The organism is Hyphobacterium vulgare (assembly GCF_042643335.1).
GTDB classification, from domain to species: Bacteria; Pseudomonadota; Alphaproteobacteria; order Caulobacterales; family Maricaulaceae; genus Hyphobacterium; species Hyphobacterium vulgare.
The window spans coordinates 1-54499 of the sequence record NZ_JBHRSV010000026.1; the positions used below are offsets into that span (position 1 = coordinate 1).

Genomic DNA, 54499 nt, shown 5'->3' on the forward strand with positions numbered 1-54499 from the left:
TCCTCAACGCCATCGTCAGGGATCAAACACCATGGCAGCCTCAAAACGCTTGACCGCCAAGACAGTCGCTCTCCCCTCGGGGGAGAGGGCCGGGGTGAGGGGTGACTTTAAGAAAACCCCTCATCCGCCCTTCGGGCACCTTCTCCCCCGGGGGGAGAAGGAAAAACTGCATCCCCGCCTGCGCGCACAAACAAAAGGGGCGGCCCGTTGTCCCGTGAAGGAGTAGGGGCCGCCCCGAGATGGAGGGGTAGTTACGCGAGTCTGTCTATTCCGTTCCCGGTACGGGCGGCGTCGGCGCGGTGTGGCCGCGGCCCTCGAGAATGGAAATGGTGATCATGCCGTCGCCCCAGCCGTCGGTCTGCCAGCTGTCCCCGACTGCGAGATCGGGGTTCCACGGACCGCAGGAGGCCGTGGCCGGCGTGCCGTCTTCATTCATCGCGCCTTCGGGCGGATTGAGGCAAAGCTCGCTGCCCGACACGGTCCAGGACGCGCCAGAGCGCCCGAGGCTGTCGGAATAGGCGCCGTCGGCGTCGAAATAGGCGTCGAAGCCGTTGCCGGCGTCGTCGATGATCACGCGAACCGTATTGCCCACGGCATTGTCCATGCCGTCGGCGAGCGCCGGTCCGGCCATCAGGCCGGCCAGTGCGGTGGCAATGAGAAGTCGTTTCATGAGGATCAGAAACTCCGGTCCTGTTGCACCGCCCCCCGGCGCATGTGTCAAAGTTAACCACAGCTTAAGGGTTTCGGCAAACCGGAAACACGAATTCGCCCGGCGGCCCTCCCCTGACAGGAGAATGGCCATCCCGCCGCAAGCGTGGCGAAACAAAGTCCGCGTCCGTCAGGCGGCGTTCAGCGGCCGGCCCCTAGTTTCGCAAGTGTGCGCTCCTTGAGACGGCGGGCCGGGTCCCACTCATCCCTCGCAGGGATCCGGTCCGTCACTCTCCTCAAGCGGAAGAATCCTCGAGGGCGCACACTTATCCCTTCGAGTGACGACCCAACTCGCCCCGGCCCTTCGGCCGGGGCGTTTGTCGTTCAGCCGCCCGGAATCGACAGGCTGGCGCGAAGCCCGCCCATCGGGCTCTGCGACAGGGTGACGTCGCCGCCATGGCTGCGCGCGACGTCGCGGGCGATGGCGAGGCCGAGGCCGACGCCGGAGCGGTTCTGGTTGCGGGAGTCATCAAGGCGCGAAAACGGCTTGAACGCCTCCTCATAGCGCTCCGGCGGGATGCCGGGGCCGTCATCATCGACGAGGATCTCGATCCGGCTGCCGGCACGGCGCAGGCTGACCGCCACCCGGTCGCCGTGCGCGGCGGCATTGGCGACGAGGTTGGCGACCGCGCGCTTGACCATGCCGGGGCGTACCGCGGCCTCGACCGCGCCGGCGGCCTTCAGGTCGATCCGCGCGCCGGTGCGCCCGGCATCCGCCACCGCCTCGGCAACGAGGGCGGACAGGTCCGTCACCTGCGTCTCCTCGCCCGCCTCGCCGCGCGCGAAGGTCAGGTATTCCTCCAGCATCTGCTCCATCTCACTGACGTCGCGCCGGGCCTCTTCCCGATCCGGTCCTTCCGGCATCAGGGCGAGGTGGAGTTTCAGCCGGGTCAGCGGGGTGCGCAGGTCGTGGCTGACCCCGGCGAGCAGGCCGGTGCGCTGGTCGATATGGCGCTGGATGCGGCGGCGCATCTCGAGGAAGGCATGGGCCGCCTGACGCACTTCGCGCGCGCCGGCCGGCTTGAACCAGTCGGCGTCCTGGCCGCGGCCGAACTGCTCCGCCGCGTCGGCGAGCCGGCGGATCGGCTTGACCTGGTTGCGGATGAAGATGACGGAGATGAGGGTGAGTATCGCCGTGGCACCCAATAGCCACAGGATGAAGATGTGGCCGGTCGTGGCGAAAACGCGCTCGCGGTAGGCGATGTAGCGCAGCACGCCGGTCTCGGTCTGGACGCGGATGTCGACATAGTTGGGATAGCGGGTGGTATCGAACCAGACGGGCTTGTCGATCTGCGCCGTCAGCGCGCGGCGCAGCGTGCGGTCGAGGGTGCGGAAGAAGGAGGTCCGGCGGCTGGTCGGCAGCGTGTCGCCGGGCCGGAAATCGACGTCGAGCCGCATCGTCTCGCGCGCATTGCGGGCATAGGGCGCGAAGGCGGTCTCGTCCTCGCCGACCTGTTCGAACAGCAGCGTCATCATGGCGACATCACCGGCCACGCCTTCCGACAGACGGCTGGTGACGGTCTCCCAATGCTCCTCGAAGAAGGCCCAGGCGATCAGCGCCTGCATCATCATGACCGGCAGCACGAAGATCAGCATCGACCGGGCGAACAGGCCTTTCGGCAGGAATCGCTTGAGCGGTCCCACGCTCAGCCCCGGTCCTCGAAGACGGCGTCGGCGATCAGCTTGTAGCCCTCGCCGCGCACGGTCTGGATATGGAGGGGCTGGCGCGGGTCGCGCTCGATCTTGCGCCTCAGCCGGGTGACCTGAACATCGACGGCGCGTTCGCCGCCGCCGGTCTTGTCGGACAGGGCGATGCGGCTGACGGCCCTCGACGGCGTCGCGGCCAGCGCCGAGAGCAGCGCGGATTCGCCGCCGGTCAGGCGGGTCCGCGCACCGGCGCGCGACAGGGTTTCCTGCTGCAGGTCGTATTCCCAGGACCCGAAGCGGACCTTGACATGCGCCGGTCCGGCCGGCCGGGCACGCTTCAGGATCGACCGTATGCGCAGCACCAACTCCTCGGGTTCGAACGGCTTGGGCAGATAGTCGTCCGCACCCAGCGTCAGCCCCCGGATGCGGTCGTCGGCCTCGCCGCGCGCGGTCAGAAGGATGATCGGCACATCGCCCTTCTCGCGCACCGCGCCGGTCAGTTCGAACCCGTCCATGCCCGGCATCATGACATCGAGAATGAGAAGGTCGAATGCCATCCCCTTCATCAAGGACATCGCCCTGGCCCCATCCGGCGCTGTGGTGACGCGGAAGCCGCGCTCGGCGAGGAAACGCTTCAGCAGCGAGCGGATGCGGTCGTCATCATCGACGATGAGGAGGTGCGGCTCGGTATCCGCGGGGGCGTTCATGCGCGTTTCCGGGGCAGGAGGTAGCGGATCGCCGTGTAAAGGCTGAGCGCCGCGGAGAACCACAGGAAGGACATCCAGATCTCGATGAAGAACCAGTCGGTCAGGCCGACGCCGTTGACGGCCAGCACGCCGGCCAGGAAGGGCAGGGCCAAGGTGATGAATTCCGCCGTGGTCTTCATCTTGGCGTCGAAGCTGACGGGAATGGGGACCGATTCTTGCCCCAGGCGCTGAAGCCGGATCACGGTCAGCATGATGTCCCGCGCGATGATGGCGGCGGCGGGCACGACGAACATCAGATTGAAGGGCAGGATCCAGACCCAGACGAACAGCCAGAAGGCCACGAAGACCTTGTCGGCGATCGGGTCGAGCAAGGCCCCGGCCCGCGTTACGGCGTTCAGTGCGCGCGCCAGCCATCCGTCGAACATGTCGGTCAGGGCGCCAAGAACGAACAGGATCATCGCCGCCAGTGCCAGCGCGTCCGCCTCTTCCTGGAAGGCCGACAGGTCGATCCCCGCGAAGGGCCGGCCTTCGCTGCTGCCATAGCTGAGGATCATCAGCACGGCCCCGGCCGGTGCCGACGCCATGCGCAGGACGGTCAGGGCATTGGGCAGGGATCTAAGCATCGCGGAACCAGTCATAGATGCGTTTTGCCATGGCTTTGGAGACCCCTTCCACCCCTTCGAGGTCGGAAAGCGCCGCGCCGCGTACGGCCTTGGCCGATCCGAAATGCGCCAGCAAGGCCTTTTTGCGCGACGGGCCAACGCCGGGGATGCCGTCGAGCGGGTTGTCGCGGATGGCGCGTTCGCGCTTGGCGCGGTGCCCACCGATCGCGAAACGGTGCGCCTCGTCGCGCAGGCGCTGGAGATAGTAAAGCACCGGATCATTCATCGGCAGTTTGAACGGCGCCCGGCCATCCATGTAGAAGGCTTCGCGTCCGGCGTCGCGTTCCGGACCCTTGGCGATGGCGGCGAGCGGAATGTCCGACAGGCCCAGCTCCTCCAACACCGCGCGCGATGCCGAGAGCTGGCCCTTGCCGCCGTCGATCAGGACCAGATCGGGCACCGGCGCGCCCTGGTCCTGTTCCTTCAGCATGCGCGAGAATCGGCGCTTCAACATCGCATCCATCATCGCGAAGTCGTCATTGGTGCCGACATCCTCGGGCTTCATGTTGAAGCGGCGATACTGGTTGGTCATGAAACCCTCGGGACCCGCAACGATCATGGCCCCCAGCGCATTCGTGCCCTGGATGTGGGAGTTGTCATAGACCTCGATGCGCTGCGGCGGATCGGCAAGCCCGAAGACTTTCGCCACGCCTTTCAGAAGCTGGGTCTGGGTCGCGGTTTCCGACAGGCGGCGCGACAACGCCTCCTCGGCATTGCGCCGCGTCTGCTCGACCAGTTTCCGCTTCTCGCCGCGTGACGGCGCATGGAGTGTGACTTTCCTGCCGGTCTTCAGCGTCAGCGCCTCGGCGATCAGTTCGCCTTCCGGCAGGGCGTGCGAGGTCAGGATCAGACCCGGTGCGGGGCGGTCGTCGTAGAATTGTGCGATGAAGGCGGACAGCACGTCTTCCGGCGACGAATCCTGTTCGTGGCGCGGGAAGAAGGACTGGTTCCCCCAGTTCTGGCCGGCGCGGTAGAAGAAGACCTGGACGCAGCTCTTCCCGCCTTCCTGGGCCAGCGCGACGATGTCCGCCTCCTCCACGCCCTCGGCATTGATGCCCTGATCGGTGGTTACCGCGGCGATGGCGCGGATCCGGTCGCGCAGGCGGGCGGCGGTCTCGAAGTCGAGTTGCTCGGACGCGGCCTGCATCCTTGCGCTCAACTCCTCGCGCAACGTGTTGGACTTGCCGCGCAGGAAGGCCTCGGCCTCGCCGACGAGTTCGCGGTAGTCGTCGAGCGAGACGAGATCGACGCACGGACCGGAACAGCGCTTGATCTGGTAGAGCATGCAGGGCCGGGTCCGGCCCTCATAGACGCTGTCGGAACAGGTGCGCAGCAGGAAGGCCTTCTGCAGCGTGTTCAGCGTGCGGTTCACCGCACCGGCACTGGCGAAGGGGCCGAAATATTCGCCCTTGGCCTTGCGTGCGCCGCGATGCTTCAGGATTTGCGGCGCGCCGTGATCCTTCCTCACGAGAATGTAGGGGAAGGACTTGTCGTCGCGCAGGATGATGTTGAAGCGCGGCTTGAGGCGCTTGATCAGGTTGGCTTCCAGCAGCAACGCCTCGGTTTCCGTCGCGGTCACGACGAATTCCATCGACCTTGTCAGCGCGATCATCAGGGCGATGCGGTTGGTGTGCCCGCCGGACTTGGCGTAGTTCGACACCCGGTTCTTCAGATTCCGGGCCTTGCCGACATAGAGAACCTCGCCATCCGCCCCGTACATGCGGTACACCCCCGGCTTTCCGGGCAGGTTCTTCACATAGCCCGCAATGATGTCCGGGCCGGACAGCTTCGCCGCGCCCTCGGGCATTGGGGCGGGTCTGTCGGCCGCTTCGATCGGCGGGCGTTCGGGACGGGAGGCTTTCATGGCGGACAAAATCGCCCTCGTGACGGGTGCAGGCAAGCGCCTCGGTGCAGAGCGCGCCGGACCCATGCCCGGTTTTGCCGCGACCGTGCAACGCGCTAGACAGACTCTGCAACCCAGCGAGGCGTCGTAGCACAATGGAACTCTTCCAGAATCTGGCGAACGTCTTCGTTCCGCCCTGGGTGCGGACGCTGATCGTCCTCGCCCTGACAGCCTTGCTTGGCTTTTGCCTGTTTCTCACCGTCGGGGCCTTGCTGGACAGTGCCGAAAGACCTGACTGGATCGAGGCTTCATTCTACCTGATCGGCGTGCTTCTGCCGCTGTTGCTGATCGTGTTCGTCGTGTCATTCGCGCAGGGAGACGCGGCCCATCTCAGGCACCGGACCGATGCCTTTCTGACCCGGCTCTTGCCGCAGACACTCGCCTTTTTCGACAATCCTCAGCCCGACTTTTCCGATCCGGGCACGTCCCGCCGCAGCCGGCGCATCGCACCGAAGACGAAGGTCAGGGTGCGCAAGAACGCCGACAGCTGCATCGCGCTCTATGACATCGAGTTGCCGGGCGAGCGCGGGTTCCGCGTCTGGATGAAGGCGGAACTCAATGTGCGGAAGATCAATATCGTGCTCTACGTCTCGAAGGATCGCGGGGAGCGCGAGGCGATACTCGATGCGCTCCGGCACTCGATCGAAGGCGCTTCGGCGGAAGGCTACAAGGTCAATCCCGCCATCGGCGAGTCCGATGCACCCGGCTTTCCGTGCTGGTCCTTGGTGCTGATCCGGCAACTCGACGACGCCTTTCTGATTTCATCGCGCCAGCAGCTTTATTACGCTCAGGATCTGCTCTTCTTCCTGCGCGCGGTGGTGGGTGACGCGCCACAGCTGTTCGTGCCGCGGAAGGAGACAGCATGAAACCCGTTGCCCTGGTGACCGGAGGTGCCCGCCGTCTTGGGGAGGTGTTCGTGCGGGCGCTGGCCGAGCAAGGGTTTCACGTCGTCATCCATGCGAACGCGTCGGTCGATCGCGGCGAAGCGCTTGCCAATGCGCTCGCCGCGCAGGGGATGTCGGCAGAGTGCGCCGGCTTCGACCTGACGGACTGGCGCGGCGTACCGGATTTCATGAACGGGCTCGTATCGCGGCTGGGGCCCATGAGGCTCATGGTCAATTCCGCGTCGATTTTCGAATACGACCAGCCCGGCGAGATCGATCCGGATCAGTTCAGCCGAACGATCGACCTCAATCTGAAAGCGCCGGTCCTGCTGGCTCAGGCCTTTGCCCGGCCGCATCGCGGCAAGGGAAGGGACAGCGGCGTGATCGTCAACATGCTGGACCAGAAGCTGTGGAATCTGAACCCGGACTTTTTCTCCTACACCGTCGCGAAACAGGCCCTGCACGGTGCGACGCAATTGCTGGCGCGCAGCTTCGCGCCTGACGTCAGGGTGTGCGGACTGGCACCGGGCATCACCCTGCCTTCGGGGGATCAGACCGAAGAAGAGTTCGAGCGGGCGCATACACACAATCCGATGCAGGGCGGTTCCACACCGGAAGACCTGGTGCGCGCGCTGCAATTCATCCTCGACACGCCGTCCTTTACCGGGTCGACCCTGCTGGTCGACGGAGGGCAGCATTTCGACTCCCGCAATCGCGACGTGATGTTCGACCCCGCCGTGCGGAAGGATGCCAAACTGTGAATCTCGCCCAGATCATTGAAGACGCCCTGACCCAGTCCGGCGGCAATGACGTCTTCGTCTACCGGCTCGACGGCGTCGTCGTAGATGTCGAGATCGGCATTCATGACCATGAACGCGGCCGCCGTCAGCGCGTGCGGATCGATGTGGTGACGGTGGTGTCGGCGAAGGGCTGGGACGGGACCGACCGGATCCAGACCGTGGTCGATTACGACTATCTGTTCAATGCGATCCGCGCGTTGAACGACCGGAAATTCGATCTTCAGGAAACCCTGTGCGGGGCGATTCTGGATGCCGCGCTGACGCCCGACGACGTGCTGGCCGCCGCGGTCACGACGCGCAAGATGGATGTCTACAAGGAGGCCGAATCGGTCGGCCTGACGCGCTTCCGCAAGAAGTAGCGCCCTGTCAGAACGGGTTCAGCGTGTAGCCGTCCTGCTGCAGCAGGGCGTGCGCCGTCATCGCCGAGAGTGACATCCGGACACCCGGGAGCAAATCCTCGCCGGTGATGTCGTAATAGGCCGCGGTCTGGCCGCAGACGAAGAATTGCACGCCGCCAAGATCGATCAGCTGCGCGACGAGTTCGGCATTGGCGTTCTGCGCACCGTCCTGATGCGCGGCATACCAGTCCGTAGTCGTCACATCCCAGGCCGCGCGGCCGTGCAGCACGATGGCGACCTCAACATTCATCGGTTCGAGACCGGCGCGGGCGTGCATGTTGATGAAGCGCGCCGCGCTGTCGATCCGGCGGCTGACCTCGCCCGGCTCGGCGCCCTCGGCGATGTCGAAGGCGACCCGCAGCACCGTATCGGCCGGCAGGGCCTCGGCATCGGGAACTTCGGCGACGCGGCCGTAAGTCTCGAATACCGGGCCGTAGCTGAAATCGTCGGGACCGGCATGGGCGGCACCCGTCAATCCCAGAGCGGCGAGGACGGCGAACATGCGGATCATTCCGCGGCCTCTTCGAGTTCGATTTCGATCTGGCTGCCGACGGCGCCGAGGTCGACCGGATTCATCCAGGCCAGCGCGGCGACATAGGTGCAATAACCCGCGAAGAAGACGAGACCCGTCAGGCGGCCGACGGCGCGGCCGGCGAAGACCCAGAGCGCCAGCACCACGGCGGCGGCGAGCATGACCCAGACGTCGAACGCCATGATCTGTTCGGGCACGGCGAGCGTGCCGCCGGTCAGGCCGACCGCGAGCGACGCACCGCCGCCGACGGCGAAGATGTTGAAGATGTTCGAACCGAGCACATTGCCGATCGCCAGCTCCGCATTGCGGCGCATCACCGCGACCATCACGGCGGCGAGTTCCGGCAGCGAGGTGCCGATCGCCACGGCGGTCAGGCCAATCACCGCGTCGGGCACGCCGAGCAGTTCGGCCGCGCGCGTGCCGCCCGACACGATCATGTGGGCTCCGAGCGGCAGCGCCACGAGGCCGATGATGAGGAAAAGCGCGATCGAAGCGCCGGACTTTGGCAGGCCGGGGCCGTCATCGGCCTCGATCAGTTCGGCGATCAGGGGATCGTCCGGCTTCCTGCGCGCGAGAACGCCCATATAGCCGACAAAGAGAATGATGAGCGCGACGAGAACGCCGCCCTCCCAGAGCTGGATGCCGCCATCCCAGCCAACCCAGATCATCGCCGCCGTGGCGACGAGGGCGAAGACCGCGTTCCGCTTGACCCCGGGCGCCTGCGTGGCGATGGCGCCGAAGATCGCCGGCAGGCCGAGCACGAAGAGCACGTTGGCGATGTTCGAGCCGACGATATTGCCGATGGCGAGGCCGGGATAGCCCGACAGGGAGGCGTCGATCGAGACGACGAGTTCCGGCGCGGATGTGCCGAAAGCCACAATGGTCAGGCCGATCAGCAGCGACGGCACATTCCACTTCTTCGCGAGCGAGGTCGCCCCGCGAATCAGGAAGTCCCCGCCGAACAGCAAGGCGATGATGCCGGCGAGGATGAGCGCGAAAGCTGCGAGCAGCGTCATGACGGAAAGCCGGGCCGGGCTCTAGTCGAGACGCTTGTATTCGATCAGGTTGAGCAGCGCGAAAACGCCGAAGCAGACACCAAAGACAACAAGGGCGGCCATGCGGTTTTCCTCACACAGAACAGACAGACGTGGCAGGGTTCATAACCCGGACAGAGCGCCCGGGCTAGCAGTCCGCAGCAGGCATGTGAAGGAAAACCGGTGAATTTCAGGATAGGCGCCGAACCGGTCATCCGTCCCTTCATCCAGCGCTGGTGGCGGATGCGCCGCGGCATGACGCTCGGTGTGCGCGGGATTGTCGAAAATCCCGACGGCAACATCCTGCTGGTGCGGCACACCTATGTCGCCGGCTGGCATTTCCCGGGCGGCGGCGTGGAGCGCGGCGAGACGATCTATGACGCGCTGCGCAAGGAGTTGCGCGAGGAAGCCGGGATCGATCCGGCGGGCCATCCCGAACTGGTCGGGGTCTATTCCAATGAAGCGAAGTTCCGCGGCGACCACGTCGCCGTCTTCCGGGTGCGCGACTGGTCACACTGCGAAATGACCGCGCATCATGAGATCGCCGAGACCGGCTGGTTCCACCCCGGCGCCCTGCCCGACGGGATTGTCGGCGGCGCCAGGCGGCGGATCGCCGAGCTCTATGAGGGCGAAACGATCACCGGCGTGTGGTGAGGTCTACCGCCCGTTGTCGCCGCCGAGGCGGCGGGACTGGCGTTCGGCGGCGGCGACGGCATTGCGCATCAGGTCCGGCAGGCCGGTCATCAGCACGTCGAGCGCGGCCTGGGTCGTGCCGCCGGGCGAGGTCACGGCGCGGCGCAGCTCTGCCGGGCTTTGGGAGCTCTCGGCGAGCAGGGCCGCCGCGCCGATCACGGTTTCACGGGCCAGCCGTTCCGCCAGTTCGCGCGGCAGGCCTTCGGCGAAGCCGGCCCCGGCCATCGCCTCGACCATGAAGAAGACATAGGCGGGACCCGAGCCGGACAGGGCAGTGACCGCGCCCATATGGCGCTCATCGCTGATCCATTCGACCGGGCCGCCGACCTTGAGCAGTTTTTCCGCATGGCGCTTCACCGCGGCGGGCGCATCACTGGCGACAGCGACGGTAATGCCCTTGCCGATCGCGGCCGGGGTGTTGGGCATGGCGCGCACGATCGGGCGATCGCCCAGCGCGCTCTTCAGCCGGCGGATCGAGATGCCGGCAATGACCGAGATCACGGCGGCGTCTTGCGGAAGGATTTCACCCAGATGCGGACCGAGCTCGTCGAATTGCTGCGGCTTCACGGCGAGCACGACGGTCGAGACGTCCTTCGCCATGCGCGGGCCGAGTTCCGGCACGCGCTTCAGCCCGAATTTCGCGACGAGTTCCTTGCAGTGCTCGTTGCGGCCGGGATCGACGATCAGAAGGTTTTCCGGGTCGACCGCGCCGCGCTTCCTGAGCCAGCCGGAGGCGAGCGCCGCGCCCATGCGCCCTGCCCCGATGAGAACCGTCCGTCCGGGCTTTGCAGGATCGCTCATGCTTCTCCGGCGGTTTCGAACATCGCCGCCTGTGCCGCTTCCTCGACCGACTTGCCGCCCCAGACGAGGTATTGGAAGGCCGGGTAGAAGCGGTCACCGGCTTCGCGCGCGGCCTGGATCAGGGCTGCGGCCTGGCCCGGAGACAGGGATTCGCCGTGCGGCAGGGGAATGGCGTGGCGATACAGGATGCCGCCATCCTCGGCCCAGACATCGAAATGCCCGAACCACAGTTTCTCGTTCAGGCGCGACACCAGTTCGCACACTTCGCGGAAGCGGTTGGGCGGCGTCTTGAGGTCGAGGCTCGAGCAGATATGGATCGCCTCCAGCTCCGGCCGCCAGGCGAACCAGATCTGGTGGTCGCGCCACGCGCCGGGTGCGCTCATGTGGAGTTCGCCGGCGTCATCACGTTCATAGGGTAGCTGTTCGCCAATCACCGCCTGCTCGACGGAATCGAGCGGATCGATGATCGTGGTGGCGTATTCGGGAGCCAGTTCCATATCGGGTTCCCCTTCCTAGGCGCGCGCGGTCGAATCGCGCGCTACAGCAAGACGGTAGGGCCGTAACCGGCGTGCACGCAACTGCGCTGCCGGACGGGCCTGTGGATGAGTGCGGGATCAGTCTTTCTTCGGCTTCGCAGCCTTGCGCGCCGGCGGGTTGCGCGTCGCCGCGCGTGGACGTGTCCGAGCCGCCGGCTTTGCGGTCTTCGCAGCGGCTTTCGCGCCCGGCTTCCCCGCCGGCTTCTGGCCGCCTTCGAGCGCCTCGACGCGCCTGGCGAGCGCCTCGGCTTCGGCGCGGGCGCGGGCCGCCATTTCCTTGACGGCCTCGAACTCCTCGCGCTCGACGAGGTCCATCTCGGCCAGAGCACGGCGCATCTGCGCCTTGAATGCTGTCTTCGCTTCGTCGCCGGCGGCCTGCGCCGCCGCGAAGGCATCGCTCATCAGCTCGGCGAAATCGTTGAGAAGCGGATTACGGGTCTGCATACCGGTGCCATTGGCTAAGTGTTCCGCCTCCTATATGCGTTGCCTGACCCGCCGACGCAATGCGGCGAACCGCACACAGCTCCGGACGCGCCATGAACGAATGCCTGCCGCCCTTCACGCTGATCGATCCGGTGATTTTCCAGATCGGGCCGTTCGCGCTGCGCTGGTATGCCGTGGCCTACATCGCCGGCCTGCTGCTGGGCTGGCGCTACATGGTGGCTCTGTCGCGGCGGCCGAAACTCTATGTGCCGCAAGGCGTGCCCCCGCGCGGCACACCGTTCAATGTCGAGGATATCGACGACCTTCTCCTGTGGGTCACGATCGGTGTCGTGGGCGGCGGACGGCTGGGCTATGTCCTGTTCTACCAGTTCGACGCGATCTGGGAGCGGCCCCTGTGGATCGTCACCGGCATCGTCGAAGGCGGGATGTCCTTCCACGGCGGACTGATCGGTGTGGCGCTGGCGCTGTTCTTCACCTGCCGCAACCGCAAGCTGGATCTGTTCCGGGTGGGTGATGCCGCCGCCGTGGTGACGCCGATCGGCCTGTTCTTCGGCCGCCTTGCGAACTTCATCAATGGCGAGCTCTGGGGCCGGCCGACGGACGTGCCCTGGGCGATGCAGTTTGCCAACGATCCGCTGGGCGCCTGTCGGCATCCGAGCCAGCTTTATGAAGCGGCGCTGGAAGGCGTTCTGATCTTCGCGGTGATCAATATCGCGACGTGGAAATTCCGCTCGCTGGCACGGCCGGGCATGAATGCCGGCCTGTTCCTGCTGATCTACGGCCTGTCGCGGGCACTGCTCGAAACCGTGCGCGAGCCGGACCGGCACATGCCCGAAGCGCTGCAAGGCTATGTCACGATGGGCATGCTGCTTTCCATCCCGATGATCTTCATCGGCGCCTGGCTGATCTGGCGGGCCTGGAAGAAAGGCCCAGTCCCGGCCCCGGCGGTACGCGAAACCGGGAAAACCGAAAAAGCGTGAGTCCGGTCGGCCAGCGCATACGCGATCGGATCGCGAGCGACGGGCCGGTTTCCGTCGCGTCCTTCATGACCGAAGCGCTGTTCGATCCGCGCGACGGATTCTACGCGACCAAGAACCCGATCGGCGCGGGCGAGGACTTCATCACCGCGCCGGTGATCAGCCAGATGTTCGGCGAGCTGATCGGGCTGTGGTGCGTGCAGGCCTGGATGGATCTGGGGCAGCCGAAGCCCGTCCGCCTTGCCGAGCTGGGACCGGGGACGGGCGCGATGATGGCCGATGCGCTGCGCGCCGGACGGGCCGCACCGGGCTTCGGTGATGCGGTCGAGGTGACGCTGGTCGAGGCCAGCGCGGCACTGAAGATGGTGCAGGGCCGCACGCTGACCCCGTCCGGTGTTATGACCGGCTGGGCTGACCGGCTGGAGCAGATTCCCGGCGGTCCCGCCGTGATCCTCGGCAATGAATTCCTCGACTGCCTGCCCGTGCGTCAGGCGGTGAAGCAGGACGGCGTCTGGCGTGAACGCATGGTCGGCCTCGATCCGGACGACGAAGCGAAGCTGGCTTTCGCCACCGGGCCGCAGCTGACCCCGGCCGACATCGACCTGATCGCGCCGGAATTGCGCGAGTCGCCCGAGGACAGTCTGGTGGAGTTGCGCCCCGGCGATCGGCAAGTGGTCGACGCGCTGGCGGCACGTTTCGCGCGGCATCCCGGACGCGCGCTATTCGTCGACTACGGCCCGGCCGATCCGGAAGCAGGCGACACGCTGCAGGCGATCAAGGCGCACGAGAAGGTCGACCCGCTGGCCGATCCCGGCACGGCCGACCTGACCGCGCGGGTGGATTTCGTCAGCCTCGCCCGCGCCGCGCAGGACGCCGGTCTCGACGTGCACGGGCCGGTGACGCAGGCCGATTTCCTGATCCGGATGGGAATCGAGGTGCGGGCCACGGCCCTGCTGCGCGCCAATCCGGACCGGAAAGCCGAAATCGCCCGCCAGCTCTGGCGGCTGACGGACGCAGAGCAGATGGGCCATCTGTTCAAGGTGATCGCGATTTCGTCGCCCGGATTGCCACAGCCGCCGGGATTCGACGCGCACGGATGAATTGGCGGTTCAAATACGCGCCCGCCTCTGATACGTGACCGGCGGACCAAACGAAGCGAGGTTGCCATGGCGGGGCGCACTCCGATGAAGCTGATGTCCGGAACCTCGAATCCGGAACTGGCCCGGCAAATCGCCGACTATCTCGACTCCCCGCTGACCACGACCGAGATCCAGCGCTTTTCCGACGGCGAGATCTTCGTGCGCATCGACGAGAATGTGCGCGGCGAGGACATCTTCATCATCCAGTCGACCTCGCATCCGGCGAACGACCATCTGATGGAATTGCTGATCTGCATCGACGCGCTGAAACGCGCGAGCGCGAAGCGGATCACCGCGGTCATTCCCTATTTCGGATATGCGAGGCAGGACCGGAAGACGGGCGGGCGCACGCCGATCACCGCAAAGCTGGTCGCGAACCTGATCGCGGAAGCCGGGGCGGACCGCGTGCTGACGCTCGACCTGCATGCCGGCCAGATCCAGGGCTTCTTCGACATCCCGACCGACAATCTGTTCGTGACGCCGGTGTTCGAGGACGACATCAACCGGACCTACAAGTCGCAGGACCTGATGGTGGTGTCGCCGGACGTCGGCGGCGTGGTTCGGGCCCGCGCCCTGGCCACGCGCCTTGGTGCCGACATCGCCATCGTCGACAAGCGCCGCCCGAAGGCCGGGCAATCGGAAGTGATGAACATCATCGGCGACGTGTCCGGCCGACGCTGCATCATCTTCGACGATATCGTCGATAGCGGCGGCACGCTGTGCAATGCGGCCACCGAGCTGAAGGCGCGCGGCGCGACCGAGGTGGCCGCCTATGTCACGCACGGCGTGCTGTCCGGCAAGGCGCATGAGCGGATCCGGAATTCGGAACTGACCGAGCTGGTCTGCACCAACTCGATCGCTGCGGCGTCTGCCGGATCGGAAAGCGGCAAGGTCCGCGCGATCTCGATCGCGCCGCTGCTGGGCGAAGCGATCCGCCGGATCGCCAACGACGAATCGGTGTCGAAACTGTTCGACTGAGAAAATCCCCTCCGTCGCGGAACATCACCCCCCGGGGGTCCCGTTGCCTTGGCATACGGCACCGATACTGGTGCGCATACCAAGGAGCGAATTCCATGACCCGCATGACTCTGATGAGTGCAGTGGCGGCGCTGTCATTCACCCCGGCAGCGATCGCGCAGTACGAAGACCCCGACAATGCCTACATGAATGAAAGCCCGACGCGTCAGGACCGGGTCCAGCGCAGCGAGGACTTCTACGACGATGACGGCGTGGACACGTCCGGCACGATGGGCCCGCGCCTGACCAATGACGACTGGGTCGAGGAGGACTTCTCCGACGACCCGGAACCGCAGGGCGACTGGCAGCGCGATACGCGCACGACCGGTACCGAAGGCATCCGTGCCGATGTTCGCGTCGACAATGATCCGATGGTTCGGACCGCGTCAATGAGGATGGACCGCACGTCTCGGCTGGAACAGTTGTTCCACGCGATCGACATGGACGGAAACGGCATGGTCTCTCGCGAGGAGTGGGGCCATTGGCAGTCCGACAGCGGTCGCGCCTATCGTTTCGACGCGTTCAACTCGGACAATGATTCCGCGCTGAGCTGGAACGAATACATGGCGGCCGCCGACGAGATGTATGCCTCCATCGGATAGGCCTGACATCGACGGCGGGCCGCAGGTCCGCCACATACGGGAAAGCCGGTGCTGCGACGCACCGGCTTTTCGCGTATCGGGACGGTTGCACGCCCTGCCGGGATCGGCTATTAGCCGCCGCTCAAACGCGCCGGGGCAACCCGGTGCGTCCTCGGATGCTGCGGTTCCGGGCGATCGGAGACTGCGGCGTTCGCGTTTGATACGAAATTTTTCGAAGGACCGGATTGATGAGCGACATCGTTCTCCCCGTCGAGGTGCGTGAAGGCACCGGCAAAGGCGCCGCCCGCGCGGCTCGCCGTGCAGGCATGGTGCCTGGCGTTCTTTATGGTGGCGAGCGCGGTGCGGTCTCCATCGCGGTGAAGGCCAATGTCCTGCGCAAGGCGATCCATACGGGCAAATTCCTGTCCCACATGGTCACGCTGCAGCACGGCAAGGAAACCCAGCCGGTCATCCCGCGGGACGTCCAGTTCCATCCGGTGACCGACGAGCCGCTGCATATCGACCTGTTCCGCGTCGAGGAAGACACCGTCATCGACGTCGAAGTGACGGTTCACTTCATCAATGAAGAGAAGTCGCCCGGCCTGAAGCGCGGCGGCGTGCTGAACATCGTGCGCCACGCGGTGGAACTGTCCTGCCCGGCCGGCTCGATCCCGGAAGAGATCGTGGTCGACATGACCGGCAAGGAAATCGGCGACTCGATCCACATTTCGGACGTCACCCTGCCGGAAGGCGTGAAGCCGACCATTTCCGACCGTGACTTCACGATCGCGACGCTGCAAGGCGCCCGCGTGATGGTGGAATCGGAAGAGGGCGAAGGCGAAGTGTCCGCGGATGCGGATGAAGCCGACGTCGAAGCGGCCGAAGGCGACGAGGGCGAGTCGGAAGACTGATCCCGGCTTCCGCGACGCCGCGCCGGATCACACCGGACCTAGCGGAGCGGTTCCATGCTGCTGATTACCGGTCTCGGGAATCCCGGCGCGAAATACACGCGCAACCGGCACAATATCGGGTTCATGACCCTTGATGCGATCGCCGCGGACTGGAAATTCGGTCCGTGGCGTTCGCGTTTTCAGGGCCTGACCGCGGAAGGCAGTGTGGCGACGACCAACGGCCCGGTGAAGGTGCTGCTGCTGAAACCCCAGACCTATTACAACGAGGCCGGGCGGTCGGTGCTGGACGCCGCGCATTTCTACAAGATCCCACCCGAAGACATTGTCGTCTTCCATGACGAGCTGGATCTGGCGCCCGGCAAGTTCCGCCTGAAGACCGGCGGCGGCCATGCCGGAAACAACGGGCTACGCTCCATCGCCGCCCATGTCGGGCCGGATGTGCGCCGCGGACGGATCGGCATCGGCCATCCCGGCGACAAGGCGCAGGTCACGAACTGGGTTCTGTCCGACATCCCGAAGGCCGACGAGGCCTGGGCGGGCGATCTGCTCGACGCGATCTCGCGGTCCCTGCCCCTGCTCGCGGCGGGCGATTTCGACGCCTTCCAGACGAAGGTGACGCACCTTGCCCCCGCGCCGGGCGGCAATAGCGACGCTGACACCTGAATTGACCCCCGGGTGAGGCCGGTCTAACCCCTCGCCCGCTTCCAGATTGCCAGAAGGGTATTTCCATGGGTTTCAAATGCGGCATTGTCGGCCTGCCGAATGTGGGCAAGTCGACGCTTTTCAACGCCCTCACCCAGACCGCCGCGGCGCAGGCAGCGAATTACCCCTTCTGCACGATCGAGCCGAATGTCGGCGACGTGGCGATGCCGGAACCGCGCCTCGACGTGCTGGCGAAGATCGCCGGGTCGAAGGAGATCATTCCGACGCGGATGAATTTCGTCGACATCGCGGGTCTGGTGCGCGGCGCGTCGAAGGGCGAAGGCCTCGGCAACCAGTTCCTAGCGAACATCCGCGAGGTCGATGCGGTGGCCTATGTGCTGCGCTGTTTCGAGGACGGCGACGTGACCCATGTCGAGGGCCGGGTCGATCCGATCGCGGACCTCGAAACGGTCGAGACCGAGCTGATGCTGGCCGACATGGAAAGCCTCGAGAAGCGCACGCCCAATCTGGAAAAGAAGGCCAGGACCGGCGACAAGGACGCCAAGGAAGCGATCATCCTGATCGAGCTGGCGCTGGCGGAACTGCGCGAAGGCCGCCCGGCCCGCCGCGCCGATGTGCCCGCCGACAAGCGCCGCGAATGGCGCATGCTGCAGCTCTTGACCGCCAAGCCCGTGCTCTACATCGCCAATGTCGACGAGGAGAGCGCGGCGACGGGCAATGCCCACTCCGCCCGCGTCGAGGAATATGCCAAGGGCGAAGGCGCGCCCTGCGTCGTGATCTCGGCCAAGATCGAATCCGAAATCGCGGTGCTCGCCCCCGAAGAGCGCAAGGACTATCTCGATGCGCTGGGGCTCGAGGAAACCGGCCTGACCCGCATGATCCATGCCGGCTACACGCTGCTCGACCTGATCACCTATTTCACGGTCGGCCCGAAGGAGGCGCGCGCCTGGACGATCCGCAAGGGCTGGACCGCGCCGCGTGCCGCGGGCGTGATCCACGGCGATTTCGAGAAGGGCTTCATCCGCGCCGAAACCATCGCCTATGACGACTTCGTCGCGGCGAATGGCGAGGCCGGCGCCCGCGAGGCCGGCAAGCTGCGCCAGGAAGGCAAGGAATACGTGGTGCAGGACGGCGACGTCATGCACTTCCGGTTCAATGTGTAGGCGGCGTGACTGTGAATTCGATTACGTTGGATCTCGATCCAGGGAAGACCGATCGATTGGTTTGTAGACAAACATTTGTCTGTCCACTTTCCCAACTTTCATATTCGTCTTCGAATAAAAATGCTGAGTATATTCGGCCATTTGTCAACGAGCGATATTCAATACCGCTCACGGTCTCAGCTTGTCTGTAATCGCATGGAAATATCAACGCAAAAATATATCCATCATTTATAATATTACTATTCGAGGTCGAAGTGAATTCCAATATAAACATTCGACGCTCGGCATTAATAGAATCTCCTAAATATCTAGGATGCTCTGAATACGTTGATAAATAGGCGTTCTCTGCAATTAATCGCGGTCCGGAACAACTACTCACAATAATCGCCGCGCAGGCAATGATGAAATATCTAATGATATTAAAATTAGTTTCGAAAGCTCTCATAAATTGACCTGTGCGTTTCATCAGAGTTTCGATATCAGCGGAGCCCTCGTAACCCCGCCATTCATCACCGAACTGCGCGCGCTTCATCCCTGAATCCTAGATAAATCCGGGCCTGAATCAATCTGCCCACAGTACACTGATCGGAACGGCTGACATCCCGTCACCGAATGAGAGGACCTCCTTCCCAGCGTAGAGCACGATGCCGGTAAAGGGCCGCCCGTCCATCATGGCCTCTGCGAACCAGCGGAGGTGCCTGAAGTCCTCGCCCTTGACCGACAGCGCAGCCTTGACCTCCACCGCCAGGATAGCCCCGTCGCTCTCGCGCTCGACCAGAAAGTCGATCTCTCGTTTCAGCCGGTCGCGGTAATGGTAGAGGCGATACTCGTCCGACAACTCCGTCAGCGGCGCGATCTGATTGTAGACGAAGGTCTCGATCAGCTTGCCGATCCTGTCGGCATTCAATGCGGATTCCTCGGATCTCCAATTCAGGATGGACGCCATCAGGCCGCTGTCGGCCATGAAAAGCTTGTCCTTCCGTCCGACGCGTTCGTAGTCGCCTCTTGTCCATGCCGGCACCCGATCGACCAGGAACAGGGCCTCCAGCGCCCCGAGATAGGCTTCCACGGTCGGGCGCCTGATCGAGAGGCCGGCACCGATATCGGCAATATTCATCAATTTGGACGACCAGGCCGCAGTGATCTCGACGAGTTTTCGCATGGCGTCGAGGCGGTGGACGCGTGTGATGTCCTTCAGATCGCGCTCAAGCAGCGCCCCGATATAATCCTGGTGCCAGCGGCGCCGGGCGCTGGCATTCAATCCGATCGCCTCGGGGTAGCCGCCAGCAAGCGCGCGGCGCACAATTTCGTCGCGCGTGACGGCAATCGGGGTTCGAGCGAAATCTCCCTCAAAGGCGCGCTCCAGAAACCGGCGCCCGGCCTGTGCCTGCTCACCGGCGGACAAAGGGCGCAGACGGATCTTCGCAATCCGTCCGGCGAGGGATTCATTGGCCTGGGGGATCGTCGCGAGATTGGCCGATCCGGTCAGCAGGAATTGTCCCGGCCTCATGTCTTCGTCAACGGTCAGCTTGATCGCCGGCAAAAGATCGGGAACGCGCTGGATTTCATCAATGATCAGCGTACGCGCCCGCCTGCGCACGAAACCGAGCGGATCGGCCCGCGCGGACTCCCGTGCACCGGGATCGTCGAGCGTGATATATTCAGCTGCGTCGCTGCGCATCTGTCTGGCGAGCGTCGTCTTTCCACACTGACGCGCACCGGCAAGCAGCAGGACGCGGCGGTCGCGCAGGCGTTCTGAAATCTGGTCTGCTTGCCAACGCGGCAGAATGGTTTGCCCGGCTCCCATTGCATCTCCCATGCTCGATGATGCGGAATTATATATTTGTAATGTGCGAAATTACAAGTTTGCATGGTGCGAAATTATAGATTTCGGACCTGCGAAACTCCAGATTCTCCGAAACACACCGCTACCCATCCCGCCATTCACCGCTGAACCGCGCCGCCTTCACCCCTGAAGCCTTGATCGATCCGGGCAAGAGGCGCATCTAGCCGGTCCGGGCGCATCGCGTCGTCCGACTGTTTCGCCGGAGACGCGCCGATGTCCCCTTCCCCCGCCAACCAGCGGCCCATGCCGGTTTCCCTCTGGGAGCTGATCGGCCTGATCGTGTCGATGATGGCGCTGGTGGCGCTGACCATCGACATGATGCTGCCGGCGCTGGGGCTGATCGCGAGCGATCTGGGCGTGGAAAACGCCAATGACCGGCAATATGTGATCTCGTCCTTCCTGCTCGGCTTCGGCGTGGCGCAGCTGGTCTATGGTCCGCTCGCCGACGCCTTCGGGCGCAAGCCGGTCTTCCTGGCCGCGCTCGGCCTCTATGCCATCGCCACGCTGATCTGCATCGCCGCGCCGAGTTTCGAGACGCTTCTGGCGGCCCGCTTCGCGCAGGGCTGCGCGGCGGCGGCGGCGCGCGTGATCGCGGTCGCGATTGCCCGCGACCTGACCAGCGGCCGGCGCATGGCCGAAGTGATGAGCATGGTGATGACCGTCTTCATGGTCGTTCCCGTGATCGCGCCGGGCCTGGGGCAGCTGATCCTGTTCGTTGCGCCGTGGCGGTGGATTTTCGTCTTCCTCTTCATCTTCTCTCTGGCGCTCGGCGCGTGGCTGACCTTCCGCCTGCCGGAAACGCTGCACCCGGAATATCGGCTGCCGCTGCGCCTGAAGCCGACGCTGCGCGCCTTCCGGGAGACGACGCAGCACCGGCTGATGCTGGGCTATACGCTGGCCGGGGGCATGTTCTTCGGCGGGCTCTACGCCTTCCTGAATTCCGCCGAGCAGATCTTCGCGGTGCATTTCGCGCTGGGCGAGGCGTTCCCGCTCGCCTTCTCGGCCATCGCCGGAGCGATGGCGGTGACCAGCTTTCTCAATTCCCGCCTCGTCGGGCGGATGGGCCAGCGGCGGCTGTCGCACGGGGCGCTGATTGCCTTCACCGCGATCAGCGGCCTGCATGCGCTGATCCTCATGGCCGGATTCGAGGCATTCTATCTCTACACGGCGCTGCTGGCCGCGGCGATGATGCTGCTGGGGCTGATCGCAGCGAATTTCTCGGCGCTGGCGATGGAGCCGGTCGGGCATATCGCCGGCACGGCGAGCGCGGCCTATGGCTTCGTCACCGGCGTTGTGGGCGGGATCATCGGCGCGGTGATCGGCCAGTTCTACAATGGCACCGGCCTGCCGCTGATCGCCGGGCAGGCGGTGATGGGTGCGATCGCGCTCGCCATCGTGTTCTGGACCGAGCGCGGCCAGCTGTTCGGATCCGGCGAGGAGGACGAGGCGGCGGCCTAGAGTTCGGCGCCGTCTTCCTCGAAATCCTCCTCCGCCAGTGCGCCATCGACGCGCCAGCCGGCCCCGGCCTCCTGCTTCAGCAGGTCGCATAGCCAGGGCAGGACGGTGACGAGGTCCGCTTCCAGGGTGAAGGGCGGGTTGACCACGACGACGCCGGCCCCGGCGAGCTTGCCCTCGGCCTCGAGGTCGCGGACCCAGAGATCGACACGGAGGACGTTCTCCGGCGTAGCGTATTCCTCGTCGAACAGCCATTCGGCCAGCCCGGTGTCGAACCGCTCCGCCGCCCACAAATCCTTCAGCGGCCGCCAGAAGATGTAGGTGCCGGTCGGCCATTTCGGCAGCGCGTCCTTGATGGCTTCGGCCATGTGGGCCATCTCGTCGCGATGCTCGAAGGGCGGGTCGACGATGACCAGACCGCGCTTTTCCTTCGGCGGCACGAGGCCTTCCATCGCGGCATAGCCGTCGCGGCGCTCCACCCGGATGCGGCTGTCGAGCGCGTAGCGCTTGTCGAGCGTCTTGGCGTCCGCCTCATGCAGTTCGCACAGATGGATGCGGTCATCCTTGCGGGTCAGGCGGCGGGCAATCTCCGGCGAGCCGGGATAGGCGGTCAGCGCCTTGCCGTCATTCATCGCACGGACGATGTCGAGATACGGTTTCAGCACAAGATCGACCTCGGCCGGGCGGTCGGCCTCGAGGATGCGGGCGATCCCGTCCTTCCATTCCGGGCTGCGCGTCGCCTCGTTGCCGGCGAGGTCGTAGACGCCGATCCCGGCATGGGTGTCGATCACCCGGTAGGGTTTCGGCTTCTTGTTCAGATGCGCGAGGCAGAGCGACAGGACGACGTGCTTGAGCACGTCGGCGAAGTTTCCGGCATGGAAGGCGTGGCGGTAATTCATGGCCCCCCTCTAGCGCCAAATCGCGGTGTCTGACCAGAGGCCGCGCAGCCCACCCGTTCAGGGGATCGACGGCGGCGCGGTTGCAGGGCAGATTTCGACCCGGACAGGGAGGATTGCATGATCGTGATTGCGATGGCCGCCGCGCTTCTGGCGCAGGAACAGACTCCGGACCCTGCTGCCGCCGAACAGGTGATGCGCAGCATGGAGGGCCTGCTGGACGAGGTGGACGAGGTTTCCGAAGAGCTGGAGGCCGATTCCGGGGCGGAGGGCACGGCGCGCGCCATCGTCCGGATGACCGAGGCGGTCTTCGCCAACTCGCCCTACCCGATCTTCTCCCTCGTCGATCGCGAGACCGTCATCGAACAGGCGACGCCCGCGATGGATACGCTGATGAATTATTCCGGGGGCACGCCGTCGGACTATTCGCTCGACTACGCCGCCAACGCCTTCCGCCTCAGCGAGGACGGGAGCTCTGAATACGCCTTCTGCGAGCGGGGCGCGGAGACCACCATCGTCGACGAGATGCTGACCGACCCGGCGGGGCACGAACTGAACTTCCGCATCTGCTGGTATGGCCGTATGGGCGAGGCGGAAGGCGAGCTGATCGGCAGCTATATCTATCAGCTCAGCAACGGGATCTATCATGTGCAATATCGCGGCGGCATCGCCGGGCCCGACGAGGCCGGGATCGATGAGCGCCTGCCGATGATCGAGGCGCTGATCGAACCGCTTGTGCTCCATACGGTGATCGCGCCGGGTGAAAATCAACCGCAGGCCGATCTCGACGCCGACTGACGATCCGCTAGGCTGCAGCCGAATTCAGGAGGTTTCCCATGCTCGCATCCCTCGCCCTTCTCGCCCTCGCGCTTGACACCCAGGACGCGCAGGACGCGCAGGCACCGATCACTCCGCCCGCCCAGGAAGAGATCAGCGCCGAAGCCCGTGCCGCGGCCTATGCCTATGCCGAACAGATCGCCGACTTCATGCAGTCCGTGATCGCGCAAGAGGCCGGCGGCCGCTACGTGCTGACCGGGACGGACACGCTTGCCACCGAACTCGCCGAGCAATTCGCCGTGGTGATGACCTATGGCGACGCCCCCGCCGGGGAATACAACATGGAAATGCGCGCAACCTTCTTTTCGGTGCCCGACGGGGCGACGCCGGAAGGCATGTATTGCGCCGAAGGCGTGCCCTCGACCATGGTCGACCAGCCGGTAGAGGACAGCGCCGGCAACACGCTGCGCTTCCGCGGCTGCTGGGGCGGCGAACAGGATGCCGAGACGGGCCGGCTCACCGGCGGCGTGATCTATCAACTCGACAGCGGCGGACATTACGCCCTCTACCAGGGCCTGATCGACGGGCCGGAGGAAGAGGGGCTGCGCGAGCGGCTGTCACTGCTGGAGCCGGCGATCGGCGTCATGGTCGCGCACACGGTTTTCGTGCCGGGCAGCGAATAGCCTCACCCCCGTTCACGCATTTGTGCGGTCACGTAGGCGCCAGTCCGGCTTAACCTGACCGCATGACCGCGACACGCGCCAGCCTTTCCGACGATATCGCCCGGCTCTCGCTGAAGCCGGGAGACCTCGTCATGGTCCATGCCTCGCTGCGCGCCATCGGCCCGGTCGAGGGCGGAGCGGAGAGCGTGATCGGCGCCATCCTCGACACGATCGGCCCCGAAGGCACGATGGTGATGGTGGTGGGGGTCGATCATTCCGCACGGGACGCCGTGAAGCACCTGCCCGAAGCCGAACAGGTCGAGGCGCTCAAGGCGCAGGCACCGGTCGACATCCGCACCGCGCCCGCCGATCCGGAAATCGGAGCGCTGGCCGAGGCGTTCCGAACCACGCCGGGCGTGATCGTCGGGCTGCACCCGGACTCGCGTTTCGCGGCGATCGGACCGGCCGCGGAGCGCATCGTCAGAGACATTCCCCTGCACGACTATCTCGGCCCGGACTCGCCGCTCGACCGGCTGTGCGACAAGCAGGGCAAGATCCTGCGCCTTGGCGCGGACGAGAACACGGTCACGGCGCTTCATCTGGCGGAATACTATGCCGGCGTTGCAGACAAGCGCCGCGTCCGGCGCTGGTACCACATCACGGATGACGCGGGATCGCGCGTCGTCCCTATCGACAGTCTCGACGATTCAGAGGGTATCGCGGCGTGGGACGGTGATTATTTCGGGGAAATTCTCAACGAGTTCCTGGCCAGCGGAAAGGCGCATTTCGGACGGGTCGGCCGGGCGCGCGCCGAGCTGTTCTCGGCCAATGACATCGTCTGTTTCGGGTCGAAATGGATGACCGCGCACCTGAATCCCAAGAAGCGGGCCAGCTAGCCCTGCGGCGGCATCCCCGATAGGTTTCCAACCGACAGACTTGGGGAGGATTGCCATGAAATTCTGGATCGCCGCGGCCATGGGTGCCGCACTCGCCGCCTGTTCGGCCGGTGCGCAGGAAGAGACGGAGACCGCCAACACCGGCGGCGCGCGCGTCTTCACCAGCGACGGCCAGGTGACAGCCAATGGCGAACGCATCCGCTACCGCGTCGTGGCCGGGGAGATGATCCTCAATGGCGAGGACGGCGAACCGAACGCGGCGATCTTCTCCACCGCCTATATCCGCGAGGGCGTCGGCGATCCGACGCAGCGGCCGGTCGCCTTCATCTTCAATGGCGGGCCGGGATCGGCTAGCCTGTGGCTGCACATGGGCGTTTTCGGGCCGCGCCGGGTCGTGCTGCCGTCCGACGCCACCGATGACGGCGCCCCGCCCTACCCGATCGTGGCCAACGAACATTCCATTCTCGACGTCGCCGATCTCGTCTTCGTCGATCCGGTCGGCACCGGCTGGAGCCATCCGGTCGGCGACACGGACACGGGCGAATTCTGGGGCGTGCGTGAGGACGCTGCCTCTCTGGGTGCCTTCATCCGCCGCTGGCTGACCGAGAACCGGCGCTGGAACAGCCCGAAATACCTGCTCGGCGAGAGCTATGGCACGACGCGGATCGCGGCGCTGATGAACGAACTTCAAGGCGGCTGGACGGATGTGTCGATCAATGGCGTGGCGCTTATTTCCACCGTGCTCGACTTCCGCTTCGACGACACGTCTGAGGGCAATGACATCGGTTATACCGGCCTCGTCCCCGGCTTCGCGGCGACGGCCTGGTATCATGGCAAGGTCGATCGCGGCGCGTGGAACAACGACCTCGAAGCCTTCATCCAGGATGCGCGAGACTTCACCTACGATACCTACATGCCGGCGCTGATGCGCGGCGTGTCGCTGCCCGAAGACCAGCGCCGGGCGGTGGCCGAGGAATTGTCGCGCTTCATCGGACTCGACGCCGACTATCTGGTCCGCGCCAATCTGCGGGTCTCGCTGTCGCGCTTCATGCGCGAGCTGCGGCGCGATGAAGGCCTTTCGGTCGGCCGGCTCGACAGCCGCTATACCGGCATGGAGCCGGACGGCGTCGGCGAGGACCCGGACTATGACCCGTCTGCCTATGGCATCGACGGGGCCTATACCGCCGCCATGCTCGACTATTTCACGCGCGAGCTGGGCGTCGACATCACCGACGAATATTCGGTGATCGACATTCCGACCGCGGTCGGCTGGGACCGCTCCACCGGACAGGGCCCGGCCTATACCAATGTCGGCCCGTGGCTAGCCCGTGCGATGCGGCAGAATTCCGATCTCGATGTGCTGGTGGCGCAGGGCTATTACGACCTCGCCACGCCTTTCTTCGGGGCGGAGCTGATGTTCAATCAGCCGGGCTTCGACCCGGAGCGCGTCCACTTCCGCTACTACGAGTCCGGGCACATGATGTATATCCACGAACCCTCGCTGGAGGCGGTGGCAGAAGATGTACGCGAACTGATCCGCGGCGAACTGGAGGGGTAGGATCCGGTTTTCCCTTCTCCCCTTTCGAAGGGGGAAGGTGCCCGCTTGGCCCCGCGAAAGCGGGGCAAGGGCGGATGAGGGGTTCTGCTCCGAAAACCAATCCTAATCCGGGGTCCCCATGAAAATGCGGACCCGAAGTTGGCACCCGGTTTCGGATTCCCGCTTTCGCGGGAACCCCGGAGAAAGACAGATGTTTCACCCCACCCCAGCCCTCCCCTGAAAGGGGAGGGAGTCACGCTGAGCCATTCCCCCTCCCCTTGGGGGAGGGTTGGGGTGGGGGTGTTCACGGGGTCCCCATGACAATGGGGACCTGAAGTTTTCACCAAGCTTCGGGTTCCCGCGTTCGCGGAAAACCCATGTCCGAGATACGGGAAGACTCTACCGGGCCTCCCTGACCCGATCGCAGAGCAGCCAGGCGAGGAAGGCGAGCAGGGTGTAGACGCCTATCACATAGGGTCCGGCGACGGCCGGATTGGTGGGCGGCGTCGAGGCGTGGCTGATCCAGTAAGTGACCACCAGCAGCGCGAACAGGATGACCGGGCCGATCCGCCCGAACGTCCCCCTGGCACGCGTGGCGGACATGTAGACGAGCCAGCCGGCGGCCAGCACACCGAATTCGAGGATCAGTGTGACCGGCACCGAATTCCACAGGCCGAAACCGACCGAGGGACCGCCCGGCCAGAGTGGCAGGTCGGGCACGTGGACAAGGAGGTCGGCGAGCCAGTGCGAGAACACCGCCGCGGCGATCACCAGTCCGCCGGCCAGCTTCGACCGCTTCGCGATACCCGCCCAGACAAGGCCCAGAACTGCCGACCAGACCAGCGCCATGACGAGGCTGTGCGACCATGGCATGTGGTAGAGGTCGAACGGGCTCATCGCGGTGAAGCCGGGCTCGACGCGGACATGCTCGATGCCGAGCGCGATGAAGGCCCCCCAGAGATAGTCGAGGAATTGCACCGCGACGAAGAGCGCCCAGAGCGGCACCGGCGCGAAACGCGGTCCGGCGAGCGCGGGTCCGTAATGTCCGACGAACATGGGCAAGTCTCCCGGTTGGTTGGGTGGGAGCGTACGCCTGTTCGTCACCCTCGCGAAGACCGCGCTCAATGACCGCCCTTTCGACGCTCCCCGGTTTCGCGAAGCGAAGACCGGGGTCCAATCTGGATCCCGGACCGGCTTCGCCGTCCGGGAAACGTCAATCAAGATGGTGATGGGGTCCCCATGTAAATGGGGACCTGAAGCAGGCACCTAGCTTCGGATTCCCGCGTTCGCGGGAACCCCGGAGAGAGTGAAGGAACGCTCACCCCACCCCGCTCCCGTCTTGCTTACGCAAGCCGCTCGCGTCCCTCCCCTTCAAGGGGAGGGATGAGGTTATTCCCCCTCGAAGGCCACGAGGCTGGCGACGGGGACGCCCATTTCCTCGATGCGTTTCGCGCCGCCAAGGTCCGGCAGATCGATGACAAACGTGGCGCCGACCACGTCCGCGCCGGCCCGGCGCAGGAGGTTGATTGCAGCCTCGGCGGTACCGCCGGTGGCGATCAGATCGTCAACGATCAGCACGCGGTCGGTCTCGTCCACGCCGTCGACATGGATCTCGATCGCGTCGGAGCCGTATTCCAGTTCGTATTCCTCGATCAGCGTGCGGTGGGGCAGCTTACCCTTCTTGCGGATCGGCGTGAAGCCGACCGAGAGCTGGTGCGCGACCGCGCCGCCGAGGATGAAGCCGCGCGCCTCGATCCCCGCCACCTTGTCGATCTTGGCCCCGGCCCACGGCATGACCATCTGGTCGACGGCCGCGCGGAAGGCGCGCGCGTCCTTCAGCAGCGTCGTCACGTCGCGGAACTGGATGCCCTTTTTCGGGTAGTCCGGAATCGTGCGGATGGCGTCGCGGATGAAATCCATGTCTCGGGTTCCGTCAGTGGAAGGGCGCGTCGAAGGTCTCGGCCAGACCGGCCGTTTCCCAGGCGCGATAATCGGTGTCCGACAGGAGCAAGTCCACATAGGCCTGCGCCGCGTCCGGCAGATCGATCGCATAGGTTCGGAAGCGGGTGGCGACCGGGGTGTAGAAGGCGTCGGCGATCGACCACTGACCGAACAGGAAACCGTCCCCACCCCTCGGGCAGGCCGCCCACATCGCCAGAATGGTCTCGATGTCCTGCCAGGCCTGAACTGATACGTCCGTGCCGCCCACCGAGCGCTGCAGGTCCATCGACAGGTCGCGGCGCAGTCCGCCGAAGCCTGAGTGCATGCTGGCGGTCACGGCGCGGGCATGGGCGCGCAAGGACGGATCGGACGGCCAAAGCGACGGGGCCTGTTCGGCGGCCCATTCGCAGATGGCGAGGCTGTCCCAGAGGGTCAGCGCACCGGCCTGCAACACCGGCACGGTGCCGGCGGGCGACAACGCCTTCAGCGTTTCACGCGTGTCGGGCTGGTCGAGCGGAATGAGGTTCTCGGTGAACTCGATCCCGGCCTTCCTCAGCGCCAGCCAGGGGCGCAGCGACCAGGAGGAGAGCCGCTTGTTGCCGATATGGAGGACGGGTTTCGTCACGGGATCAGTAATCCGTCAACTCGGCCGCGCGGGCGCGGGTCAGCGTCACCAGGCAATCGAGCCGTTCGTCATCGCCGTGGTCGCCGAGCAGGAGCAGCGAGGCGCGGCGGGTGCATTCGGCATCGCGATAGGCGATCCACGCCGAATGGGCGGCTTCCAGGCTGGTCACGGCATCGGCCGCCCCGGGCATGTCGAGATCGATCTCGCGGGCTTCCTCGCGGGCGGCCGCGAGCGCCGCGTCGAGCCCGGCTTCGGCCGCATCCAGCAAACCGTCGAGGCAGCGGTTGCGGGCACCGGAATCGGTCAGGTGTTCGGCGCACTGGACGGAGGGGCGGTTGTCACGCTCCAGCGGCGGCGGCAGGTCGGCCTCCTGAACGGAGACGAGCGCGAGCATGAGTGTCAGCATCAGGGCGTCCTCGGAAGGTGCGTCGGGAAGCGTTTGGTAGACCGGGGCGGCGGCAGCGTCCACCCGGCGGCGCGGCGATCAGCGCAGCGGCTGGCTGGCCTCGATACCGCGCCGGATCATGGCGTCGAAACCGTCGCCGACCCCGCGGGCAATGGCCCGCTGTCCCGGACCGGCTCCGCCGGTCAGGCGGCCGACATTGATCGCGATCACTGCGATCTCGCCGTCGACACGGGCGATGATCGGCGCGCCGGACAGGCCGCGCCGCGAACCGCAGGTATGGGTGTAGATCAGCCGCCCGCCGTCATTGACCCGGTCGGAGCGCTCGAGATGGCAATCTGGATTGGCGAAGTCGCGCCCGACCATGGCGACCGGCACTTCGCCCCGGACGGTGTGGATCTCGCGGACCGGCAGACGCACGGCAGGTCCGTTGAAGGGTTGCGACGTGACAACGACCGCCCAATCCTCCCACGAAGAGGCCAGGGTCGGCGGGTTGAATGTGCGGATCACCCGGTAATGCGCTCCGTCCGGCCCGACCACAAAGCAGTTGTCGTGCGAGGCATCGCCATACTGGCCGACACCGTGTGCTGTGGTGATGACGACCTCGCCGCGGCGCTCGTCGGCCGGGTTGTCCGACCGGATCACCACACCGCTCGACACCCAGGCGCGATCGGTGTTCGGAATGCGGCAATACACCGAGACCATGGCGGCCGCGGCCTGGTTCACCTCGGGCGCGGCAAGCGGCGTCCAGGACTCGGCGCGCGCCGGCGCGGCGGTGAAACACAGGGCGAGAAACACGAACAGACGAACCAGCATGGAGGTCAGCGCGCCAGCGCCCTCCCCGCCACGGCGGCGAGCCGGGCCATGAGTTCCGCGTCGCGCGCATCGGGCGCGGTCAGGATCGCGCCGTCGAGCGCCGTTTCGGCACCGGACGGCGACGGCGTGCGCGGCAGCGCCGCCAGCGTTTTCGCCAATGCCACGACGAGGCGCCGGGCCTTGCCGGTATTGGCGTGCATCACTTTCAGGATGGATTGAACGTCCACCGCCGCCTCCCCCCGTCGCCAGCAGTCATAGTCGGTGACCATGCAGACCGAAGCGTAGGGCAGCTCCGCTTCGCGCGCCAGCCTCGCCTCGGGCATATTCGTCATGCCGATCACGTCGCAGCCCCACTGCCGGTAGAGATAGCTTTCGGCGCGGGTGGAGAATTGCGGCCCCTGCATCGCCAGATAGGTCCCCGTGCGATGGGTGCGGGCGCCGGCGGCATCGGCCGCGTCGGCGGCGAGGCCGGCGAGGCGCGGGCAGACCGGATCGGCGAGACCGACATGGGCGACGCAGCCGGGGCCGAAAAAGCTGCGCTCGCGCCCCGACGTGCGATCGACATACTGGTCGACGAGGACGAAATCGCCGGGCGCATAATCCTCGCGCAGCGAGCCGCAGGCCGACAGCGAGAGAAGGTCGGTGCAGCCGAGGCGTTTGAAGGCGTCGATATTGGCGCGGAAATTGATCGCGTCCGGCGGGATGCGGTGGCCCTTGCCATGACGGGGCAGGAAGCAGAGCGTCACCCCGGCGATCTCGCCAATGGTGAAGGTGCCTGAGGGTTCGCCCCACGGGGTCTCGACCCGCTCGGAGCGGACGTTCTCCAGCCCCTCGATCTCGTAGAGACCCGATCCGCCGATGATGCCGAGCGTCCAGCCGGTCATGCGCGTCCTCCCCCTCCTGTTCAGTCTAACGCCCTCTCGCCGAAGCGAAAATGAAAAGGGCCGCGGTGGATGCCACCGCGGCCCGGTTTCGTTGCTTGGGACAGAGCCTAGTGCTCGACCCGGCTCCAGACCTGCTTGTAGGCGAACCACAAGAGGACGGCGAAAACGAAGAGGTAGATGAGCACCATCAGACCCGTGCGGTTCCGGTCCACGCGGTGGGGATCGGACGCCCAGGCCAGGAAGGTCACGACATCCTCGGCCATCTGTTCGGTCGTCGCCTCGGTGCCGTCGGCATAGGTCACGATGCCTTCCAACAGCGGCGGCGCCATGGCGATCTGACCGCCCGGGAAATACTCGTTGTAGTAAAGACCGGGGCGCACATCGAGGCCTTCCGGTGCCTCGTGATAGCCGAGCAGGAGCGAGCGCACATAGTCCGCGCCGCCCGAACGCGCCTTGACGATCAGCGACAGGTCCGGCGGATAGGCACCGCCATTGGAGGCACGCGCCTGCTGCTCGTTGGCGAAGGGCGAGGGCCAGCGGTCGGCCGGCACGCCCGGACGCTCGAACATGTCACCGGCGTCGTCGGGACCGTCCGTGATCATGTAGGCCGAGGCGATCTGGCGGACGACCGGGTTGTCGTTGGGATTCTCGTAGCAGAGCGGTTCGGCGTGGTGGCCGTCTTCGGCGTGCGCGTCCGGATCCGGGAAGCAGGTAAACGGACCGGAACCTTCGCCCAGATTGCGGAAGCTGATGTGCTCCAGCGCGTGACAGGAGGCACAGACTTCCTGGTAGACCTGGAAGCCACGCTGCAGTTGGGTGCGCTCGAACGTGCCGAACGGCCCCTCGAACGTCCAGGCGTGATCCTCGGGCGCATGCTCCCCGCCAGGGGCTGCCGCTGCCGGAGCCGCGGTCAGGAATGCCGCACCGATCAGGGCACCGGCGAGGACGGCAAGATTACGGAAAAGCGTGTTCATCTTGCCCTCTCCTATTCCGCAGGCTGCGCGGTGGCAGACTTGTTGCCGAGAACCGCGGCCTCGATGCTCGCCGGACGCTCCTTCGGCCGTTCCGTGAAGCCGAGAACCGGCAGGATCACGAGGAAGTAGGCGAAGTAGTAGAGCGTCAGGATCTGCGCGAAGGTCACGAATTTCAGCGGCGTGCCGAGAACCGGATCGTCCGGATTGTTCGCACCGCACCAGCCCAGGCACAGGCAGACGACCATGAAGATCAGGAAGAACCAGCGGGCCACCGGACGGTAGCGCATCGAGCGCACCGGCGAGGTGTCGAGCCAGGGCAGGACGAACAGGATGGCGATCGCGCCGAACATGGCCAGAACTCCGCCCAGCTGGGCCGAGATCGGGCCGATGTCGAAGGTGATGGCGCGCAGGATCGCGTAGAAGGGCAGGTAATACCATTCCGGCACGATGTGCGACGGCGTCACCAGCGGGTTCGCCTCGATATAGTTGTCGGCGTGACCGAGCGCGTCGGGCATGTAGAAGACGAAGGCCGCGAAGATCATCAGGAAGACGACGATCGCGAAACCGTCCTTCACCGTGTAGTACGGATGGAAGGGCAGCGTGTCCTTCTTGGTTTTCACCGACACGCCGGTCGGATTGCCATTGCCCGGAACGTGCAGCGCCCAGATGTGCAGGATCACGACGCCGGCGATCACGAAGGGCAGCAGGAAGTGCAGCGCGTAGAAGCGCGTCAGCGTCGCATTGCCGACCGAGAAGCCGCCCCACAGCCATTCGCGGATTCCTTCACCGACCACCGGCAGCGCGCCGAACAGGTTGGTGATGACCATCGCGCCCCAGTAGGACATCTGGCCCCAGGGAAGCACGTAGCCGAGGAAGCCGGTCGCCATCATCAACAGGTAGATGACCACGCCGAGGATCCAGAGCACTTCGCGCGGCGCCTTGTACGACCCGTAATACAGGCCGCGGAACATGTGGATGTAGACGGCGAGGAAGAAGAAGGAGGCGCCATTGGCGTGCATCGACTGGATCAGCCAGCCGAAGGGCACGTCGCGGCGGATGCGCTGGACACTGTCGAACGCCATGGAGACGTCGGCCGTGTAGTGCATCGCGAGCACGACGCCGGTGATGATCTGGATCATCAGGAAGATCGCGAGAATGCCGCCGAACGTCCACCAGTAGTTCAGATTGCGCGGCGTGGGGAAGTCCACGAAGGAATCCCACATCAGGCGCGCGATGGGCAGACGGGAGTCGAGCCAGCGCTCGATACCGGTCTGCGGTTCGTAAGTCGAAGGTCCGCTCATAATCCCCTCGCGCTCCCCTTAGCCGATCACGACGATGGCCGGATTGGCCTCGTCGGCGCGCAGTGGCGGCACCGGAAGGTTTTCAGGTGCCGGGCCGCGGCGAATGCGGCCCGCCGTGTCGTAGTGCGATCCGTGGCAGGGACAATACCAGCCGTCATAGTCACCGGCCTCACCCAGCGGCACGCAGCCGAGGTGGGTGCAATTGCCCTTCATGATCAGAAGGTCTTCGGTGTAGCGGCGGTTCTCGTCCGTCGCCGGCGCATCGTCGGCGAGGTTCTCGTTGCGCGCCAGGCTATCCGGCAGCGCGCTGATGTCGACGGTCAGGGATTCCTGGATTTCCGCCTCGGTCCGGCGCCGGATGAAGACCGGTCCCCCGCGCCACATCACGGTGATCTGCTGGCCGGTTTCCACCGGCGAGGTATCGATCCGGATGGAGGCCAGGGCGAGCGTATCCGCCGCCGGGTTCATCTGGTCGATGAATGGCCAAAGGGTGAGCGCACCGCCCACCGCTGCCGCGCCGCCTGCGGCGATATAGATAAAGTCGCGGCGGGTGGGTTCCTGCCCGTGCTGGTCCGTCACTGCCGACCTCTTTTCCTTGTCACTAGCTCCGGAAACGGCCGCTTCCGGATGCCCCCGCTTGACGCGCTGTCGAAGCGCGGGGCTTGTTCAGCGCAGAAAATAAACCCGGTCAAAGGGAAGGCACAGCGGCACACCGCCGCAGGCGCAGCCCCGACCCCAGCGCGGCTTAAAATGCGGATCGCTTTTTTTCAACCGGATATTCCGCAGAATGTCGGCGCGGCGATACGCCTTGCGGCCTGTTTCGGCACCCCGCTGGACCTGATCGAACCCTGCGGATTCCCCCTGACGGCAAGGGAAATCCGCCGTGTGTCGATGGATTATGGCGGTCTCGCGGACGTGACGCGGCACGGCGGATTTGCCGCATGGCAGGCCGCTGCAGGCGGCGCACGCACCGTGCTGATGACGACACGGGGGGCGACTTCACTGTGGGATTTTTCCTTCCGGCCGGACGACCGGATCCTGCTCGGGCGGGAGAGCGCCGGCGTGCCGGAGGAGGTGCATGACAGCGCCGATGCGCGGATCGTGATTCCCTTGGCCGAAGGGGCCCGTTCGCTGAATGTGGTGATGAGCGCTGGGATCGCGCTGGCGGAAGCGATTCGCCAGACGCGCCGCTGACGCCCTATTCCGCGAAGTCGATGCCCTCGGCATGCAGGGCGTCACCCAGCCCCTTCGTCACCGGCAGATAACGCTTCCACGCCCCGACCGACTTCGCCGAGATCGGCTGACGCACCTGTGCGAAACTGGCCGTGGCCACGGTGCGGTCGTGTTCGTGGAAACGCCGTGTCGCGGGATCGTCGTCGAGGCCGCAGAAGGCCAGGATGCGCGCGATCTCGGCGTCGGGATCGGCGACGAGGTCTTCGTAGATCACTTCGAGGATCCGCCCCGGGAAGAGCGCGGCCCAGTGCTGCATCAGCATGTCGTAATCGGCGAGGAAGGCGGCGATCGCGACCGGATCGTAGCTCCAGCGATTGCCTTCCGCGAACAGCGTCCGGTAGGCCGACCAGGCGACGTCCATCGGATCGCGGCGGCACCAGATGAAGCGCGCGCCCGGCAGCGCCAGAGCGGCGAGGCCGAGCCGGTTCACGTTGTAGAGATTCTTGTCGACCCAGCGCTGCGCCGGTCCAAGCCGCGTCTCGACATCGGCGAGATAGCGCTGGCCGAGCCCCGCCCAAGCCCCCTCGCCCTTCGTCTCGAGCCACCGGCTCAGGGCACCGTCGGCCTGAACGCCGAGTTCCAGCGAGGCGAGCCAGAACAGCTTGTGTTCTCCGCCCGCGGTCACGTCGGGGTGGGCGTCGAGGATGGACTCGACCAGCGTGGTGCCCGAACGCGGCGGGCCGAGCACGAAGACCGGGCGGTCGTCTGCCGCCCCCTTGCCCGATTGCGCCTTGACGAAGTCGGGGGTGAACAGGCCCATCAACGCCCGCGTAAAGCGGTGATTGGCGGCCGGATCATAGGGCTCGATCGCCTTCATGAAGCCGGCGCCTTCGGCGGCGCGGCTAGCGCTCAGCGCGTATTCGCCGAGATCGTCATAGGCCTTGGCCAGGGCATAGGAGACCGCGGCGGCATGGCGGTCGACGCGGCCGCCCTCGAGGATGCGGACGCGCTCGGTTTCGAGCTCGATCAGGTTGTTGTCACCGCGCACGACCGGGCCGATCCCGGCCAGTTCGGTGCGGGCGAGCCAGTGCTTCGGCTGGGTTGCGATGACGCCCTGAAACCGCGCGCGGGCCTTGTCGAAATCACCGGCCAGCTTGGCGGCAAATCCGGCCTCGTAGGCGAGTTCGTCATCATCCGGCGCGGCGCGGCGGATCGATTCGAGGATGTCGCTGGCTTCGGCGGCACGGCCGACATTCTGCAACAGACCGGCATAGAGCCGCCATTGGCGCGGATCCTTGCCGTCCTCGTTGCACAGGCGTTTGGCCGCCTTCGCCGCGGTGTCGAAATCGAGCAGTTCGGCGGCCATCATCGCCGGGATCACCCAGTCGGTCCCGAGTCTCTCGTCCGCCGCAACGATCCGGCGAACCAGATCGATGCCCGCGATGCGGTCGCCGCGGGCGCAGGCGGCCTCGGCTTCGGCGAGCAGGGTGCGGGCGTCGGTCTGTGCGTGCGTCATGGCGGCGGACACTAGCCAGAGCCGATGCGGCGGGCCAGACGGGCTGTCAGTTCTGCGTCATGCCGATCCGGATGATCAGCGCCGCGTCCTCGTGGTCGAGCGTGGCCTCCATCAGGCGCAGCATCACGGCGCAGGCGGTCGCATAGTCCTCGTCAGCTTCAGGTGACGTACCGAAGAAGAAGCGGAAATCCGTGCTGTCGAACTCCGAGCCGACCGTCATTCCCACTTGTGCCTGAGCCGCTTCCGCCCGCGCGCGATCGAATTCGACGATCTCGTCCCCGGCATGGCGCACCAGAACGGTCATGACGTTTTCGAGCGCCGACATGTCGGCATACTGATCGATCCGGGCCATGTCCTCGATCGACACCGCCGACGGATTGATCTGGCCGAAGAACATCGAATAGCAGATCCGGGGCTGACCCTGAAGTTGACGGCCAACCCGGTAGGTCTCGCGGTAGAAGCCGATCAGTTCGGCGTCGCCGGCATAGGGCGCGAATTCCGCAACGGCCCGGGCGCCGAGTTCTCGTCCCGCCTCAGCCGCCTCCAGGGTCGCCGCATCGCGGCCTCCGCGCTGCCAGGCCGCCTCGATCCGGCTGCGCAATTCCGGCACGACTTCGGGCCGGGCCTCGGCATAGGCCGCGAGGACGGGCTGGGCGAGCAGCGCCGCCTCGATCTCCTCTCCGGCACCGGGACTGGTCTGCTGCCGGATGGCCGGACCGATCACCGGTTCGATGTAGGGCGGCAGGACATAGATCGCGGCCATCACGCACACCACGGTGACGATGGTCCGCACGACGCCGGCGGCCCGGCCCGCCATCATGCCCAGTATCCAGCCCAGCAATCCTCCCGCGGCCCCGCCTAAAGCGCCCGCGATCCCCGCGACAATTACCCCGCCCCAATCCATCTCATCCCCTCCGAACCCAGCCTGGCGGCATCAGGGCCCAATAGGGCGTCCTGCACAAGTTTCGATTTTGCGTCTGGACAGGCGCGGCGCGGCCTAGCAAGGGAAGGCCATGAACGGACACGATATCGACACCCGAAAGCAGACCGCGCGCGCCTGGTTCGAGGATTTGCGCGATTCCATCTGTGCCGCGTTCGAGCGGCTGGAGGACGAGGCGCCGGCCACGCTCTACCCCGGCACGGCCGGACGCTTCGAGCGCGAGACCTGGACGCGCGGCGACGGGTCGAGCGATCAGGGCGGCGGCGTCGCCTCGATGATGCGCGGGCGCTTCTTCGAGAAGGTCGGCGTGCATTGCTCCACGGTCCACGGCGAGTTCTCCGAGGCCTTCCGGGCGCAGATCCCGGGCGCGAGCGAGGATCCGCGCTTCTGGGCGTCGGGCATTTCGCTGATCGCGCACATGCGCAATCCGCATGTGCCTGCCGTGCACATGAATACCCGCTTCATCGTGACGACCCAGGGGTGGTTCGGCGGCGGCATGGACCTCAACCCGACGCAGGACGCGCAGCGCCGCGCCGACCACCCCGACACCGTGGCCTTTCACGCCGCCGCGAAGTCGGCCTGCGACGCGCACGGCGCGGATTACTGGCCACGCTTCTCGAAATGGTGCGACGAGTATTTCTGGCTGAAACACCGGAACGAACCGCGCGGTACGGGCGGCATCTTCTATGACCGGCTCAATACCGGCGACTGGGCGGCGGATTTCGCCTTCACCCAGGATGTCGGCCGCGCCTTCCTCGATGTCTGGCCGCGCATTGCCCGGTCGCACATGGGCGAGGCGTGGACGCCGGCCGACCGCGAGGAACAGCTGATCCGCCGCGGGCGCTATGCGGAGTTCAACCTCTTGTACGACCGGGGCACGAAATTCGGACTGGAGACGGGCGGCAACGTCAATTCCATCCTCTCCTCCATGCCGCCGGAAGCGAAGTGGCCTTGATAATTTGACCGTCACCCCCGCGCAGGCGGGGGTCCAGATTGTCTGTTCCTCTGGATTCCCGCCTTCGCGGGAATGACCCCTAGAGGGAAGCCAGCAATTCATTCCGCGTCAGCGTAAACCGCGACTCGACCCAGCGGTCTTCGAGGCCGCGGAGCGTATCTCCGAATTCCGGGCCCTTCTCCACGCCGGCGGCGAGCAGGTCGGCGCCGGTGACCGGGAAGACCGGCGGGGTGAAGCTGCGGGCATGCGCGAGTGCGCCGCCCCAGCCTTCGGGCGGAGTGTCCATCGCCGCGAAATTGAGTGAGAGGCGGTCGGCAACGGCCTCGTTTCCCTTGCGGTAGACCTGTTTCTCGATCCCGGCGCGGGTCTGCCAGCCGGCCGACATGTCAGCGGCGAAGTCCGGATCGAGCGCGGTGCGCAGCCGGTCCTTCTCGGCATTGGACATCTTCATGCCCTGCGCCAACGTCTCGCCGGCCGCGTCGTCCGGGCAGAGGGCAAGGAAGCGCAGGAAGGCGTCCGCCTCACCCATCTCCACCAACCGGTCCAGCCGTGTGCGATCAAGCGGACCGTAGAGCGCCGTCATCACGTCCGCCTCATCCATCGCGGCGAGCGAGGCGCACGGGTCTTCGGCGGCGAGAAGCTTTTTCGTTTCCTTCCACACCCGTTCGGCGGAGAGGTGGGCGAGGCCGTCCTTCATCGCGGCGCACGCCGCGAGCGCATCCGGGTCCGGCTCGCCATGGCCATACCAGGCGAAGAAACGGAAGAAGCGCAGGATACGCAGATAGTCTTCGGCGATGCGGTCCTCGGGCCGTCCTATGAACAGGATGCGGCGATGCAGCGCGTCTTCGACACCGGTCTGGTAGTCGATCAGCGTGCCGTCCGGCTCGGCATAGATGGCGTTCAGCGTGAAGTCGCGGCGCCGCGCGTCCTCGGCCCAGTCGGTGGTGAAGGCGACGGTGGCGCGGCGGCCATCGGTCGAGACGTCGCGGCGGAGCGTGGTGATCTCGAAAGGCTGGTGATCGGCGACCGCGGTCAGCGTGCCGTGCGCGATCCCGGTCTCGTGTACGGCGATTCCGGCGGCCTTCAGGGCCTCGGCTGCCCGTTCGGGGACCAGCGTCGTGGCAATGTCGATATCGTCGACCGGCTGGCGCAAGAGCGCATTGCGCACGCAGCCGCCGACGAAACGGGCAGAGCGCGGCTCGGCGGCTTCCAGCGCAGCGATCACAAGGCGGGTGGCCGGGGCCATCAGCCAGTCATGCTCGTCGGGTTCCAGCCGGTCGGGTGAAATCATTGCGGATCGTCAGTGGGGGTCCCGGCCGGATTCTCAGCCGGATTCTCTGGAGGGGCGCCGATCTCGGCGTCGTCCGGCAGATCGGGCTCGGGTTGCGGGTCGGCGTCCGGGGAATCGAAGGCGCCGGGATCTTCATCGGTTCGGGTCGCCGCTGCGCCAAACGGACGGTCCGGGAGGGACTGGCGTTCCTGTATCTCGTCGGTAAACCCGGAATGCTGGACGCGGCCGTTTTCGAAGCGGGCCGGAACATAGCGGCCATCCTGCGGGCCCCCGCGCTCGCCGACCAGGACCAGCGCGACGAGGCCGATCGCGGCGAGCAGGCCGCCGACCACGCCGAGCAGCACGCTGGGCATGGGCCGGGGATTGTCCGGCACGGTCCGCTGCAACAGTCGCCACGCCCCGTAAAGGGCGAAGGGCGTCAGGAAAAGAATGATCTCGATCAGGGTCAGTCGAAGCATGGCTAGTCATACAGCCTTTCATGCAGGGCCCGCAGCATGCCCGCTGTTGCGCCCCAGATATACCGTCCTTCCCATGGCATGGCGTAATAGCGGCGCATCCGGCCCTGGAATTCCCGTTCATGGGTCTGGTGATTGGCGGCGTCCATCAGCCAGTCGAAGGGGGTTTCGAACACGTCAGCGACCTCGCCGGGATCGGGCCGCACGACGAAGCCCGGCTTCACGATGCCGACAAACGGGGTGACGTGAAACCCGGTCACCGTCTCGTAGCTGTCGAACCGGCCGACCAGATCGATAAGGTCGGCCGTGATGCCGATTTCCTCGCGGGTTTCGCGCAGCGCCGCCTGGGGCAGGGTCTCGCCCGGCATGGCCCGGCCGCCCGGAAAGGCGACCTGGCCGGCATGTGCGGCCAGGTGATCGGCGCGCAGCGTCAGGATGAAGCGCGGCGGCCCGTCATGCAGGACGATCGGGGCAAGCACGGCGGCGGGGCGCAACGTGCGTTCCGGGAAGACGACATCATTGAGGTCGTTGTCGCCGCGCCGCGGTCGCGCATCCTCGCCCTCGACCGGATCGAGCTTCGATTGCAGCAGGTCGAGCAGGCTGCGTGTGCTCACGCGACCCACCCCAGTTCGAACGTTTCTCCGCTCGATTCGATGGTCAGCCGGTTGCCGTCCTGCTGCGCCATGTCGACCAGTTCATAGAAGACCGGCCGTGTGATCAGCGCTTCCAGCCGGCCGCGAATGATCACGAAGGGCGTCGGTTCGCCGGTGTCCTTGTCGATCTCGACGCGAATCGGGTGATCCGGACCGGCCTCAGCGAGGTCGCCGAGATTGGTGGTGAAGATCAGGACTGGCCGCCCATCGCGCTCGGCCCGGTCGACCCGCACCGCCAGGAAGGGGGCGATTTCGACCCGGACGGCCTGCTTTTCCACCGGCGTCACGAGATAATGAACGCCATCGTCATCTTTTCGCAGGATTGTCGAAAACAGCCTTACCAGACGGTCGCGGGTGATGCGCCGTCCGTCATGCCACCACGACCCGTCCCGCCGGATTTCCATGTCCATGGTGCCGCAGTGTGCGGGATTCCATTTCTCGACCGGGGGCAGGCCCTCGCCCGCCGCCGCGGCGGCGTCGAGAAGCGACTGCATTGCTTTTCCGTCATCCGGCCTTACGGACATGGACACTCCGCACGCCCGCGTCCATTCTCCGGCGCGAACGGGGCGTGCGCCTCTGTTACCAATCTCACCACCTGAGTCAGGGAGCCCAGTGTGCCGAGAAAAGCTGTGAATTCAAATGGCGCCGATGTGGTGAAAGCCGCCGACAAGGCAACCGAACGTCTGGCCGAGGTGAAAGCCTCGATCGGGCAGGTGATCTACGGGCTCGACGAGGTGGTCGAATTGTCGCTGGCCGCGATCCTGTCGGGCGGTCACGCCCTGCTGGTCGGCGCGCCGGGTCTGGCCAAGACGCGGCTGGTGGAAACCATCGCGATCGCCACCGGGCTCGACACCAAGCGGATCCAGTTCACGCCGGACCTGATGCCGGCGGACATCCTGGGTTCGGAAGTGCTCGAGGAAAGCGAGGGTGGCAAGCGCTCCTTCCGCTTCATCCCCGGCCCGGTGTTCTGCCGGCTGCTGATGGCGGACGAGATCAACCGCGCCAGCCCGCGTACCCAGGCCGCCCTGTTGCAGGCGATGCAGGAACACCACGTCACCGTGGCGGGCGAACGCCACGACCTGCCCCAGCCCTTCCACGTGCTGGCCACCCAGAACCCGATCGAGCAGGAGGGCACCTACCCGCTGCCCGAAGCCCAGCTCGACCGCTTCCTGTTGCGCGTCGACGTGCCCTATCCGAGCCGCGAGGCCGAGCGCGACATCCTGATGGCCACAACCGGCCCGAACGATGCCAAGGCCACCAAGGTGCTGAGCGCCAAGGAAATCCTTGAAATGCAGGCCCTCGTCCGCCGTCTGCCGGTCGGCGAGAAGGTCGTCGAAGCGATCCTCGACCTGCTGCGCCTCGCACGGCCCGACGTGTCGGAGGAGAAAGATGTGCAGATGGGCGTCAGCTGGGGTCCGGGGCCGCGCGCCGGCCAGGCCCTGATGCTGGCCTGCCGCGCCCGCGCGCTTCTGCAGGGCCGCCTGGCCCCGTCGACCGAAGATGTCGCGGCGCTGGCCGAGCCGGTGCTGAAACACCGCATGGCGCTGAGCTTCGCGGCCCGGGCCGAGGGCATGACGCTGGAAAGCCTGATCGGACGGCTGGCGGCGAAGGCGGCGTAACGCAGCCACATGGCCTCTCCCTTCACCCGGCATGACGACTCGGAAAAGCTGACCCGGCTGAGACAGGCCGGAGAAGAGGCCGCGCGCCCCTTCCCCGAATTGCTGGCCGATGCCGAGCGGATTGCCGCATCGGTGGCGCAGGGCGTCCACGGACGCCGCCAGCGCGGCACCGGGGAGAATTTCTGGGAGTACCGCCATCACCGGCCCGAAGATGGCGCGGCGGCCGTCGACTGGCGAATGTCGGCGCGGGCGCAGCGCCTGTTCGTGCGCGAGAATGAGCGCGAGGCGGCGAGCACGGTGTGGCTGTGGCGCGAGGCCTCGCCCTCGATGATGTTTGCCTCGTCGAATGTCCTGCCGCTGAAGGCCGATCGCGCGGCGGTCTGCCTGATCGCGCTGGCGGCGCTTCTGACGCGCGGCGGAGAGCGCGTCGCGGTGCTGGGAGAGTCGGAGCGGGCGCGCACCCGCGCCCTAGGCCTGGAACGTGTCGCCGTCCGGCTGGCGACCGGACCGGGGAGTACGCAATCGGTCGAGGCGCCGAGCCTGGCGCGCCACGGCACGGCCGTTCTGGCGAGCGATTTCCTCGACCCGATCGAGACCTGGTCGGCACGCCTGTCACGGTTTGCCGCCTTGCAGGCGCACGGCGTCCTGTTGCGTATCGTCGATCCGATGGAAGAGGAATTCCCGTTCAAGGGCCGTACGCGTTTCGAGGCCCCTGCGGGCCAGGACAGCCTGTTGTTCGGACGCGCCGAAGAGGCGGGCAAGACCTATCGCAAGCGCTGGGCGGAGCATGGCGAGGCGCTGACCGCGCTGGCCCGCCGCACCGGCTGGACGCTCGTCACCCACCGCACCGACCGGCCCGCGACGCAGGCCGTGCTCGCCCTCTATCGCGCGCTGGCGCGGGAGGCGTGACGCGATGCTGATGCTCGGTCCGCTCGGATTCGCGGCGCCGCTGGCGTTGCTCGGCCTCCTCACCCTCCCGATATTGTGGCGGCTGCTGCGCGCCACACCGCCGCCACCGAAGCGGGCGATCTTTCCGCCACTGCGCCTGCTGCGCGACGCGCCCGACGACACCGAGACGCCGCACCACGCGCCGTGGTGGCTGATCGTGTTCCGCCTGTTGCTGGCGGCATTGATCATCATCGCGCTGGCGCGACCGGTCTGGCAGCCCGAACCGGACAATCTCGCGCCGCGCCCGCTGCTGCTCGTCGTCGACAATGGCTGGGCCTCGGCCCCGTCCTGGGACGCCGTGCGCCGGGAGGCCGAACGCCACATCAATCGCGCCGACAGTGCCGGCCAGCCTGCCGTACTCCTGCTCACGGCCGATCTCGGTTCCGACGAGATCCGCCTCGACGATCCCGACCTCGCCCGCCGCCGGCTGGAGGCAGCTGTGGTGCGGGCCTGGGCACCCGACCGTGCCAATGCCGCCAGCCGTCTCGAAGCCGCCGATTTCGGACGCGCGCTGGACGTGGTGTGGATTTCCGACGGCGTGCGCACGGACGGGGTGACCGAATTGGCGACGACGCTGTCCGATCTCGGCCGGGTCACCGCGATCCGGCCCGATGCCGGAGGCGCGGCGATCGCGCTGACCCCGCCGGAAGTCACGCCGGAAGGCTTCGCCATCAATGTGCTGCGCAGCGAGGACAGCCTGCCGCGCACCGTCACCATTCAGGCCACGGGCGAGGACGGACGGGCCGTGGCCCGCGCCGACGCCGTGTTCGAGGCCGGTCAGCGCGATGTGCGCACGACGATCGAACTGCCGCTGGAACTACGCAACCGGGTCAGCGCGATCCGGATTCTGGAACAGACCTCGGCCGGCGCGGTGCAGCTCACCGATGACGCCTGGCGTCGCCCCACCGTCGGCATTCTCGATGCCGCCAGCGAGGACGGCCAGCCGCTGCTGTCGGAGCTTCATTATGTGACGCGCGCCCTCGAACCCTTCGCCGAGCTGCAGCGCGCCAATCTCGACACGCTGATGGAGAATCCGCCGGCAATCATCGTGATGGTCGATGCCGCGCGCAGCGACGATCCGCGCCTGGCCGACTTCGTCGATCAGGGCGGGGTGCTGATCCGCTTTGCCGGTCCGCGCCTGGCCGCGCGCGGCGACGATCTGCTGCCGATTCCGCTGCGCGAAGGCGGGCGGATGTTCGGCGGCGCGCTGGCCTGGGACGAACCGCAGCGCCTGGCGCCCTTCGCGCCGACCTCGCCCTTCGCCGGACTCGACGCGGACCCGGCGGCCGTGGTCCGCAGCCAAGTGCTGGCCGAGCCGGGCACCGCGACCGACGACCGGGTCTGGGCGCGCCTTGAAGACGGCACGCCGCTGGTCACGTCCGCGCGCCGGGGGCGCGGCTGGGTGGTGCTGTTCCACGTTACCGCCGGGCCGGAATGGTCGGACCTGCCGCTGACTGGCCTGTTCCCGCGCATGCTGCGCCGGACGCTGTCGCTGTCCTCGGGCGGTGCGCCGTCCGCTGCACAGGGCGGCAGCTATGCCATCGACCGCGCGCTCGACGGCCGCGGCCGCCTGTCCGACCCGCCGGCCTCAGCGCGGCCGATCCCGGCGCAATTGTTCGAGCAGGCGCGGGCCAGCGCCGAAACCCCGCCGGGCCTGTACCGCACCGGAACCGTCTCGGCCGCGCTCAACGTGCTTCGCACCGGTGCCGCGCTGCGGGCCCTGCCGGCGGAAATTGGCGGGGTGCGTTTCGCCAGCCTCGACGCGCCGCGCCAGACGCCTCTGGCCGGGCTGCTGCTCGCAGCGGCGCTGATCCTTCTGGCGCTCGATGCCTTCATCGCGCTGGCGCTGGCGGGACGGCTGGCGATGCCGCGTTTCGCGCGCGGCGGCACGGTGACGGCGCTGGCCATCCTCGCCCTGTTACCGGCGCTGACGGCGCGCGCCGAGGCGCAGGACACCGACATCCAGTTCGCGATGGAAGCGTCGCTCGATCTGCGTTTCGCCTATGTCCGCACCGGCAATGCCGAGATCGACAATCGCAGCCGCGCCGGCCTGTCCGGGTTGAGCCAGCAGCTGATGCGGCGCAGCGCGATCGAACCGGTCGAGCCGATGGCGGTCGATATCGAGCGCGACGCGCTGGTCTTCTTCCCGATGATCTACTGGCCGGTCCAGGAAGGCGCCCCCGCCCTGTCGCCGGAGGCTGCCGCGCGCGTGACGGCCTACATGCAGTCGGGCGGGCTGATCGTGTTCGACACCCAGGACGCCGATACCGCGGCGCTGCGCGCCGGACGGCCGCATCCGGGACTGGTCCGGGTGCTGGAGTCGGTCGATGTGCCGTCGCTGGCGCAGATGCCGGCCGACCATGTCCTGACCCGCAGCTTCTATCTACTGGACACCTATCCGGGCCGCTATTCGGGCGGGCCGGTCTGGGTCGAGGCCGATCCCGACGGAGCCGCCCGCGACGGCACGTCCGGCGTGGTGATCGGATCCAATGACTGGGCCTCGGCCTGGGCGGTCGGGCCGAATGGCGCGGCGCTCTATCCGGTCGATGGCGGTGACCGCCAGCGCGAACTGGCGCAGCGTTTCGGCGTCAACCTCGCCATGTACGCCCTGACCGGGAACTACAAGGCTGACCAGGTCCATGTTCCGGCGCTGCTCGAAAGGCTGGGGCAGTGATGTTCGAAGCCACGACAATCGACTTCGCGCCGATCCTGCCGGTCGGGGTCATCGCGCTTATGAGCGGCGCCGCCCTTGCTGCGGCGCTGGCCGGTGCGCTGATGCGCCTGAATGGCTGGCTGTGGCGCTCGCTGACAGCGCTGCTGATCGCGCTGGTCCTGCTCAATCCGTCGCTGGTCGACGAACAGCGCGACCCGCTGCCCGACATCGCGGTCGTGCTGACCGACCGCACGGAGTCGATGGCGATCGGCGGGCGCAGCGAAGCCGCCGACGCGGCGCTGGCCGAGCTGCGGTCGCTGGCGGAGCGCGACGACACGCTGGAACTGGTCGAAGCCGAGATGACGCGATCGCCCGACGGCAGCCTGATGATGGATGCCTTCAATTCGGCGCTGGCGGGCGTCCCGCGCGACCGGCTGGCCGGCGTCGTCGCGATCACGGACGGGCAGATCCACGATGCGCCGGGCGACGCCAACGCCGTCGATCTGGGAGCGCCCTTCCATCACCTGATGGCCGGCGACCCCGACGCCGGCGACCGCCGTCTGATCGTTGTGGAGTCGCCGCGCTACGGCCTTGTCGGCGATCCCGCGGTCTTCACCGTGCGCGTCGAGGATGACGCCATGAGCGGGACCGCGACGGTGACCTTCCGCATCGATGGCGGCGACCCGGTAACGGCGCGCGTCGCGATCGGCGAGGACACGCGGGTCGAGGCGCCGATCGACCACCGCGGCGCCAATGTCGTCGAGATCGAGGTCGAGCCCGGGCCGGAAGAACTGTCGCTGGTCAACAACCGGGCCGCGGTTTCGGTGACCGGCGTACGCGACCGGCTGCGCGTGCTTCTGGTCACCGGCGAGCCGCATAATGGCGCCCGCGCGTGGCGCGACCTGCTGAAATCCGACCCTTCAGTCGATCTCGTCCACTTCACCATTCTGCGCCCGCCCGACCGGCAGGATGCGACGCCGATCGACGAGCTGGCGCTGATCGCCTTCCCGACGCGTGAGTTGTTCGCCGAGAGCCTCGACGAATTCGATCTGGTCATCTTCGACCGGTATCGCCGCCGGGGCATCATGCCGCCGCTCTATTTCGACTATATCGCGCGCTATGTCGAAAACGGCGGCGCCCTGCTGGTCACGGCCGGGCCGCCCTTCGCCGCGCCGGTGAGCATCTACCGCACGCCTCTGGCCGCCGTGATCCCGGCGCGCCCGACCGGCTATGTCGCCACCGGACCCTTCCGACCGGAGCTGACCGATACCGGCGCGCGTCATCCCGTGACCGCCGGGCTCGCTCCGCCCGAGGGCGAAGCGCCCTGGGGCCGCTGGTTCCGACGCATCGACGCCACGCCGCTTGGCGGAGAAACCCTGCTCCAGGCACCGGATGGCGGACCACTGCTGGTGCTGTCGCATGCCGGCGACGGCCGCGCCGCCATCCTTTTGTCCGACCAGTCCTGGCTGTGGGGCCGGGGCTTCGAGGGCGGCGGTCCCGACGCGGAAATGTTCCGCCGGGTCGCGCACTGGCTGATGCAGGAACCCGAACTCGACGAGGAGCATCTGTCCGCGGTCGTCCGGGACGGTCAGCTGGAGGTGCAGCGCCGCACGCTTGCGCAAACCGCGCCGCCGCTGGACATCGCCTGGCCGGATGGTTCGGGCGAAACGGTGGACATGCAGGCCGGGGACACGCCGGGCCTGTTCACCGCCGAGCGCGAAGGCCGGTCAACGGGACTGGTCCGCCTGCGGTCCGGAGATCTGACCACCGTGGCTGCCCTGGGACCGCTCAATCCGCGCGAATATTCCAACCTCGTTCCGACGCGGGAGCTTCTGACGGGTCTGGTGGACACCAGCGATGGAGGGTTCGCAGCGATCGGCGAAGCCGGAGACACGGTCCTGCCGCAATGGCGCCGGACCCGCGCCGACGCCGTTCACGCGGGCCGGAGCTGGCTCGGTCTGAAGCGCAATGAGCGCTTCATCGTCCGCGCCGCGGAGCGGACACCGCTCGCGCCTGCCCTGATCGTTCTGCTGATCATCCTGACCACGCTCGGGCTTGCCTGGCGGCGCGAGGGCCGGTAGCGCAGCGCCCGGCGCCCTGCCTGTTTACCTGCCGGGTCAACGATGCGGGGGAATCACGCCTGACGCCCAATCGACCGTCGCAAATCCGCCGCCGTTGGCGTATAGGGACACCCTCTACGTTAGACAACGAGACACGAATTTGGGCTGGCCACGGTCATGGCGACCGTGCGGCCATGGGGCAATACATGCAGGCTTGGATATTCTACATATGGACGCTGGCCCATGTGATCATCGCGATCGCCGTCGCGATCACGTCCCCGCTCTGGACCACGCTGGCGGTTCTGACCCTGATCGCCTGCTCCCAGATTGGCGTCTATTTCAACGCCAAGCTGGATGAAGGCGTGTTCGAGGAATCCTCGAGCGACGGCGCCGCCACCCTGCTGCGATCCCTCTACATGCTGGGACCACTGGCGATCCTCGGTCTGACGGGCGTCGTGCTGTTCATTTTCGTGCGGACGCACTGAACCCGGCTTCGATACTCGACGGCGGACGGAAAAGAACCGTAGTCTGATGGCCTTGCAGCAGGCCGAACCATGACACCCACTCCCGCTCCGCCTGAATTCGAGGCCCCCGACCTGGAAACCCTGAGCGATCCTCAGGCCTGGCGCGAGCGTATCGACTCCGTCTGGAGCTGGCTGCAGAGCGAAGCCTTCAGTATCGAATTCGGCATCCAGGCAGCAGCGGTCGTGATCGCCGTCGCGATCGGCTTCGCGCTTCGCCGGCCCGCCAGTGCCTTCATCGCCCGCGTGTTCAGCCTGGCGGCGATCGAGAAATTCAAGGCGCGGGCGATCCGTTTCGTCGCGCCGGTGATCGGCCCGGCATTGGCCTGGGCGCTGCTGTCGGGCGTGTTGTTCACGCTGCAACAGCTGGAGATGGACTATTTCTGGGTTCGGCTGGGCGCGAACCTGCTGGGCGCCTGGGCGATCATCCGCCTGCTCACCTCCTTCATCGGCGAACCCTTCTGGCAAAAGACGGCCGCGGCGATCGGCTGGACGCTCGCGGCGCTCAACATCATCGGCTGGCTCGGTCCGATTGCGGTATTCCTCGATTCGATGGCGATCGGGTTCGGCGGGGGGCGGGTCTCCATCCTCACCGGCATTCGCGCCGCCATCCTGCTTGTCCTGCTCTACTGGGTGGCGTCGCGGCTGGCGAAGCTGCTCGGTTCGCGGATCGATACGCTGCCGAGCCTGACGCCGTCAGCGCGGCTGCTGATCGGCAAGACGGTTCAATTCATCCTGCTGGCAACCGCGGTGACGCTGGCGATCTCCAGCCTCGGCATTCCGCTCGGTGCGCTGGCGATCTTTTCCGGCGCGGTCGGCCTCGGCATCGGCTTCGGTCTGCAGAAGATCTTCTCCAATCTCGTTTCGGGCGTGATCCTTCTGCTCGATCAGTCGATCAAGCCCGGCGACGTGATCACGGTGGACGACACCTATGGCCGCGTCGCCTCGCTCGGCATGCGTTTCGCCTCGGTGATCACCCGGGACGGGATGGAACATCTGATCCCGAACGAGGAATTCATCACCTCGAAAGTGATCAACTGGTCGTTCTCCGATCACGCCGTGCGGATCAAGAAGTCGATCGGGGTCGATTATTCGACCGATGTGCCCAAGGCGATGGATCTGGTGGTCGAGGCCGCGAACACGGTGCCCCGCGTCCTGCCCTCGCCCGCGACGAAATGCCTGCTCCGGGGCTTCGGCGACAATTCGATCGATCTCGAAGTCCGTTTCTGGATCGCCGACCCGGGCAATGGCGTGAACAATGTCGCGAGCGAAGTGCTGGTCGCAATCTGGCAGGCCTTCAAGGACAATGGCGTGGAATTCCCCTTCCCGCAGCGGGACATCCACTTCAAGGGCGGCTCGCCGGTGGAGGTCCGCCTGGTCACGGACTCCACAGATTAATTCCGAACCGGCACAAAAAAGCCTCCGCAAGTCGCATTTTTCCCGAGACTTCGCGGCACCATCTGTCACGGCAACACTCCAACAGGGAGATCGCCATGATGGACCACAGACAATTCGACAGCCTCGGCCGGTTCGAGACCGACTGGCTGAAGGCGCGCCACCATTTCAGCTTCGGCGGCTATCACGACCCGTCCCGGATGGGCTGGGGAAGCCTGCGCGTCTGGAATGACGACACGATCCGCGCCGGCACCGGCTTTCCGCCGCACCCCCATGCCGACATGGAAATCATCACCTTTGTCCGCGACGGCGCGATCAGCCATCGCGACAGCCTGGGTCATGCTGGCCGAACAATCGCCGGCGACGTCCAGGTGATGAGCGCGGGCAGCGGCATCCGGCACAGCGAATACAATATGGAAGGGGACACCACGCGAATCTTCCAGATATGGATCCTTCCCGACCGTCCGGGCGGCGAGCCGCGCTGGGACACGATGGCGTTTCCCAGGGGCCAGGATTCGGGGCGGTTCGTGACTCTCGCCTCCGGCCACCCCGAGCGTGACGGCGGGCTGTTGATCCGGGCCGACGCCAGGGTGCTGGGCGCGACACTGAAGGCCGGCGAGGCAGTGACCTACCCGACGACGCCCGACCGTCATCTCTATCTCGTACCCTCGACCGGGCGGGTCACGATTGACGGCCGGACAGTCGAGGCCCGTGACGGCCTCGCCCTGAAGGGCGTCGAGTCGGTGACGATCACGGCAAGCGCCGACGCGGAGATCGTGATGACGGATACGCGATAGCCGTCTTCATCGCTTGGCAATCACAACCGGACAGAGTGCGGAGGAATTCTCGAAAAGGACCTCCCGCATGACTGTCCGGCGCCTCGCCCTCATTGCCCTGCTTGCCGCATCGGCTCCGGCCCTCTCGGGTTGTCTGATCATCGGCGGAACCGCCCTGGTGGCGGGCACCGCGGTCGGTGTTGCCGGCGACACGCTTCAGTTCGCCGGCAATGTCGGGGAAGGCGTTGTACGAGCCGCCATTCCCGGTGACGGGGAGGATGACGAGGACGAGGATCGCGACGGCCGTCAGCGTGACTAGGGGTCTCGCAGACCCCTTCGTTTTCAGCTGCCATGACAAATCGACCGGGTTCTGCTAAACTTCAGGTTAGCGGGGACGATTCAACTTTCCTCTGAGGAGTCACATCATGACGCGCTGGTTGATTGCTGCACTTGCCACGACCGCCTTGTCCGCCCCGGCCCTGGCCGACGGATTCCGCGATGATTATGCCGCGGCTCCAACGGGTCCGGTTTCGATCGCCGACATCGCGATAGGCGAAGAACTTGCCGGCGAGGTCGACGAGCTGGGCGACCGCGAAATCGATCGCCTGACCGGCATGCTGCACGACGATATCGCACGCGAGCTTGCCAGCATGAGCTGGCTGGCCGGTGACGGGGCGATGGGCGGCACCACGCTTTTCGTGACGCTGGAAGACGCTGATCCGAACCGCCCGACCTTCCGCCAGATGTCGAACAATCCGTCGCTCGACTATCGCAGCCACAGTGTCGGCGGGGCGGAAATCTCCGCCGAGCTTCGCGATGCGGCGGGCAATGTGCTGGCGACCTACCACTATGAGTGGACCAGCAACGACATCCGGTTCGCCGCCCATGCCGGCACCTGGACCGATGCGACGCGGGTATTCGACCGCTTCGCGCGTCAACTGGGTGACAGCCTCGCCGAACACGCCGAAACGGGCATGTAACGCAAGACCGCTTGAAGCGGGGGATTCGTCGGGGCCTTCTGATTGCTCAGGGGGCCCCGATCCATTTGTGGGTCTGCAGGCTGAGCCGCCATTGCGGGTTTTTCAGGCAGTACTCGTAAGCCGCCCAGGCATTCTTCTGCTGGTCCGGACCGTCCATCGGCTGCAGCGAGAAGCGCGCGAAGTCGAGCCCGGCAAACTGTTCCGGCAGGCAGTCGGCCTGCGGATAGACCAGTTTCAGCTCATGGCCGCTGGTCTGGACCAGCGGAGCGGTGGATTTCGGACTGACCGTGATCCAGTCGATCCCGTCGGGCGCGGGCAGCGTGCCATTGGTCTCGATCGCGATCTCGAAGCCTTCGGCCTTGAAAGCGGCGATCAGAGGCGTATCAAGCTGCAGCAGCGGTTCGCCGCCGGTGCAGACGACAAGCGGCGTTCCGCCTCCGGGCCAGCGACCCGCAACCGCCCGCGCCAGTGCTTCCGCTGTCTGGAACTTGCCGCCGCCCGGCCCGTCGGTGCCAACGAAATCGGTATCGCAGAAGCGGCAGACGGCCGATGCCCGGTCCCGCTCGAGCCCGTTCCACAGATTGCAGCCGGCAAAGCGCAGGAAAACAGCCGTGCGTCCAGCCTGCGCGCCCTCGCCCTGTACCGTCAGGAAGCTTTCCTTGACCGAATAGGTCATCCCGTTGCCGCCTCCCACTCGCGCCAGCCCCGCGCGCGCAGATCGCACGCCGGGCAGGCGCCGCAGCCATAGCCCCAGTCGTGGCGTAGCGACCGGTCGCCGCGATAGCAGGTATGGGTTTCCTCAAGGATCAGACCGACTAGTGCAGCGCCGCCCAGCTCGCTGGCCAGGGACCAGGTCTGCGCCTTGGACAGGTGCATCAGGGGCGTCTCGATCCGGACCGGCATGTCGAGTCCGAGCGTGATGGCGCGCTGCTGCGCGTCGATGGTTTCGCGGCGGCAATCTGGATAGCCGGAATAGTCGGTCTCGCACATGCCGCCGACCAGAATGTTCATGCCCCGGCGCCAGGCCAATGCGGCGGCGACCGTGAGGAAGACCAGATTGCGGCCCGGCACGAAGGTCGTCGGCAGGCCGCTTTCCCCGATCTCGATGGCACGGTCCGCGGTCAGCGCGCTTTCCGCAACCGCGCCATAGCCCGACAGGTCGACGACATGGTCCTCGCCGAGGCGGTCCTTCCAGCCCGGCCGGATCGCCCGCATCGTGTCACGCACGCGCATGCGCGCATCCATCTCGACGGCGTGGGTCTGGCCGTAGCCGAAGCCGACGGTCTCGACCCGGTCGAACCGGTCCAGCGCCCAGGCGAGACAGGTCGCGGAATCCTGCCCGCCCGAGAACAGGACCAGCGCTGCGGAAGGGGATGAAACGGGGTTCTTCATTCTGCGGCTATATAGCGGTAGATTGCGCGCCATGTCAGAGGCCGCGCTCATCTACTCGACCTGGCCTGACGGTGACACCGCCGCCAAGGCTGCCTCAGCACTTCTCGATGAGAAGCTGATCGCCTGCGCGAACATCTTTCCGGCCGGACGGTCGATCTATGTCTGGGACGGCGCGGTGAAGGACGAGGCCGAAACCGTGATGATGGTGAAGACCACGGCCGGTTGCGCCGCGCGGGTCCGCGACCGCTTGCTGACCCTGCACCCCTATGACACGCCCTGTGTCCTCGGGATCGACCTGAAGCGGACCCAGTCCTCTTCCGCCTTCACGCACTGGATCCGCGAGACGATCGCCCGGTGAGAATCGTGACGGTCGCGTGAATTTTCCATGAAGTCCGCTCGCCGTTAACCGGCTGAAATCCCCTGCTGATGCATGGAGTTCGCGCACAACACAGCGAGCCCTTCGATGACACGCATCGTCCGCGATCTTGCCCGTTCTGCACCGGTGATCCGTCCGGAAACACGCGGTGAAGTCGTCTATGACATGTTCGTCGAGGACAAGGATCTTCCCGCCTGCGCCGTCGTGGAAGGCGCAACCCCGATCGGGCTGATCTCGCGCGAGCAATTCTTCCTGAAGATGGCGGATCGACACGGCCGCGCCCTGTTTGCGCGCCGGCCGATCACATCGGTCATGGAACAACAGCCGCTGATCGTCGAGGAGCGGACACCGGTCGCCGATCTCAACCGGACGATTCTGAACAATCGCCGCTCCGCCCTGCTGCAGGGCTTCATCGTCGTCCATGACGGCGAATACCGCGGGATCGGCATCGCGCTTGACCTGTTCCAGGCCATGATGGCCGAAAGCGAGGAACGCAGCCGCCGGATGACGGCACTGGCCGAACAGCTCGGCCGCGCACGGATCGAGGCGCTGTCGAATGCCAAGCAGACATCCGATTTCCTGGCCACGATGAGCCATGAAATCCGCACGCCCCTCAACGGCATTCTCGGCATCGCCCAGATCATGATGGACTTCGACCTGCCTGAACGCGAGGCGAAGATGGTCCGGACCATCAAGGATTCCGGCGACATTCTGCTGCGCCTGCTCAACGACGTGCTCGACATCTCGAAAATGGATGCCGGCAAGATGTCGCTCGAGCCCGAAGCCTTCCATCCGAGGCGACTTGCCGACGAGGCCGAGGCGCTGTGGCGTCCGCGTGCCGACGCGAAGCAGCTCACACTGGCCATTCAATGCCGGCAGGAGGACGATCGCGAATTGTATGGCGACCGGATCCGGATCGAACAGGTGCTGTTCAACCTGATCGGCAATGCCATCAAGTTCACGGACGCCGGTTCGGTGACGGTCGATCTGCACACGATGGATCTGGGTGGCGGCAAGCGCGTGCTGCGTGCCGATGTCAGCGACACCGGCTGCGGTGTGCCCGAGCATGCGCGCGGGAAGCTGTTCGAGACTTACAGCCAGGCCGATGCAAGCGTGACCCGCAAGCATGGTGGTACCGGGCTGGGCCTCGCCATCTCGAAGCGCATTCTCGACATGATGGGCGGCATGATCAGCTACCGGCCAAATGCCGAAGGAGGATCCCGCTTCTCGTTCGAACTCACGCTGCCGCTCGTCGTCCAGTCGCGTCCGGAGGCGCTTTCTGCCGTGTCAGGGAGCAAGGTGCCAAGTCGCGAGATCCGCGTGCTGGTGGCCGAAGACAACGACATCAACCAACAGGTGATTTCGGGATTGCTCGACCGCCGCGGCTACCGCGTCGACCTCGTCGCCAATGGCGAGGAAGCGGTCGAGGCGGCGCAGGCTGCGGCCTATGACGTCATTCTGATGGATGTCCGCATGCCGGTGATGGACGGCCTGGCCGCTACCCGGGCCATCCGGGATCTGCCTTCCACGGCGGCCATGACGCCGATCATCGCCTTGACCGCGAATGCCACCCGGGAAGACCA

60 protein-coding genes (1 of these 60 cut by a window edge) are annotated in these 54499 nt (G+C 66.2%); 30 read left to right on the top strand and 30 right to left on the bottom strand.

Annotated elements, in window-relative coordinates:
• Positions 1-265 precede the first annotated feature (265 nt).
• The 5 genes from ACFOOR_RS11745 to uvrC all read right to left on the bottom strand — a co-directional run bounded on the left by ACFOOR_RS11745 (position 266) and on the right by uvrC (position 5588).
• Entirely contained in the window at positions 266-670 is a 405-nt protein-coding gene (locus ACFOOR_RS11745) for a hypothetical protein (RefSeq protein ID WP_343165109.1), read from the bottom strand.
• Between the two features lie 362 nt (positions 671-1032).
• Positions 1033-2352 carry an ATP-binding protein gene (locus ACFOOR_RS11750; protein WP_343165110.1) on the bottom strand — a complete coding sequence of 440 codons (1320 nt, stop codon included), beginning with the start codon at positions 2350-2352 and terminating at the stop codon, positions 1033-1035.
• A 2-nt stretch (positions 2353-2354) separates the two neighbouring features.
• Positions 2355-3062, bottom strand: a complete 708-nt coding sequence (locus ACFOOR_RS11755) for a response regulator transcription factor (RefSeq protein ID WP_343165111.1) — start codon at positions 3060-3062, stop codon at positions 2355-2357.
• Positions 3059-3685: a CDP-alcohol phosphatidyltransferase family protein gene (locus ACFOOR_RS11760; protein WP_343165112.1), complete on the bottom strand. Its 627-nt coding sequence runs from the start codon at positions 3683-3685 to the stop codon at positions 3059-3061. Before ACFOOR_RS11760 ends, ACFOOR_RS11755 begins: the two co-directional genes overlap by 4 nt.
• Positions 3678-5588 (bottom strand): excinuclease ABC subunit UvrC, encoded by a 1911-nt coding sequence (gene uvrC / locus ACFOOR_RS11765; RefSeq protein ID WP_380214623.1) that lies wholly within the window; start codon positions 5586-5588, stop codon positions 3678-3680. Before uvrC ends, ACFOOR_RS11760 begins: the two co-directional genes overlap by 8 nt.
• Between uvrC and ACFOOR_RS11770 the strand changes: the two genes are divergently transcribed.
• The 4 genes from ACFOOR_RS11770 to ACFOOR_RS11785 are packed head-to-tail and all read left to right on the top strand — an operon-like array spanning position 5587 to position 7670.
• Positions 5587-5718, top strand: coding sequence for a hypothetical protein (locus tag ACFOOR_RS11770; RefSeq protein ID WP_343165113.1), 132 nt, complete (start codon positions 5587-5589; stop codon positions 5716-5718). The genes uvrC and ACFOOR_RS11770 overlap by 2 nt on opposite strands.
• 4 nt (positions 5719-5722) lie before the next feature.
• The gene (locus tag ACFOOR_RS11775; protein WP_343165114.1) at positions 5723-6493 is read left to right on the top strand and encodes a hypothetical protein; all 771 of its coding nucleotides are present in this window, start codon (positions 5723-5725) and stop codon (positions 6491-6493) included.
• Positions 6490-7272 (top strand): SDR family oxidoreductase, encoded by a 783-nt coding sequence (locus ACFOOR_RS11780; RefSeq protein WP_343165115.1) that lies wholly within the window; start codon positions 6490-6492, stop codon positions 7270-7272. Before ACFOOR_RS11775 ends, ACFOOR_RS11780 begins: the two co-directional genes overlap by 4 nt.
• Entirely contained in the window at positions 7269-7670 is a 402-nt protein-coding gene (locus tag ACFOOR_RS11785; RefSeq protein ID WP_343165116.1) for a dihydroneopterin aldolase, read from the top strand. The genes ACFOOR_RS11780 and ACFOOR_RS11785 overlap by 4 nt, the downstream gene beginning before the upstream one ends.
• 7 nt (positions 7671-7677) lie before the next feature.
• On the opposite strand, the gene ACFOOR_RS11790 is transcribed toward ACFOOR_RS11785, so the two are convergent.
• Positions 7678-8220, bottom strand: coding sequence for a DsrE family protein (locus ACFOOR_RS11790; RefSeq protein WP_343165117.1), 543 nt, complete (start codon positions 8218-8220; stop codon positions 7678-7680).
• The gene (locus tag ACFOOR_RS11795; protein WP_343165118.1) at positions 8217-9257 is read right to left on the bottom strand and encodes a calcium/sodium antiporter; all 1041 of its coding nucleotides are present in this window, start codon (positions 9255-9257) and stop codon (positions 8217-8219) included. Before ACFOOR_RS11795 ends, ACFOOR_RS11790 begins: the two co-directional genes overlap by 4 nt.
• A 201-nt stretch (positions 9258-9458) precedes the next feature.
• Here ACFOOR_RS11795 and ACFOOR_RS11800 point away from each other — a divergent pair, with 201 nt between their 5' ends.
• On the top strand, positions 9459-9929 hold the full coding sequence (locus ACFOOR_RS11800; RefSeq protein WP_343165119.1) for an NUDIX domain-containing protein: 471 nt from the start codon (positions 9459-9461) through the stop codon (positions 9927-9929).
• Positions 9930-9932: 3 nt separating this feature from the next.
• Here ACFOOR_RS11800 and proC read toward each other — a convergent pair whose 3' ends face one another.
• From proC to ACFOOR_RS11815, 3 genes are all read right to left on the bottom strand, one after another.
• The gene (gene proC / locus ACFOOR_RS11805) at positions 9933-10769 is read right to left on the bottom strand and encodes a pyrroline-5-carboxylate reductase (protein ID WP_343165120.1); all 837 of its coding nucleotides are present in this window, start codon (positions 10767-10769) and stop codon (positions 9933-9935) included.
• Entirely contained in the window at positions 10766-11266 is a 501-nt protein-coding gene (locus ACFOOR_RS11810; protein WP_343165121.1) for a type III secretion system chaperone family protein, read from the bottom strand. The genes proC and ACFOOR_RS11810 overlap by 4 nt, the downstream gene beginning before the upstream one ends.
• 117 nt (positions 11267-11383) lie before the next feature.
• A complete protein-coding gene (locus tag ACFOOR_RS11815; protein ID WP_343165122.1) occupies positions 11384-11749 on the bottom strand; it encodes an accessory factor UbiK family protein in 366 nt (121 codons plus the stop codon).
• Between the two features lie 92 nt (positions 11750-11841).
• Between ACFOOR_RS11815 and lgt the strand changes: the two genes are divergently transcribed.
• The 7 genes from lgt to ychF all read left to right on the top strand — a co-directional run bounded on the left by lgt (position 11842) and on the right by ychF (position 18200).
• Positions 11842-12729, top strand: coding sequence for a prolipoprotein diacylglyceryl transferase (gene lgt, locus ACFOOR_RS11820; RefSeq protein WP_343165123.1), 888 nt, complete (start codon positions 11842-11844; stop codon positions 12727-12729).
• Positions 12726-13826, top strand: coding sequence for a class I SAM-dependent methyltransferase (locus ACFOOR_RS11825; protein WP_343165124.1), 1101 nt, complete (start codon positions 12726-12728; stop codon positions 13824-13826). The genes lgt and ACFOOR_RS11825 overlap by 4 nt, the downstream gene beginning before the upstream one ends.
• 84 nt (positions 13827-13910) lie before the next feature.
• Complete coding sequence (locus tag ACFOOR_RS11830; RefSeq protein ID WP_343165226.1) at positions 13911-14843, top strand: ribose-phosphate pyrophosphokinase; 933 nt, start codon at positions 13911-13913, stop codon at positions 14841-14843.
• 95 nt (positions 14844-14938) lie between these two features.
• Entirely contained in the window at positions 14939-15484 is a 546-nt protein-coding gene (locus tag ACFOOR_RS11835; protein ID WP_343165125.1) for a hypothetical protein, read from the top strand.
• Positions 15485-15711: 227 nt separating this feature from the next.
• The gene (locus ACFOOR_RS11840) at positions 15712-16374 is read left to right on the top strand and encodes a 50S ribosomal protein L25/general stress protein Ctc (protein WP_343165126.1); all 663 of its coding nucleotides are present in this window, start codon (positions 15712-15714) and stop codon (positions 16372-16374) included.
• A 54-nt stretch (positions 16375-16428) separates the two neighbouring features.
• Positions 16429-17037 carry an aminoacyl-tRNA hydrolase gene (gene pth / locus ACFOOR_RS11845; RefSeq protein WP_343165127.1) on the top strand — a complete coding sequence of 203 codons (609 nt, stop codon included), beginning with the start codon at positions 16429-16431 and terminating at the stop codon, positions 17035-17037.
• A 65-nt stretch (positions 17038-17102) separates the two neighbouring features.
• Positions 17103-18200, top strand: coding sequence for a redox-regulated ATPase YchF (gene ychF / locus ACFOOR_RS11850; RefSeq protein WP_343165128.1), 1098 nt, complete (start codon positions 17103-17105; stop codon positions 18198-18200).
• A gap of 562 nt (positions 18201-18762) precedes the next feature.
• Here the strand turns inward: ychF and ACFOOR_RS11855 are convergent.
• Both ACFOOR_RS11855 and ACFOOR_RS11860 read right to left on the bottom strand, forming a co-directional pair.
• The gene (locus ACFOOR_RS11855; RefSeq protein ID WP_343165129.1) at positions 18763-20007 is read right to left on the bottom strand and encodes an ATP-binding protein; all 1245 of its coding nucleotides are present in this window, start codon (positions 20005-20007) and stop codon (positions 18763-18765) included.
• Between the two features lie 137 nt (positions 20008-20144).
• Entirely contained in the window at positions 20145-20291 is a 147-nt protein-coding gene (locus ACFOOR_RS11860) for a hypothetical protein (RefSeq protein ID WP_343165130.1), read from the bottom strand.
• On the opposite strand from ACFOOR_RS11860, the gene ACFOOR_RS11865 reads away from it, so the two are divergent.
• Complete coding sequence (locus ACFOOR_RS11865) at positions 20290-21504, top strand: multidrug effflux MFS transporter (protein ID WP_343165131.1); 1215 nt, start codon at positions 20290-20292, stop codon at positions 21502-21504. The two genes, ACFOOR_RS11860 and ACFOOR_RS11865, sit on opposite strands and share 2 nt — an antisense overlap.
• On the opposite strand, the gene ACFOOR_RS11870 is transcribed toward ACFOOR_RS11865, so the two are convergent.
• Positions 21501-22400, bottom strand: coding sequence for a 23S rRNA (adenine(2030)-N(6))-methyltransferase RlmJ (locus tag ACFOOR_RS11870; RefSeq protein WP_343165132.1), 900 nt, complete (start codon positions 22398-22400; stop codon positions 21501-21503). The genes ACFOOR_RS11865 and ACFOOR_RS11870 overlap by 4 nt on opposite strands.
• Before the next feature lie 117 nt (positions 22401-22517).
• Here ACFOOR_RS11870 and ACFOOR_RS11875 point away from each other — a divergent pair, with 117 nt between their 5' ends.
• The 4 genes from ACFOOR_RS11875 (at position 22518) to ACFOOR_RS11890 (ending at position 26290) form a co-directional block, all read left to right on the top strand.
• Positions 22518-23195, top strand: a complete 678-nt coding sequence (locus ACFOOR_RS11875) for a hypothetical protein (RefSeq protein ID WP_343165133.1) — start codon at positions 22518-22520, stop codon at positions 23193-23195.
• A 38-nt stretch (positions 23196-23233) separates the two neighbouring features.
• Entirely contained in the window at positions 23234-23857 is a 624-nt protein-coding gene (locus ACFOOR_RS11880; RefSeq protein ID WP_343165134.1) for a hypothetical protein, read from the top strand.
• Positions 23858-23919: 62 nt separating this feature from the next.
• A complete protein-coding gene (locus ACFOOR_RS11885; protein ID WP_343165135.1) occupies positions 23920-24732 on the top strand; it encodes an aminoglycoside N(3)-acetyltransferase in 813 nt (270 codons plus the stop codon).
• Positions 24733-24787: 55 nt separating this feature from the next.
• The gene (locus ACFOOR_RS11890) at positions 24788-26290 is read left to right on the top strand and encodes a S10 family peptidase (protein ID WP_343165136.1); all 1503 of its coding nucleotides are present in this window, start codon (positions 24788-24790) and stop codon (positions 26288-26290) included.
• A 378-nt stretch (positions 26291-26668) separates the two neighbouring features.
• Here the strand turns inward: ACFOOR_RS11890 and ACFOOR_RS11895 are convergent, their stop codons facing one another.
• The 9 genes from ACFOOR_RS11895 to petA form a co-directional block, all read right to left on the bottom strand.
• On the bottom strand, positions 26669-27325 hold the full coding sequence (locus ACFOOR_RS11895) for a hypothetical protein (protein ID WP_343165137.1): 657 nt from the start codon (positions 27323-27325) through the stop codon (positions 26669-26671).
• A 333-nt stretch (positions 27326-27658) separates the two neighbouring features.
• A complete protein-coding gene (locus ACFOOR_RS11900) occupies positions 27659-28189 on the bottom strand; it encodes an adenine phosphoribosyltransferase (protein WP_343165138.1) in 531 nt (176 codons plus the stop codon).
• 13 nt (positions 28190-28202) lie between these two features.
• Entirely contained in the window at positions 28203-28835 is a 633-nt protein-coding gene (locus ACFOOR_RS11905; RefSeq protein WP_343165139.1) for a glutathione S-transferase family protein, read from the bottom strand.
• 4 nt (positions 28836-28839) lie between these two features.
• A complete protein-coding gene (locus ACFOOR_RS11910; protein WP_343165140.1) occupies positions 28840-29241 on the bottom strand; it encodes a lysozyme inhibitor LprI family protein in 402 nt (133 codons plus the stop codon).
• 78 nt (positions 29242-29319) lie between these two features.
• Positions 29320-30054, bottom strand: coding sequence for a serine protease (locus ACFOOR_RS11915; protein WP_343165141.1), 735 nt, complete (start codon positions 30052-30054; stop codon positions 29320-29322).
• Positions 30055-30059: 5 nt separating this feature from the next.
• Positions 30060-30938: an S-methyl-5'-thioadenosine phosphorylase gene (locus ACFOOR_RS11920; RefSeq protein ID WP_343165142.1), complete on the bottom strand. Its 879-nt coding sequence runs from the start codon at positions 30936-30938 to the stop codon at positions 30060-30062.
• A gap of 107 nt (positions 30939-31045) precedes the next feature.
• A complete protein-coding gene (locus ACFOOR_RS11925) occupies positions 31046-31912 on the bottom strand; it encodes a cytochrome c1 (RefSeq protein ID WP_343165143.1) in 867 nt (288 codons plus the stop codon).
• 11 nt (positions 31913-31923) lie between these two features.
• On the bottom strand, positions 31924-33213 hold the full coding sequence (locus ACFOOR_RS11930; protein ID WP_343165144.1) for a cytochrome b: 1290 nt from the start codon (positions 33211-33213) through the stop codon (positions 31924-31926).
• An 18-nt stretch (positions 33214-33231) separates the two neighbouring features.
• Positions 33232-33792 (bottom strand): ubiquinol-cytochrome c reductase iron-sulfur subunit, encoded by a 561-nt coding sequence (gene petA / locus ACFOOR_RS11935; RefSeq protein ID WP_343165145.1) that lies wholly within the window; start codon positions 33790-33792, stop codon positions 33232-33234.
• A 171-nt stretch (positions 33793-33963) separates the two neighbouring features.
• On the opposite strand from petA, the gene ACFOOR_RS11940 reads away from it, so the two are divergent.
• On the top strand, positions 33964-34407 hold the full coding sequence (locus ACFOOR_RS11940) for a tRNA (cytidine(34)-2'-O)-methyltransferase (protein WP_343165146.1): 444 nt from the start codon (positions 33964-33966) through the stop codon (positions 34405-34407).
• Positions 34408-34411: 4 nt separating this feature from the next.
• Here ACFOOR_RS11940 and ACFOOR_RS11945 read toward each other — a convergent pair whose 3' ends face one another.
• Positions 34412-35902, bottom strand: coding sequence for a tetratricopeptide repeat-containing sulfotransferase family protein (locus ACFOOR_RS11945; RefSeq protein ID WP_343165147.1), 1491 nt, complete (start codon positions 35900-35902; stop codon positions 34412-34414).
• A 46-nt stretch (positions 35903-35948) separates the two neighbouring features.
• Entirely contained in the window at positions 35949-36743 is a 795-nt protein-coding gene (locus ACFOOR_RS11950; protein WP_343165148.1) for a hypothetical protein, read from the bottom strand.
• A gap of 172 nt (positions 36744-36915) precedes the next feature.
• Here ACFOOR_RS11950 and hemF point away from each other — a divergent pair, with 172 nt between their 5' ends.
• Positions 36916-37797: an oxygen-dependent coproporphyrinogen oxidase gene (gene hemF / locus ACFOOR_RS11955; protein WP_343165149.1), complete on the top strand. Its 882-nt coding sequence runs from the start codon at positions 36916-36918 to the stop codon at positions 37795-37797.
• A 79-nt stretch (positions 37798-37876) separates the two neighbouring features.
• Here hemF and ACFOOR_RS11960 read toward each other — a convergent pair whose 3' ends face one another.
• The 4 genes from ACFOOR_RS11960 to ACFOOR_RS11975 are packed head-to-tail and all read right to left on the bottom strand — an operon-like array spanning position 37877 to position 40690.
• Positions 37877-39088 (bottom strand): CCA tRNA nucleotidyltransferase, encoded by a 1212-nt coding sequence (locus ACFOOR_RS11960; RefSeq protein WP_343165150.1) that lies wholly within the window; start codon positions 39086-39088, stop codon positions 37877-37879.
• Positions 39085-39546: a DUF6111 family protein gene (locus ACFOOR_RS11965; protein ID WP_343165151.1), complete on the bottom strand. Its 462-nt coding sequence runs from the start codon at positions 39544-39546 to the stop codon at positions 39085-39087. The genes ACFOOR_RS11960 and ACFOOR_RS11965 overlap by 4 nt, the downstream gene beginning before the upstream one ends.
• 2 nt (positions 39547-39548) lie before the next feature.
• Positions 39549-40157: an NUDIX hydrolase gene (locus ACFOOR_RS11970; RefSeq protein WP_343165152.1), complete on the bottom strand. Its 609-nt coding sequence runs from the start codon at positions 40155-40157 to the stop codon at positions 39549-39551.
• Positions 40154-40690 (bottom strand): DUF1285 domain-containing protein, encoded by a 537-nt coding sequence (locus ACFOOR_RS11975; RefSeq protein ID WP_343165153.1) that lies wholly within the window; start codon positions 40688-40690, stop codon positions 40154-40156. The genes ACFOOR_RS11970 and ACFOOR_RS11975 overlap by 4 nt, the downstream gene beginning before the upstream one ends.
• 120 nt (positions 40691-40810) lie before the next feature.
• Here ACFOOR_RS11975 and ACFOOR_RS11980 point away from each other — a divergent pair, with 120 nt between their 5' ends.
• The 9 genes from ACFOOR_RS11980 (at position 40811) to ACFOOR_RS12020 (ending at position 51148) form a co-directional block, all read left to right on the top strand.
• Positions 40811-41815: an AAA family ATPase gene (locus ACFOOR_RS11980; protein WP_380214645.1), complete on the top strand. Its 1005-nt coding sequence runs from the start codon at positions 40811-40813 to the stop codon at positions 41813-41815.
• Positions 41816-41824: 9 nt separating this feature from the next.
• Positions 41825-42724, top strand: a complete 900-nt coding sequence (locus tag ACFOOR_RS11985) for a DUF58 domain-containing protein (protein ID WP_343165154.1) — start codon at positions 41825-41827, stop codon at positions 42722-42724.
• 4 nt (positions 42725-42728) lie between these two features.
• Complete coding sequence (locus tag ACFOOR_RS11990) at positions 42729-45437, top strand: DUF4159 domain-containing protein (protein ID WP_343165155.1); 2709 nt, start codon at positions 42729-42731, stop codon at positions 45435-45437.
• A complete protein-coding gene (locus ACFOOR_RS11995) occupies positions 45437-47497 on the top strand; it encodes a hypothetical protein (RefSeq protein ID WP_343165156.1) in 2061 nt (686 codons plus the stop codon). The genes ACFOOR_RS11990 and ACFOOR_RS11995 overlap by 1 nt, the downstream gene beginning before the upstream one ends.
• A 185-nt stretch (positions 47498-47682) precedes the next feature.
• Positions 47683-47961, top strand: a complete 279-nt coding sequence (locus ACFOOR_RS12000; RefSeq protein ID WP_343165157.1) for a hypothetical protein — start codon at positions 47683-47685, stop codon at positions 47959-47961.
• 69 nt (positions 47962-48030) lie between these two features.
• Positions 48031-49395 carry a mechanosensitive ion channel family protein gene (locus tag ACFOOR_RS12005; RefSeq protein WP_343165158.1) on the top strand — a complete coding sequence of 455 codons (1365 nt, stop codon included), beginning with the start codon at positions 48031-48033 and terminating at the stop codon, positions 49393-49395.
• A gap of 95 nt (positions 49396-49490) precedes the next feature.
• On the top strand, positions 49491-50189 hold the full coding sequence (locus tag ACFOOR_RS12010) for a pirin family protein (RefSeq protein WP_343165159.1): 699 nt from the start codon (positions 49491-49493) through the stop codon (positions 50187-50189).
• A 67-nt stretch (positions 50190-50256) separates the two neighbouring features.
• Entirely contained in the window at positions 50257-50487 is a 231-nt protein-coding gene (locus ACFOOR_RS12015; protein ID WP_343165160.1) for a hypothetical protein, read from the top strand.
• 106 nt (positions 50488-50593) lie between these two features.
• The gene (locus tag ACFOOR_RS12020) at positions 50594-51148 is read left to right on the top strand and encodes a hypothetical protein (RefSeq protein ID WP_343165161.1); all 555 of its coding nucleotides are present in this window, start codon (positions 50594-50596) and stop codon (positions 51146-51148) included.
• Positions 51149-51194: 46 nt separating this feature from the next.
• Here the strand turns inward: ACFOOR_RS12020 and queE are convergent, their stop codons facing one another.
• Positions 51195-51824 (bottom strand): 7-carboxy-7-deazaguanine synthase, encoded by a 630-nt coding sequence (gene queE / locus ACFOOR_RS12025; RefSeq protein ID WP_343165162.1) that lies wholly within the window; start codon positions 51822-51824, stop codon positions 51195-51197.
• The gene (gene queC, locus ACFOOR_RS12030) at positions 51821-52540 is read right to left on the bottom strand and encodes a 7-cyano-7-deazaguanine synthase QueC (protein WP_343165163.1); all 720 of its coding nucleotides are present in this window, start codon (positions 52538-52540) and stop codon (positions 51821-51823) included. Before queC ends, queE begins: the two co-directional genes overlap by 4 nt.
• Before the next feature lie 31 nt (positions 52541-52571).
• Between queC and cutA the strand changes: the two genes are divergently transcribed.
• Positions 52572-52898, top strand: coding sequence for a divalent-cation tolerance protein CutA (cutA, locus tag ACFOOR_RS12035; RefSeq protein WP_343165164.1), 327 nt, complete (start codon positions 52572-52574; stop codon positions 52896-52898).
• Positions 52899-53003: 105 nt separating this feature from the next.
• A protein-coding gene (locus ACFOOR_RS12040; RefSeq protein WP_343165165.1) for a response regulator crosses the window boundary here: on the top strand, positions 53004-54499 show its 5' portion. The gene runs 136 nt beyond the window's last position; 1496 of the gene's 1632 nt are visible here — the first part of the coding sequence; the start codon lies at positions 53004-53006; the stop codon falls past the right edge of the window.

What these genes read in the sequence shown, in the direction of transcription:
- ACFOOR_RS11920 (WP_343165142.1), bottom strand. Translation starts at nt 30,938, where the DNA reads ATGACCGGCTGGACGCTCGGCATCATCGGCGGATCGGGTCTCTACGAG.
- pth (WP_343165127.1), top strand. Translation starts at nt 16,429, where the DNA reads ATGCTGCTGATTACCGGTCTCGGGAATCCCGGCGCGAAATACACGCGC.
- ACFOOR_RS11835 (WP_343165125.1), top strand. Translation starts at nt 14,939, where the DNA reads ATGACCCGCATGACTCTGATGAGTGCAGTGGCGGCGCTGTCATTCACC.
- ACFOOR_RS11830 (WP_343165226.1), top strand. Translation starts at nt 13,911, where the DNA reads ATGAAGCTGATGTCCGGAACCTCGAATCCGGAACTGGCCCGGCAAATC.
- ACFOOR_RS11770 (WP_343165113.1), top strand. Translation starts at nt 5,587, where the DNA reads ATGGCGGACAAAATCGCCCTCGTGACGGGTGCAGGCAAGCGCCTCGGT.
- ACFOOR_RS11760 (WP_343165112.1), bottom strand. Translation starts at nt 3,685, where the DNA reads ATGCTTAGATCCCTGCCCAATGCCCTGACCGTCCTGCGCATGGCGTCG.
- ACFOOR_RS11910 (WP_343165140.1), bottom strand. Translation starts at nt 29,241, where the DNA reads ATGCTGACACTCATGCTCGCGCTCGTCTCCGTTCAGGAGGCCGACCTG.
- hemF (WP_343165149.1), top strand. Translation starts at nt 36,916, where the DNA reads ATGAACGGACACGATATCGACACCCGAAAGCAGACCGCGCGCGCCTGG.
- ACFOOR_RS11985 (WP_343165154.1), top strand. Translation starts at nt 41,825, where the DNA reads ATGGCCTCTCCCTTCACCCGGCATGACGACTCGGAAAAGCTGACCCGG.
- ACFOOR_RS11865 (WP_343165131.1), top strand. Translation starts at nt 20,290, where the DNA reads ATGCCGGTTTCCCTCTGGGAGCTGATCGGCCTGATCGTGTCGATGATG.
- ACFOOR_RS11975 (WP_343165153.1), bottom strand. Translation starts at nt 40,690, where the DNA reads ATGCAGTCGCTTCTCGACGCCGCCGCGGCGGCGGGCGAGGGCCTGCCC.
- ACFOOR_RS11790 (WP_343165117.1), bottom strand. Translation starts at nt 8,220, where the DNA reads ATGATCCGCATGTTCGCCGTCCTCGCCGCTCTGGGATTGACGGGTGCC.
- ACFOOR_RS11860 (WP_343165130.1), bottom strand. Translation starts at nt 20,291, where the DNA reads ATGGGCCGCTGGTTGGCGGGGGAAGGGGACATCGGCGCGTCTCCGGCG.
- ACFOOR_RS11960 (WP_343165150.1), bottom strand. Translation starts at nt 39,088, where the DNA reads ATGATTTCACCCGACCGGCTGGAACCCGACGAGCATGACTGGCTGATG.
- ACFOOR_RS11810 (WP_343165121.1), bottom strand. Translation starts at nt 11,266, where the DNA reads ATGGAACTGGCTCCCGAATACGCCACCACGATCATCGATCCGCTCGAT.
- cutA (WP_343165164.1), top strand. Translation starts at nt 52,572, where the DNA reads ATGTCAGAGGCCGCGCTCATCTACTCGACCTGGCCTGACGGTGACACC.
- ACFOOR_RS11940 (WP_343165146.1), top strand. Translation starts at nt 33,964, where the DNA reads ATGCGGATCGCTTTTTTTCAACCGGATATTCCGCAGAATGTCGGCGCG.
- lgt (WP_343165123.1), top strand. Translation starts at nt 11,842, where the DNA reads ATGAACGAATGCCTGCCGCCCTTCACGCTGATCGATCCGGTGATTTTC.
- ACFOOR_RS11775 (WP_343165114.1), top strand. Translation starts at nt 5,723, where the DNA reads ATGGAACTCTTCCAGAATCTGGCGAACGTCTTCGTTCCGCCCTGGGTG.
- ACFOOR_RS11745 (WP_343165109.1), bottom strand. Translation starts at nt 670, where the DNA reads ATGAAACGACTTCTCATTGCCACCGCACTGGCCGGCCTGATGGCCGGA.
- ychF (WP_343165128.1), top strand. Translation starts at nt 17,103, where the DNA reads ATGGGTTTCAAATGCGGCATTGTCGGCCTGCCGAATGTGGGCAAGTCG.
- ACFOOR_RS11995 (WP_343165156.1), top strand. Translation starts at nt 45,437, where the DNA reads ATGTTCGAAGCCACGACAATCGACTTCGCGCCGATCCTGCCGGTCGGG.
- ACFOOR_RS12005 (WP_343165158.1), top strand. Translation starts at nt 48,031, where the DNA reads ATGACACCCACTCCCGCTCCGCCTGAATTCGAGGCCCCCGACCTGGAA.
- ACFOOR_RS11795 (WP_343165118.1), bottom strand. Translation starts at nt 9,257, where the DNA reads ATGACGCTGCTCGCAGCTTTCGCGCTCATCCTCGCCGGCATCATCGCC.
- ACFOOR_RS11900 (WP_343165138.1), bottom strand. Translation starts at nt 28,189, where the DNA reads ATGGATTTCATCCGCGACGCCATCCGCACGATTCCGGACTACCCGAAA.
- ACFOOR_RS11780 (WP_343165115.1), top strand. Translation starts at nt 6,490, where the DNA reads ATGAAACCCGTTGCCCTGGTGACCGGAGGTGCCCGCCGTCTTGGGGAG.
- ACFOOR_RS12015 (WP_343165160.1), top strand. Translation starts at nt 50,257, where the DNA reads ATGACTGTCCGGCGCCTCGCCCTCATTGCCCTGCTTGCCGCATCGGCT.
- ACFOOR_RS11990 (WP_343165155.1), top strand. Translation starts at nt 42,729, where the DNA reads ATGCTGATGCTCGGTCCGCTCGGATTCGCGGCGCCGCTGGCGTTGCTC.
- ACFOOR_RS11930 (WP_343165144.1), bottom strand. Translation starts at nt 33,213, where the DNA reads ATGAGCGGACCTTCGACTTACGAACCGCAGACCGGTATCGAGCGCTGG.
- queE (WP_343165162.1), bottom strand. Translation starts at nt 51,824, where the DNA reads ATGACCTATTCGGTCAAGGAAAGCTTCCTGACGGTACAGGGCGAGGGC.
- ACFOOR_RS11890 (WP_343165136.1), top strand. Translation starts at nt 24,788, where the DNA reads ATGAAATTCTGGATCGCCGCGGCCATGGGTGCCGCACTCGCCGCCTGT.
- proC (WP_343165120.1), bottom strand. Translation starts at nt 10,769, where the DNA reads ATGAGCGATCCTGCAAAGCCCGGACGGACGGTTCTCATCGGGGCAGGG.
- ACFOOR_RS11855 (WP_343165129.1), bottom strand. Translation starts at nt 20,007, where the DNA reads ATGGGAGCCGGGCAAACCATTCTGCCGCGTTGGCAAGCAGACCAGATT.
- ACFOOR_RS11880 (WP_343165134.1), top strand. Translation starts at nt 23,234, where the DNA reads ATGCTCGCATCCCTCGCCCTTCTCGCCCTCGCGCTTGACACCCAGGAC.
- ACFOOR_RS11895 (WP_343165137.1), bottom strand. Translation starts at nt 27,325, where the DNA reads ATGTTCGTCGGACATTACGGACCCGCGCTCGCCGGACCGCGTTTCGCG.
- ACFOOR_RS11875 (WP_343165133.1), top strand. Translation starts at nt 22,518, where the DNA reads ATGATCGTGATTGCGATGGCCGCCGCGCTTCTGGCGCAGGAACAGACT.
- ACFOOR_RS11815 (WP_343165122.1), bottom strand. Translation starts at nt 11,749, where the DNA reads ATGCAGACCCGTAATCCGCTTCTCAACGATTTCGCCGAGCTGATGAGC.
- ACFOOR_RS11755 (WP_343165111.1), bottom strand. Translation starts at nt 3,062, where the DNA reads ATGAACGCCCCCGCGGATACCGAGCCGCACCTCCTCATCGTCGATGAT.
- ACFOOR_RS11915 (WP_343165141.1), bottom strand. Translation starts at nt 30,054, where the DNA reads ATGCTGGTTCGTCTGTTCGTGTTTCTCGCCCTGTGTTTCACCGCCGCG.
- uvrC (WP_380214623.1), bottom strand. Translation starts at nt 5,588, where the DNA reads ATGAAAGCCTCCCGTCCCGAACGCCCGCCGATCGAAGCGGCCGACAGA.
- ACFOOR_RS11945 (WP_343165147.1), bottom strand. Translation starts at nt 35,902, where the DNA reads ATGACGCACGCACAGACCGACGCCCGCACCCTGCTCGCCGAAGCCGAG.
- ACFOOR_RS11885 (WP_343165135.1), top strand. Translation starts at nt 23,920, where the DNA reads ATGACCGCGACACGCGCCAGCCTTTCCGACGATATCGCCCGGCTCTCG.
- queC (WP_343165163.1), bottom strand. Translation starts at nt 52,540, where the DNA reads ATGAAGAACCCCGTTTCATCCCCTTCCGCAGCGCTGGTCCTGTTCTCG.
- ACFOOR_RS11840 (WP_343165126.1), top strand. Translation starts at nt 15,712, where the DNA reads ATGAGCGACATCGTTCTCCCCGTCGAGGTGCGTGAAGGCACCGGCAAA.
- ACFOOR_RS11965 (WP_343165151.1), bottom strand. Translation starts at nt 39,546, where the DNA reads ATGCTTCGACTGACCCTGATCGAGATCATTCTTTTCCTGACGCCCTTC.
- ACFOOR_RS12000 (WP_343165157.1), top strand. Translation starts at nt 47,683, where the DNA reads ATGCAGGCTTGGATATTCTACATATGGACGCTGGCCCATGTGATCATC.
- ACFOOR_RS11925 (WP_343165143.1), bottom strand. Translation starts at nt 31,912, where the DNA reads ATGAACACGCTTTTCCGTAATCTTGCCGTCCTCGCCGGTGCCCTGATC.
- ACFOOR_RS12010 (WP_343165159.1), top strand. Translation starts at nt 49,491, where the DNA reads ATGATGGACCACAGACAATTCGACAGCCTCGGCCGGTTCGAGACCGAC.
- ACFOOR_RS12020 (WP_343165161.1), top strand. Translation starts at nt 50,594, where the DNA reads ATGACGCGCTGGTTGATTGCTGCACTTGCCACGACCGCCTTGTCCGCC.
- ACFOOR_RS11870 (WP_343165132.1), bottom strand. Translation starts at nt 22,400, where the DNA reads ATGAATTACCGCCACGCCTTCCATGCCGGAAACTTCGCCGACGTGCTC.